This window comes from Bradyrhizobium sp. Ken51 (assembly GCF_055807435.1).
On sequence record NZ_JBVVPB010000006.1, the window covers coordinates 222,050 to 270,461 of the forward strand.

Genomic DNA, 48,412 nt, shown 5'->3' on the forward strand with positions numbered 1-48,412 from the left:
CGGTGCCTTTCGCCACGGCGGTATTCGAGGCCTATTGGGGCGAGGACAAGGACATCTCGCAGGACGCAGTGCTCGCCGAGATCTGCAGGAAGGTCGGCGTCGACGAGCAGAAATTCTTCGCCGGCATTTCCGGGCAGGGGATCAAGGACCAGCTCAAGGCCAACACCGAAGAGGTCGTCGCCCGCGGCGGCTTTGGCTCGCCGACGATCTTCGTCGGCAAGACCGACATGTATTTCGGCAATGACCGCCTGCCGTTGATCCGCGAGGCGCTGCTGCGCGGCAAGGCGAGCGCGGCCTGATGGTGCGGGCTGTCGTCTGCCGCACGCTCGGCGCGCCCGAAGCGTTGCAGCTCGAAGAGTTTCCGTCGCGCGACCTGAAGCCGGGCGAAGTGCGCGTCGCGGTCCGTGCCGCGGGCCTGAATTTCCCCGACGTGCTGATGGCGGCCGGCGAATACCAGCTCAAGCCCGAGTTGCCGTTCACGCCGGGGATGGAGGCGGCCGGCGACGTGACCGAGGTCGGCGCAGAGGCGGGCGGTGTCGCCGTCGGCGACAAGGTCATCGTCAAGATGCGGCACGGCGCCTTCACGGATGAAGCGGTGGTGATCCCGTCGCAGCTCACGCCGATGCCATCGACGTTCGACTATGCGGAAGCTGCGACCTATCTCGCCGGGCACGGCACCGCCTATCACGCGCTGATCGATCGCGGCCGGGTTGCGCCGGGCGAGGTGCTGCTTGTGCATGGCGCCGGCGGCGGCGTGGGCCTTGCTGCCGTCGAGATCGGCAAGATGCTGGGGGCGACCGTGATCGCGACCGCGTCCAGCGACGAAAAGCTCGCAATCGCCAAGGCGCGCGGCGCCGATCATCTCGTGCGCTACGACCGCGAGCCGTTTCGTGATGCCGTCAAACGTATCACCGACGGTCGCGGTGCCGACGTGGTGTTCGATCCCGTTGGCGGCGAAGTGTTCGAGAGCTCGATGCGTTGCATCGCCTGGGGCGCGCGGCTGCTGGTGATCGGCTTCACCGGCGGCATCGGCTCGGCGAAAACCAATCTCTTGCTGATCAAGGGCGCCAGCGTGCTCGGCGTGCGCGCCGGTGAGGCGGTACGGAAAAATCCCGCGCTCGGCGAGGTGCGCCTGAAGGCGTTGCTCCAATGGGCGGAGGAGGGCAAGCTGCGCCCCAACGTCTCGCACCGCCTGCCGCTGGAGGACTATGCGAAGGCCATGCGGCTGCTGATCGATCGCAAGGCGATCGGGCGCGTGGCGTTGGTGATGCAGTGACCGTGCCGTAGGGTGGATTAGCCGAAGGCGTAATCCACCACCTCGGTGACCGCGGATCAGAAAGTGGTGGGTTACGCTTCGCTAACCCACCCTACGAAGCTACTTGTATTCCCGTTCCGTCCACCACGGGAAATAGTCCGGCATATCGCTCGATACCTTGTTCTTGAACTGCGCAGGGCGCTTTTCCAGGAACGACACAACGCCTTCCTTCACATCATCCGAGCGGCCGCGGGCGTAGATGCCGCGGCTGTCGACCTTGTGGGCTTCCATCGGATCGTCGGCGCCCATCATGCGCCACATCATCTGGCGGATCAGCGCCACCGACACCGGCGCCGTCTTCGCCGCAAATTCCTTGGCGAGCGCGCGGGCGGTGGGCAGCAGATCATCGGGAGCTACAACCTTGCTGACGAGACGACCGGCGAGGGCTTCCTGCGCCGGGAAGACGCGGCCGGAATAGCACCATTCCAGCGCCTGCGAGATGCCGACGATGCGCGGTAGGAACCAGCTCGAGGCGGCCTCCGGCACGATGCCGCGCTGGGAGAACACGAAGCCGAAGCGCGCGGCGTCGGATGCGATGCGGATGTCCATCGCGAGCTGCATCGTGACGCCGATGCCGACCGCGGGACCGTTCACCGCGGCAATCACCGGCTTCAGGCATTTGAAGATGCGCAGTGTCACCTGACCGCCGCCGTCGCGCACCTGGGAGTCGCTGTAGTCGACCTTGCCGTCGGCGAGGCGCTTCACCGGCCCGCGCCGTGCGTCGCGATCGAAGGTGTCGGCGCCCGACGAAAGGTCTGCGCCCGCGCAAAAACCTCGGCCGGCGCCTGTAACGATGATGGCGCGGACGTCGTCGTCCTTGTCGGCGGCGTCGAACGCGTCGATCAGCTCTCCCTGCATTTGCGCGTTGAAGGCGTTGAGCTTGTCGGGGCGGTTCAGCGTGATGGTCAGGATCTGCTCGGCGATCTCGTATTTGATCGTCTCATACGCCATGGTGGTTTCCTTCCCTCTCCTGAATTCCGTCTCAAAAAGACGTCATGCACGGACGCCAACGTCCGTCTTGCGCGGACTGGGCATGTGGTGGCCAAGCTCTACTTCGCCGGCGGGCCGGGCCAGGGCTTCTGCGGCCCGCGCAGGCTCTCAAAAGCCTTGGCCATGCCAAGCACGCCGATATCGTCGAAGCGGCGGCCGACGATCTGCACGCCGATGGGAAAACCCTTGGCGTCGAAGCCGCCGTTGATGGAGATCGCCGGATTCTCAGACATATTCCACGGTACGGTATAGGCGATGTGTTCGAACGGCTTCATGGGATCGTTGGTCGGCGAGGCCCACTCGGCCGGATAGTTCACGTTCGGCGCGGTCGGCGAGATCACATAGTCGAGCTCGCAGAACAGCTTTGATGCCGCTGCCCGGATGGCCATGGTCTGGTTGAAGCCACGGATGACATCGACGCCAGACAGTTTCGCGCCAGACTCGCCCCACTTGAAAATGTAGGGCAGCACCTTTGCCTGTTCGGCGGGCGTCAGCTTCGACAGATCGTCCCACATCCGCGCGCGCCAAAAGTTGTCGAGGCCGTCGAGCATCTCGCGCGTGAGGATGCCGTCAACTTCGGTGACGACCGCACCGGCGGACTCGAATGCCTTGGCCGCCTTCACCGCGACCTCGCGCACCGGTTTCTCCAGCGCCAGGCCAACGCCGGGATCGAGCATCAATCCGATGCGGAGTTTGCGCGGGGATTTCTCCAGCCCCTTCCAGTTGAGGGGCTCCGCGGGCAGGCTCGTGCCGTCGCGCCGGTCGGGTTTTGCGATCGCGCTCATCATCAGCGCGCAATCGTCGACGGTACGGGTCATGGGACCAGCGACGCGGCCGACATAGGCGGGATCGATCGGCACGCGGCCGAAGCTCGGCTTCAATCCGACGAGACCGCACCAGCCCGCGGGCAGGCGGACCGAGCCGCCGATATCGGTCCCGAGATGCAGCGGCCCATAGCCAGCCGCCGCAGCGGCGCCCGCGCCGGCGCTGGAGCCGCCGGGGTTCTTGGAGAGGTCCCAGGGATTGCGCGCGAGCGCATGGAAAGAGGACAGCCCCGAGGACAGCATGCCGTAGTCGGGCATGGTTGTCTTGGCGAAGATGATCGCACCGGCCTCGCGCAGCCTCGCGGCGGGTGGTGCGTCCTTTTCGGCCGGCACGAGCTTGACGCTCGCCGCGCCCAGCGGCACCGGCACGCCTTTGGTCGCGATGTTGTCCTTCACCGTCACCGGCACGCCGTCGAGCGCGCCGGAGGGCTCGCCTCCGGACCAGCGCGCGGTCGAGGCCTTCGCGGCCTCGCGCGCGCCGTCCGGATCGAATGCATAGAGCGCCTTGAGGTGCGGCTCCCAAGCTGCGACGTGCGCGAGCACGTCTTCCAGCACCTCGCTCGGCGAGAACTGCTTGGCGCGATAGCCCGCGATCAGATCGACCGCGGAGAGATCGTGCAGCGAGGTGACTTCCTCTTCGACGCTCTTTTTATGCATGGGCACCCACCGGCATACGGGTCTCGATGATCCGGGCGAACATGCTGGCACCGATCGGCAGGATCTTGTCGTCGAGCACGAAGCCGGGATTGTGCACGGGCACCGAGCCGTCGTGGCCGACCCAGAAATAGGCGCCGGGAATGGTTTGCAGCATGTCGGCAAAATCCTCGCTGCCCATCTTCGGCTGGGCACGGGTAATCACCTTGGAAGGATCGACGACGGTGCGCGCAACGTCTTCGACCACCTTGGACTGCTCGACCTGGTTGACCAGCACATCGAAGGTGTCGCGGATGTCGACGTCGATCGCGCACTGATAGGCGCTCGCGATGCCGGCGCAGATCGTGCGGATGCGTTCGCTGATCAGGGTGCGGACTTCTTTCGAGAAAGTGCGGATGGTGCCGCAAAGATGCGCGTCGCCGGGGATGACGTTGTACGCCGAACCGGCATGAATCTGCGTGATCGAGACCACTGCGGCCTGCAGCGGCTCGACATTGCGGCTGACGATGGTCTGGATCGCCTGCGCCAGCGTGGTCGCGATGATCACGGCGTCCTTGGAGCGCTCCGGCATCGCGCCATGCGCGCCGTAGCCGGTGATGCGGAGATCGAAGAAGTCGGCGCTGGCCATCGCGGGGCCGGGCAGGATCGCGATCTCGCCGTGGTTGAGGTCGGGCGCGTTGTGCAGGCCGTAGAGCTCGTCGCAGGGAAATTTCTCGAACAGCCCGTCCTTGATCATCGCGCGGGCGCCGCCGAGGCCTTCCTCGGCCGGCTGGAAGATCAGGTGCACTGTGCCGTCGAAATTCTTGGTTTCGGCGAGGTAGCGCGCGGTGCCGAGCAGCATGGTGGTGTGGCCGTCATGGCCACAGCCGTGGAAGCGGCCGGGGATTTTCGAACTCCATTTTAGATTGGTGTTCTCCTCCATTGGCAGCGCGTCCATGTCGGCACGAAGCCCGATACGCTTGCCGCTCGAACCCTTGCCTTTGATGACGCCGATCACGCCGGTGCCGCCGAGACCACGATGCACCTCGATGCCCCAGCTCTTCAGCTTGTCCGCGACGATGCCGGAGGTGCGCACTTCCTCGAAGCCGATTTCCGGATGGGCGTGCAGGTCGCGCCTGATAGCAGTGAGTTCGTCGGCATAGCCGTCGATGCGCTCGATTGTGGGCATGTGTTCTGTCCAGTTAGCGTGAGGAAGGAGTGAAAACCGGGCCGTTCGGCTTGATGCGGATGCCCGGCCGCAGGCGCGTCCACGGCAGCGTAGCCGTGTCCGCGGGCATCGCGCCGGGGGCAGCGCAGATCATCAGCTTTTCCGCGATCGGCTCGAAATCGGCGCGGAAATGCACCGAGCTCTTGTTGACCAAAATCTTCTCTTCGGTCGGCTCGATGCCGACATAGCGATACATCGCCTGATCGGCGAGCTGCGCCTTGTGCGAGCTCACGACAATTCGGACGTCGCCGATGCGAAGGCAGGCGGACGGGCCCATCTCCATCTCGCGGCCGCCATAGTAGGGCCCGGGCGCGATGAAGCGGCCGTCGGAAAGTTTTTCGACGACGAAGGTCTCACGATAGGGCTCGTCGCCGGGAATGCCGGACTTGCCGCCGAGCGACAGCGTCACGGTGGCGCCGGCGCCGGCTGCATGTGCGGCCTTGGCCGATTCCGGATCATAGATCGCGCCGGTCGCGGCGCTGGCCTTGTTGCGGACCAGCGCGCGCAGCATGCCGGTGGTGTCGGAACCGCCGCCCGCGCCGGGATTGTCCTGGGTGTCGGCGATGATGATCGGCTTGCTTGCGCCCTTCGAGAGTTCCATCGCGTGGCGCACGCCGTCGTCGGGTGACCAGATCTTGCCGTCGAAATCGTCCTCGTGGCTTTCGATCAGCTTCACGATCGCATCCGCCGTGCGGTCGGCATCGGCTTGCGTCTTGCCATAGGCGAACACGCTCGGCCCGCAATCGCGGAAGTCGGCGGCGGGGAAGCCGGGCGCGAAGGACAGCGTCGGAACCGCGTCGCTCTCCAGCGCCGCAAGCTTTTCATAGATGCCCTTGGTGGGCTGATCGTTGGTGCATTGCCAGCTGATCGGGATCAAGAACGGCAATTGCCGGAAGGCCTTTGCGAAACGCTGCTTTGTCTTCAGAAGCAATGTGAGATGTTGCGCGCAGGCGCGGCCGGTCTCGGCCATGTCGACATGGGGATAGGTGCGGTAGGCGATCAGCGCGTCCGCATGCTCCATCATCTCGGGCGTGACGTTGGCGTGCAGGTCGAGGCTCGCGACAAGCGGAATGTCCTTGCCGATGACGCGGCGCACGCGCGCGAGAATCTCGCCTTCGCCGTCGTCGAGATGTTCCGTGACCATCGCGCCGTGCAGATCGAGATAGACGGCGTCGATCGGGCCGGCGGCTGCAATGCCATCAACCATGACCTTCACGATGCGCTCGAAGGCATCCCGGGTGACATGCGCTGAGGGGCTCGCGCCGCAGGCAATCGTCGGAACGAGTTCCCAGCCGTGGGTCTCGGCCCTGTCGACGAAACCGGCGAGGCCGACATTGATTCGGCGCATCACCTTCAGCACGTCGGGACCTTGCGTCATCGCCGGCCAGCCGCCGCCGTGCTGGAAGTCCGCGAAGGTCGCCTTCGTCGGAGCGAAGGTGTTGGTCTCGTGCAGGAAGCCGCCGACGGCGATACGTATCATCAACTCAAGCCCAGCAATTGAAAGTGCGCGACGTTAGCCCTGTGCTTGCGGCGAGAGCAAGCCGGGAAGCAATCGCGCCATGCATAGGGTCAGATCGTTTTGGGAATGCTGCGGATGGGGTGTTAGTTGGAGCCAAAGACGTCACCAAGTTCTCGGGGTCGTCCCGGCGAAGGCCGGGACCCATAACCCCAGGGAGCAGTTTGGCGAAGATTGGATGTTTGGGATAAGCGCCACACGCGATAGATAGATCACGCGGTATGGGTCCCGGCCTTCGCCGGGACGACGCCGGAGCATGCTGCTATGCCGTGGCCGCCACGCCCTCCGACACCGGCCGGAAGTTCGCAAAATCCCAGCCGCGGCCCGGCGCTGCCTCGAGCAGGGCTCTGGTGTACGCCTCCTTCGGATGCGTCAGCACTTCGGCGGCCGGGCCCTGCTCGACGACGCGGCCGTGCTGCATCACCACGACCTCGTCGCAGATCTGCGCTGCGACGCGCAGATCGTGAGTGATGAACAGGATGGCGATGCCGAGCCGCTTCTGGATCTCGTCGAACAGTTCCAGCACCTGCGCCTGCACGGAGACGTCGAGGGCGGAGACCGCCTCGTCCGCGACCAGCACGTCGGGATCGAGCGCGAGCGCGCGGGCGATCGCAATGCGCTGACGCTGGCCGCCGGAGAACTGGTGTGGATAGCGCCCGACCGCATCGGCGGGCAGGCCGACCAGCTCGAGCAACTCGCGGGCACGCTTCATTGCGTCGGCATGCGACACGCCGTAATTGATCGGGCCTTCCGCGATGCTTTCGCCGACGGTGACACGCGGGTTGAGCGAGCGGTAGGGGTCCTGGAACACGATCTGGATCTTCTTCCGATGCGGCTGCAACAGCCGCCGCGAGATGTCCGAGATCTCGCGGCCGGAAAGGCGCACGCCGCCGGAGGTCGGGTCGATCAGGCGGACGATGCAGCGCGCCACGGTCGATTTGCCCGAGCCGCTCTCGCCGACGATGCCGAGCGTACGGCCCTTGCGCAGCGTCAGCGTGACCTTGTCGGCGGCGACGACTTCGCGGCCTTTACCGAAGAACGCGCGCTCGCGGTAGACCTTCCCAAGCTCGTTGGCTTCCAGCACCACCGGTTCCTTGGTCTCAGGCCGCGCCGCGCGCGGCACCAGGCTCGGCACTGCGGAGAGCAGGTTGCGGGTGTACTCCATGGTCGGATTGCGCAGGATGGAATCCAGCGTTCCGGTCTCGACCAATCGGCCCTGCCGCATCACCGCAACGCGGTCGGCGATTTCGGCGACCACGCCCATGTCGTGGGTGATGAACAGCACGGCGGTGCCGTGATCGCGCTGGAGGTCGCGGATCAGGGTCAAAATCTGCTTCTGCGTTGTGACGTCGAGCGCGGTGGTCGGTTCGTCCGCAATGAGCAGCTTCGGTTCGAGCACGAGTGCCATCGCGATCATGATGCGCTGGCGCTGACCGCCGGAGAGACGGTGAGGGTAGGAGGCGAAGATGCGCTCGACCTGGGGCAGGCGCACCTGCTCCATCATGTCGAGGATGCGCTTCTTGCGCGCCTTCGCATCGAGTTTGGTGTGCGCGCGCAGGACTTCGTCGATCTGGCGGCCGACCGGCATCACCGGATTGAGTGCCGTCATCGGCTCCTGGAAGATCATCGCCATCCGGGTCGCGCGGAGTTGCCGCAGGCGGCGGTCGGTCGCGGTGAGAATCTCCTCGCCGACCAGCTTGACGCTGCCGCCGGTCGGAATCAGCGTGCCCTTCGGCAGCAGACCCATCGTGGTCAGCGAGGTCACCGACTTGCCCGAGCCGCTTTCGCCGACGAGGCACAGCGTCTCGCGCTCGTGCACCTGGATCGAGATGCCGTCGATGATGTTTGCGGCATTCGGCTTCTTGCCGACGGAGACGACGAGGTTGTTGATGTCGAGGATCGGGCTGGTCATCACTTGATCGGTCATCATTTGCCTTCCCGCTGCTTCATGCGCGGATCGAGTGCGTCGCGGGCGGCGTCGCCGATCAAATTGATGCTGAGGATGGCGATCGAGAGCAGCAGGCCCGGCCAGAAGATCAGCGTCGGCTTGAGCTGGAAGTACTGACGGCCCTCGGCCATGATGTTGCCCCAGGTCGGCGTTTCCGGCGAGATGCCGGCGCCGAGGAAGGAGAGGATGGCCTCGGTGAGGATCGCGGACGCGCAGACGTAACTGCCCTGGACGATCAGCGGTGCGATCGTGTTCGGCATCAAATGCCGCCACATGATCTTCGGCAGGGATGAGCCGACCGAGATCGCCGCTTCAACATAGGGCTCTTCGCGCGCCGATAGCACGACCGAACGCACCAGGCGTGCCACGCGCGGAACTTCGGGGATCGTAATCGCGATCAGCACGGTCCAGAGGCTGGCGCCGGACAGCGACACCACGGCGATTGCCAGCAGGATGCTCGGCATCGCCATCAGGCCGTCCATGATTCGCATCATGACGGAATCGACCAGCTTGAAGAAGCCGGAGACCAGGCCGATCGCCAACCCAATGACGATCGACATGATCGCTGAGCCGATGCCGATCAGAAGCGAGATGCGTCCGCCATACATGACGCGCGACAGCAGGTCGCGGCCATAGGCGTCGGTGCCGAGCAGGAATTGCGCGGAAGAGGGCTTCAGTCGCTGCGAGGGCGCAAGCTGGATCGGATCATACGGCGCGATCAACGGCGCCAGGATCGAAATCAGCACGACCAACGCCAGGCAGATGGTCGCTGCCGCGATGATCGGCGTCGAGGTCAGGAATCCGAGGCGCGGCCGCAGCGGCGACGTGATCGGGATGGACGACTGGGGAAGGGTATCGACCGACATTCTTGTTGTTATCCTTAGCCCTAGTACCGGATCCGGGGATCGAGCAGCGTGTAGGCGACATCGATCAGGAGATTGACGACGACATAGATCAGCGACGTCAGCAGGATCATCGCCTGGATCACCGGATAGTCGCGTGCCAGCACCGCATCCACCGTAAGGCGCCCGATGCCGGGGATGTTGAACACGCTCTCGGTGACGACCACGCCGGAGATCAAAAGCGCAAAGCCGGTACCGATCACCGTGATCACGGGCACCGCGGCGTTGCGTAGCGCATGACGCATCATCACGGCGACTTCGTTGATGCCTTTCGCACGCGCGGTGCGGACGTAGTCCTCGCCGAGCACGTCGAGCATCGCCGCGCGCGTCATGCGCGCGATCAATGCGATGTAGATAAAGGACAGCGCGCAGGTGGGCAGGATGATGCGCTCGAAGAACGGCCCAAAACCGTTCGAGATGCTGCGGAAGCCCTGCACAGGCACCCAGCGCAGGTCGATCGCGAAGACCTCGATCAGGACATAGCCGACCACGAACACCGGCACCGAGAAGCCGAGCACCGACAGGCCCATCACGAAGCGATCGATCCAGGTGCCGTGCTTCCACGCCGCGATCACGCCCAGGGGAACAGCGACGATGACGGCGAGGATGATGGTCGACAGCGCGATCGAGATCGACGGCTCGACCCGCTGGCCGATCATCTTCATCACCGGAAGGTTGGAGATGAGTGACGTTCCGAGATCGCCATGCAGCAGCTTGTTCAGCCACGTGATGAACTGCACGATCAGCGGCTCGTTGAGACCGAGCGAGGTGCGGATCCGCTCGAGCCGCTCCGGCGTGGCGTTGTCGCCGGCAAGAATGGCGGCGGGATCGCCCGGGGTGAGGCGGAGCAGGAGGAAGACGAACAGCGCCACCACGCCCATCACAGGCACGGCGGCGAGAATTCGGCGAAGGAGATATCCGAGCAAGTTGGATCCCGTCAGATTAGAGTCAAATCAGAGACAGCGGCTGGAGCCTGGGGTTCTGCCATCAGCCTAACATTTCAGCAATTCCCATGCCATCCGGGCCACGGTTTTTGCAGTGCGGTCACCTGGTTTTGGTGACCTGGCCCGGTTTGGGTGACGTGGCTTGCCCCATTACTCGAGAGTCGCGAGCAGCCCCGCCATGAGCCGGCCGCGTTCGGCTAGACTTTCGACCTCGATATACTCTTCGAGCGTGTGGCCGTTGCCGCCACGCACGCCCAGGCCGTCGAGAGTCGGGATGCCCATTGCGCCGGTGAAATTGCCGTCGGAGCCGCCGCCGGCGCTCGCATGCGGCAGTTCCGCGCCGAGCGACCTGGCGATCCCGCGCGCCTTTTCATAAAGCGCCATGGTGCCGGCATCGGGCTCCCAGACCGGACGTGTCACGCCGCGCGTCACCTTGAAGGTGACGTCATTGGTTGTCCCGGAGAGCGCCAGCATCCTCTCGACGCCACGATCGAGGTCGGCTTGGCGCTTTGCCATCGAAAGCGCTTCGCCGGTGGCGGTCGTGGCAACGCAATTGACCCATTGCCCCCCGTGCACGACGCCGACCGAAAACGTGCAGTCCTCGCCCGTCATCGCGTCGATGGCGAGGATTTGCCGCGCCATCTCGCGAATCGCCGAGCGGCCCGCCGACAAGGTCGCGCCGGCGTGGCTGGGCCTGCCGGTCGCCTCGAGATTGAACCGCGCGATGGCGTAACGTCCGGTGGTGACGCCGTTGTCAGCGCGGCCGGGCTCGGGCACCAGCACATATTTGTTGCGCGCGGCTTCCGCCTCGATGATGTCGCGCGTCGAGGGGGTGCCGACTTCCTCGTCGGGCGTGAACAGCACGGTGATCGGCAGCGGCGTCGTGAACGAGGCGCGGGCCAGTTGGCGGATCGCTTCCAGCGAAAGATAATTGCCGCCCTTCATATCGTAGATGCCGGGTCCGTAGCACTTGCTGCCCTCGCGCCGCCATTTCAGCTTCTCGATGGTGCCCGTGGGGTGGACGGTATCCATATGTCCGGCAATCAGGATGCCGGGCTCGCCTTGCTTCGGATGCGGAAAGCGTGCCCGGATCACGCCGCCAAAACCCTGGCGACCGGCGATGCGCTCGATCGTCGCACCCATGATCGCCATCTCCCGCGCCGCGATATCGAGCATGCGGTTCACGGCGCTGGCGTCCCAGGTCGGGCTTTCGCATTCCACCCAGCCGCGCAGGCCCTGGAGCATCGCTTCGGAATCGAAAGGAAGATTGGCTGGATTCATCTCAATGTCTCTCGGGCTTCGGAACATGGAACGCGGATTGCATTGCCGTGGAGCAGGACAGGCGGAGAGCGTTGTAGAGCCAAACCGATCCTTGTGGAGCCCGTGCGCGCGCCGCTTGGGCTTGCAGCGAAACCGGATTGACGCGCTCGGCACTGTCTGCAAGTCTCGAAAGATAAAGGCATTGCATGAGGTTAGTTCGCCTAAAGAACGAACCGGATGCTCAATCGATAACCTGCCTTTGAACAGTTTCACGTCAGGAGAACTTTTTATGTTTAAGTTGATGCGCCGGGGGCCTCGCGCGTTCGCCTCCAAACTTGCGCTGTCGGTCGTCGCGCTTTCGACCGCACTGGCCTCGCCGGTGCTTGCGGCCGGCAAGACCATCACGGCGGTGATGCATTCGGATCTGCGCATCATCGATCCGATCTTCACCACGGCCTACATCACGCGCGACCATGGCTACATGATCTACGACACGCTGGTGGCGCCCGATTCGAACTTCAAGATCCAGCCGCAGATGGCGGACTGGAAGATCTCCGACGACAAGCTCACCTACACGTTCACGCTACGCGACGGCCTGAAGTGGCATGACGGTGCGCCGGTCACGGCGGAGGACTGCGTTGCCTCACTCAAGCGCTGGGCCGCAGTCGACGGCATGGGGCAGAAACTGCTCGACTTCACTGCGAGCATCGAAGCGACCGATGCCAAGACCATCACGCTGAAGCTGAAGGAGCCCTACGGCCTCGTGCTCGACTCGATCGGCAAGCCGTCCTCCCGCGTTGCCTTCATGATGCCGAAGCGCCTCGCCGAGACGCCGCCGGACAAGCAGATCCCCGAGCAGATCGGCTCGGGTCCTTTCAAGTTCGTGCAGTCGGAATTCCAGCCGGGCGTGAAGGCGGTCTACGTCAAGAACACCGACTACATGCCGCGCAAGGAGCCGTCGAGCTGGACCTCCGGCGGCAAGGTGGTGAAGGTCGACCGCGTCGAGTGGATCACCATGCCGGACTCGCAGACCGCGGTGAACGCGTTGCAGTCGGGCGACATCGACTTCATGGAAAATCTGCCCTACGACATGCTGCCGTTGCTTGAGGCGAACAAGGAAATCACCATCGAGGTCTCCAACAAGTTCGGTTTCCAGACGCTCGGCCGGATGAACTTCCTTCATCCGCCGTTCGATAATGTCAAAGTGCGCCGTGCTGCCTTTCTGGCGATAAACCAGAAGGACGTTCTCGACGCGCTCGTCGGCAACGCCAAATATCAGAAGATTTGTGGTGCCTTCTTCGTGTGCGATACGCCGTTCGCGACCGAAGTCGGCGGGGAGACGCTGGTGAAGGGCAACGGCATGGCCGAAGCCAAGAAGGCGCTCGCCGAGTCCGGCTATGACGGCACCCCGATCGTGATCATGGCCCCCGGCGATGTCACCACGCTGAAGGCGCAGCCGATCGTTGCGGCTCAGTTGCTGCGTGAGGCAGGCTTCAAAGTCGACCTGCAAGCGACCGATTGGCAGACGGTGGTGAGCCGCCGCGCCAGCCAGAAGCCTCCGAAGGAGGGCGGCTGGAACATGTTCTTCACGAACTGGGTCGCAGCCGACGTCTCCAACCCGATCGCCAATCTCTCGATCGGCGGCCAGGGCAAGAAGGGCTGGTTCGGCTGGGCCGAGAACGCCAAGATCGAAAAGCTCAAGGACGACTTCGTTCGCGCCGCCTCGCTCGACGATCAGAAGAAGATCGCTGCTGACATCCAGAAGGAAGCCTATGAGCAGGTGATCTACATCCCGCTGGGGCAGTATCTCCTGCCGAGCGGCTGGCGCAAATCGCTGACCGGCGTGCTCGACGGTCCCGCGACCCCGTTGTTCTGGAACGTCGACAAGTCGGAGTAGCGCAAAGGCTCCTGGTCTGAAAAGAGAAACGGCGCCGTGGATCTCTCCACGGCGTCGTTTCCATGAGGCGGTACTGGCTCGACCTCTTCTAGCAGTGGCTGTCACGCAGCTGCTCGAGCCCTTCACCTGCGAACGGCAGGCTTCTGTCCGGCTGCTGCTCAGAAACCGGTTGCCGCGGGGCGGGCCGCTCGATCTCGCGCGCGGGCTGATCGAATCTGCTCTCTTGTTCCATCTCGCCTTCCTCTCGAATGTTGCGGTACAACATCGAGAGCGCCGCCAAGTTCCTCAGCCGATGGCGCGATGATGCGGCTTGAACAGCCGTCCCCTCTCCACCACCAGCACGATCGCGAGCGCGGCGAGTGACGACACGAAGAAGCCGACCGAGAACGGCAGCAGCGTGCCGTCGAAGCTTTGTCCGATCGCCATGCCGACGGCGATGCCGATCAGCGTGGTGATCGAGCCGTAGAGCGAGGACGCAGTGCCGGCGATGTGGCCCTGCGGCTCCATGGCGAGTGCGGTGAAGTTGGCAACCATCATGCCGAACGAGAACATCATGAGTGCCGAGAGCACCATGAACAGGGGAAGCGGCAACGCGCCGAGGCTTTCGGTCAGCAGCATCACGCCCGCCACCGCGGTGTAGAGTGTCAGCGCGCCGTGCGAGATCACGCGCATGCCGAGGGTCCCGACGAATCTTGCATTGAGGAAGCCGGCAATGGCGGTGCCGGCCGCGATCGCGGCGAAGGCGAGCGGAAAATAATGGCCGAGATGATAGATGCCGACAAAAACTTGCTGAGCCGAAAACACGTAGGCGAACAGCGCGCCCATGACGCTACCGGCGGCGAGCGCGTAGCCGAGGGTTTGGCGATGGGTCACGGTCTGCCAATAGGCCGTGAGCACGTCGGCCGGCGCAAGTGACCTGCGTTCGCTCTCAGGCAAGGTCTCCGGAAGCCGCAGCACGGACCATGCAAGCGCGAGCAGACCGTAGAGCATCAGCACGACGAAGATGCCGCGCCATTGCGTCACCAGCAGCACCGCCTGTCCGAACGAGGGGGCGATCACGGGCACGGCGATGAAAATCATCATCGCAAGCGACATCACGCTCGCCATGCGGCGGCCGACGTAACAGTCGCGCACGATCGAGGTCGCGATCACGCGCGTGGCCGAGGTGCCGAAGCCCTGCAGTGCGCGTGCCAGCAGCAGCGTTTCGAACGACGGCGCGGCAATCGCCAGCACGCTCGCCACCGCATAGACCGCCATCCCGCCAAGCAGCACCGGGCGGCGGCCGAAGCGATCCGACAGCGGACCCATGACGAACTGCCCCGCGCCAAAGCCGATCAGGAAGGTCGACAGCACCAGCTGAAGATGGTTGGCGACGGGGATATTGAAGGCCGACCCGATATTGGGCAGCGCCGGGAGCATCATATCCATCGCAAGCGGATTCAGCGCCATGATTGACGCGATCACGATAACGAATTCGGGGAAACCCATCGGTCGGTGTCCCGAGGACACCCAATCGTCGGCATTGACGTCGGACAAGAAGCTCACCTCTGATTTGAGGGACTTGTCTACCTCCAATGCTGCGTTGCACAAGCGATGTTTCGGGATGGCTGGCAGGCGGTGCAGGAGCAGGCAGAATTGATGAGGGATCAACGCTCGCGGCCGCGTCGTTCGGTGGGATCATCCGCGCAGCTCTCGTGGTGCGGGCAGCCGGAATCGAACCGGCACAGTGCTTGCGCACCGAGGGATTTTAAGTCCCTTGCGTCTACCAATTCCGCCATGCCCGCTTGATCCAACGAGATCAGTCACTTAAGTCCCTTACCGGCGGTCTGGAATTGGCGTTTGCAGGCCGGAGGGGCGGTACTTCCTTAGGCGAGCAGGCGGCACAAGGCAAAGCCTCAATCCGGACATCTGTTGTTGCTTTAGGCATTCTCAATCGACGGGGACTATTCATCCGACATGGCTGCTTTGATCCAATATCGCCTGCGTACATGCTGCGTGGCCGTCGCGCTGCTCGCGGCCGGCTTCGTGCTGTCCGGCTGCGCAGGCATGAGCGAGACCGTCGCTCCGGCATTTGCCGATCCCGCCAGGTACGAATTGTACGATTGCAAGCAGCTCGAGGGCGAGCGCAAGTCGCTCGCCAACCGAACCGGTGATTTGCAGAGACTGATGGACAAGGCACAGACCGGCGCGGGCGGCGCCGTCGTGTCGGAGCTTGCTTATCGCAACGAATACATCGCGGTACGCGGGCAGGCGCAGATGGCCGATGACGCTTGGCGCCGCAACAAGTGCCGGGAAACGCCGCCCGAGGCGACGCCGGCCGCCGCGCCGGCAGCCAATCCTGGCCCGATCAAGCCTGGCCCGAAATCGACACGAGCAGTGCGCTGAAACCAGCGCCTCGCATCAGGGCCGCCAACCGTAGATCCAGTCCTGTCGTGCCAGCATGCGTTCCGGGCCGAGCGCGCGGACCGCAAGATCGCGTGCGTAGGCCAGCGGCCCAGTGAAATGATAGATGCGGCCCTGCTGCCGCGCGGTCCGCTGCACCCGCCGCACGCGCGCCTGACGCATACGGCCGTATTGTTTCAGCGCAGCTGTGATGCCCGCGGTGCTCTCGGCGATCTCAAGACTCAAATGCTGCGCGAGCACCGCGGCGTCCTCGATCGCCATGCCGGCGCCCTGGGCTGCAAACGGCAGCATCGCATGCGCGGCGTCGCCGAGCAGCGCGACCGGCCCTTTGCTCCAGGGGCAGTCGTCAGGCACGCCGAACAGCGCCCATTTCCGCCAGCTATCGACCGTGGCGAGCATCATGCGCGCCGCTGGCGGCCAGCTCGGCGCGGCGAAGGCGTCCATCACCTCGCGGGGATCGCCGGGCGTGCTCCAGCCCGGTCTGTTCCAGGTGCCCGGCAGCACCGCGACCACGTTGATCTGGCGTCCGCCCGCGATCGGGTAGGCGACGAGATGGGCATTCGGGCCCATCCAGAGCTGGACCCGGCGCGCGGTGTAGTCCTTCGGCAGTTGCGTCGCATCGAGCGTGCCGCGCCAGGCGATCAGCCCGGAAAAGCGCGGCTGCACCTCGGGAAACAGATGCTGGCGCACCGTCGACCAGATGCCGTCGGCGCCGATCAGCGCACTGGCGAGATCGCTGCGCCGGATCGTGCCGCTGCGATGGACGACCGTCAGCCCCTTGGCGTGAGGCGCGACGTCTTCGAAGGTCGCACCAAGTTTCAGGTCGATATCGGGATGGTCGGAGACTGCGCCAGCGAGGGCGGATTGCAAATCGGCGCGGTGCACCACCCAATAGGGGGCGCCGGCGCGCGCGGCGGCGGCTTCTCCCAGCGGCATGCGCAATAGCTCGCCGCCGGCCCGCGCGCTCATGATCGAGACCGCCTCCGGGATCACGGCGCGCAGCTTGAGGCGCTCGGTGAGGCCGAGCTCGACCAGCACGCGGCTGGCATTGGGAGAGAGTTGCAGACCGGCGCCGACTTCCTCGAGCCGCTCGGCCTTTTCCAGTACCACGATGCGGAAGCCGCGGGCCGCGAGCGCAAGCGCAGCCGTCAGTCCACCTAAGCCGGCACCGGCGATGACAATTGTTCGGGAGAGCGCCACCCCTGGCCGATGGAAGCGGTCAGGCCACCTTGTCCTTCAGGACGCATTCCGGCGGACGGGCTTCGCCCGCCTTCAGGTCGGCGGCGAAACGGTACAGCGTCGAGCAGTAGGGGCAGATGATCTCGTTGTCATTGCCGAGGTCGAGGAAGACGTGCGGATGATCGAACGGAGGGTTGGCGCCCACGCACATGAACTCTTGCGAGCCGATCTCGATGACGGGGACACCGGCATCGTTGTGGAAGTGCGGGACGACATGGTCGGACATCGTACTCATCCTGGAGTGGCAATGGCGGCAGACACAATCACGACTGACGCGGCATTATTAAGGCGCCGCGGACCATACTGGCGGGTACAGATGATTGCTAGTCCAGCGGAACCGAAAGCTCCGCAATGCCCCATGCTCATTTGCTCATGCAAATTCGACACAATCTTGCGGCCTGAGAGAAGCCCTTCTTTCGTCGGGGACGTTGTGTCGCAATTTTGGCATACTATGTCTGTGGACGAGCGTAATTGCGACGAAAGACGAACCGTCAGGCGTCAACGATCTTAGGACCGTCCAGGCTCTCCGCATGAAGTGGTTGCGAATCAGCACAGCGTTGACCGGTATCGTGGCCTGCGGCTTCATGCTCGCGCAGGTAGCACCGCATGCCCGCGAGGCCGGCGCGATTCTGGCCGCCCGGGACGATCCCGCCGCGCTGTCCGAGATCAAGCTCGACGCGCTGCTGCGGCACAACGACCGCCTGATTCAGGACAACATCGAGGCCGCGCTCGCATCGGGCGATGCCGATCTCGCCGACAGTTTTGTCGCGTTGGCGCGCGACCGCAACATCGCGCTGCCTGACGACCTCCTGAGCCGTGTCAGCGACGCAGTCAAAGCCGAAAACTCCACCTCGCATTTCGCAAAACGGTTTGCCACCGGTCTCGTCACCGGCAGCGTGGACGATGTTGCGAGCCTGTCGGGAACCGTGGCCGGCGATCTCTTCGTCATCGGCGACATCAGGGACATCGTGCGCGAGGGCAAGCACCTCGCCATGGGCGAGGAGACCGATCGCCTGGTGCTGGGCCTTGCCGCCGCGGGTCTCGCGGTCACGGCCGTGACCTACGTCTCCGTTGGCGGTGCCGCGCCGGTTCGCGCCGGGCTGACGCTGGTGAAGGACGCGCGCAAGGTGGGCCGGCTTGGCGAGGGACTGGCGGCCTGGGCCGGCCGGTCCGCGCGCGAGGTCGTCGATACGCCGATGCTGCAGAACGCGGTTGCATCCGGCTCGGTGCTGCGGCCGGGCCAGACCTTGAGCGCAATCAAGGCAGCGTTCCGCGCCGAGAAGGCTGGCGCGCTGGTTCGGCTTGGCAAGGATGTCACGCGCGTCGTCGAGAAGACCGGCACGCGCGGCGCGATGGATAGCTTGCGCATCGCCGAAGGTCCCAAGGACGTCGCACGCGCGGTGCGGCTCGCGGAAGCGCAGGGCGGCAAGACGCGCGCGATCCTGAAGCTGCTCGGCCGCGGCGCGTTGCTACTGATCGGCGGTGCGTTCAATCTTGCACTCTGGCTGTTCGGTGCAGCCCTGACGCTGTTCGGCCTGTTGTCTTCGATCAAGGCGACCACGGAGCGCCTGACCCAGGCCTGGTGCGATCGCAGACGGGCGCGGCGACTTCGCCAGGCCCGGATCTCCGCCGAAGCCGTTCTGGCAAGCGCTGCCCTCTCGGCCTAAGGTACCTCTTCACCTCAAGATTTGCGGAACTGATGATGCCGAGCTTTCACAACGGCGCCGTTGAAATTGCCTATCTCGACGAAGGCGAGGGCGATCCGATCATCCTGGTGCACGGCTTTGCCTCCAGCAAGAACGTGAACTGGGTCTATCCGACCTGGGTCTCGGAGCTGCGCAAGAACGGCCGCCGCGTCATTGCGCTCGACAATCGCGGCCATGGCGAAAGCGCCAAGCTCTACGAGCCCGCGCAGTACTCGATCCCGACCATGGCCGGCGACGTGCTCGCGCTGATGGATCACCTCGCCATCCCGCAGGCCGATCTCATGGGCTATTCGATGGGCGGACGGATGACGGCCTGGCTCTCCCTCAAGGAGCCGCAGCGCCTGCGTTCGGCAATCCTTGGCGGCATCGGCATCGGCGGCCTGATCGAGGGCACCGGGCCCGGCGAGAACGTCGCGAAGGCGCTGGAAGCGCCCTCGCTCGACGACGTCACCGATCCCGTCGGCCGAACTTTTCGTGCTTTTGCAGACCAAACCCGTTCCGACCGCAAGGCGCTGGCCGCCTGCCTGCGCGGCACGCGCGATCTCATGACGACGGACGAAGCCGCGCGCATCGACGTGCCCGTGCTGATCGCGGTCGGCAGCAGCGACGACGTCGCGGGCTCGGCCAGCGCACTCGGCGCCATCATCCCGGGTTCGGAAGTGCTCGACATCCCGAACCGCGATCACATGCGGGCGGTCGGCGACAAGGTCTACAAGACCGGCGTGCTCGATTTCCTGTCACGCCGCGGCTGAGGTCTCGTCCGCGGCCTCATCGCCGAACGAGCGAAACAGCGCCATCAGGACTGTGAAGGTCGCAACCCACACCATTCGCGCGCCGTAGCGATCATGGGGGCCGGAGATGACGGCGCAGATGAAGGCGTTGCCGAGCAGCGCCAGAGTCACCGTCGCCGCCAGCAGCGTCAGGCCGTCAAGCCGGCGGTTCGCGAGCGCATGCGCGAGCAGCACGACCAGGGCCAGCATCGAGGCCAGTGCAACGGGAACGTGCAGCCAGTTGACGTAGTCGAAATTGACACCCCAGTGCTGCTGGCGCGCGGCGCGCATTGGCGCGGCCTGTGAGGGGATATAGCGTTCGATGATGCCGCGGGTGTGCGGGATCCAGCCATTGGTGCCTTCGCCGGTCGCCACATGCAGGAATTGCTGGCCCATCGCTCGCAACGCCGCGCCGGCCTGCCAGGCCGGATAGTCGGCGAGCGAACCCACGACGATGGTGCCCATCTCGTCGTTCATGCCTTCGAAGCGGCCGAGCGTGTTGAACATGCTCTTGCCCCACAGGAATTCGTCGGCGGTCGCCGGCAATTGGTCGCGATAGGGGCAGAGCTTGAGCTTTTCGCGCGGGCAATGGTCATTGAGATAATGCGCAACGATGCCGTCCTGCATCATGCGGCCGAAGGCGACGCCGGTGCCGCCGGGCGTCCATGTCCATTTGCCCGACAATGCATGATTCGCCGACACCAGCATCAGGCCACCGGCGACGACGGTGAGGCTCGCTTGAGCCAATCCGGCGATCAGAAGCCGGCGCCCCAGCAACGGCCGCGCAATCCAGCCGACGGCGCAGAGACCGAGCAGCACGCCGAGCGTGGCGCTGTGGGTCGCGGCGGCAAAGGCGGTGAAGACGAACAGCGAGATTTTTTCGAGCACCGAGGTCCGCTGCCCACCGATGACCAGCAGGAATAGCGACAGCACCGACAGGCCTGCAAAAATGTCGGTGAGCAACATGCTCGCAAGCCAGGGAAGTGCGGTCGACAGGATCAGGAGCAGGCTGATCGCGACGAAGCGGAACGTCTGCATCATCGAGAGCACGCGCAAGGTGAGCTGCAACAGCCACAGCGTCGCCAGCGACTGGACCGCGAGGTTGATCCAGAAACCAGAATTCTCGCCATAGTGCAGATAGATGCCGAACACGGTGGAGCGGCTCGGGACGAGATAGCCCTCGTACCAGCGCGCCAGATAGCCTCCGGTATCCCATTGCAACAGCGGATAGCCGTTCCAGAACGCCGGCGCGATCATCAGGAGCGGCAGGGCGACCGCGGCGAGCCGCAGCCAAAGTGAGCCCACGGCGCCCGCGCGCGCATGATCGGTGGTGATGGTCAAATCCGCTCCGTCCTCACTCGGACCATGCCTGCAATAACGGTTGATGCGGAATTCACCAATAGTTTGACGCCGCCCGGCTTGAATTTGGCGAAACCCTGACCATTTTGAGCCGACCTCGCCGCCTGGGGTGTCGGAGAAACTGTTTTGATTCAACGCGTTGGCATGCCTTGGCGGGACAACGCACTGTTCACTCTCAGGCAAGCCCGTCAGGACTTTGTCGCCTAGACTGTGTTATAGAACCAGCGAAACGAGCCAATTCGAAAGAGCAGATCTCATGGCAGTGCATCAGGTCAATCCGGGAGGAAAGCTCGCAACGCTTGATCCGATCTGGGATCGGATCCGCGGCGAAGCGGAGGACATCGTCCATCGCGAGCCGGAGCTTGCGACCTTCATCTATTCGACGGTGCTGCATCACAGCCGCCTGGAAGATGCGGTGATCCATCGTGTCGCCGACCGGCTCGATCACTCCGCGCTGTCGGGCGATCTCGTGCGCCAGACCTACGACGAGGCGCTGCGCGACGATCCCGATCTCGGCAACGCCTTCCGCGCCGATCTCGTCGCCGTCTACGACCGCGACCCCGCGACCTCGCGCTTCATCGACCCCTTGCTCTATTTCAAGGGCTTTCACGCTATCCAGACCCACCGCCTCGCGCATTGGCTCTATCTGAAGGGCCGCAAGGATTTCGCGTATTATCTGCAGAGCCGGGCGTCTGCGGTATTCCAGACCGACATCAATCCCGCCGCGCGCATCGGCCGCGGCATCTTCCTCGACCACGCCACCGGTTTCGTCTGCGGTGAGACTGCGCTCATCGAGGACGACGTCTCGATCCTGCATGGCGTCACGCTCGGCGGCACCGGCAAGGAGAACGAGGACCGCCATCCGAAAATCCGTCACGGCGTCCTGATCGGCGCCGGCGCGAAGATCCTCGGCAATATCGAGATCGGTCATTGCGCGCGCATCGCGGCGGGCTCGGTCGTGGTCAAACCCGTGCCGCACAACGTGACGGTCGCAGGCGTGCCCGCCAAGGTCGTCGGCGAAGCCGGCTGCGCCGAGCCGTCGCGCACCATGGATCAGATGATCAACGCCATGGGACTCTGAGATGGGACTCTGAGGCGGGACTTCGAGCTTGTCGCAAGGGGCGGATTTTCGCCCCTTTCGTCCCCGAAATTCTTTGGCAATTCATGCTGGCGGTTGGTCGCGTCTCGTCCTAAAACCCGCGCCAACCCAGATTTCGATTGGAGACTTGCCGTGGACGTCAAGGAAGTTAGGAAGCTCGACGCGTATCTGAAGCGCGTATTCGGCAATCCGAAGATTCGCGTCGTGCCGCGGCCGAAGAAGGATGATTCCGCCGAGGTCTATATCGGCGAGGAATTCATCGGCGTGCTCTTCGTCGACGACGAGGACGATGATCGCTCGTTCCAGTTCCAGATGGCGATCCTCGAGGACGATCTCGTCGATCAGGAATAACCGTCGCCACGAGTGTTAAGTTCGCGGCCCGCGCAACTGCGCGGTGAGCCGGTCCATCGCTTCCGCCGCATCGCGCCATTGCGACAGCCAGCTCCGCGGAAAGCGGAAGGTGAGGTCGGCGCCGCCGACGCGGCGTTCGGCGAGGCACATGCCGGGCGTCACCCCATCGCGCGTGCAGCGGGCGGTCAGCGCCGGACTTGCGGCAGAATAGAGATCCTCGCTGCCGTAAGGCGTGTCGGCGCGGAACGTCCGCATCGTCAGCCCGTCCTGGGGCATTGCCGCGGCCTGGTCGAGATAGCGCGGATAGATCGTGGCCGTGCGCTGCTCGGGCGAGAGCGCATCGCGATGCGCGGCGATCGACAGGAAGATGCGGTCGATCGGCTGCATCGCCGCATCCACACTATCGGCGGTGACGTGCTTCGGCGCGCCCGGCGGCTGCAGCGAAGGGTACAGGAAGTCGAGGTCGATCCGCTCCTGCGGCCCGGAGTGGCGCTGGATCTTCATGCGGATCGCGTTGGTCGGCAGGTTGAACAGCGTGCCGCCGACGCTCACCGGCAGCTTGGCCGGGGCGCTCGCGCCGCTCGGGCCCCAAGTTGGCCACAACAAATAGGCGACGAGCGCGACGGCGCACACCGCGGCAATGCCGCCGAGCACGATCGGGACCACGTGGGCCCGGGTGCGCGTCCGGGGGGATTGAGGGGAGATTGCCGAAAACAGTGTCATGACCCGCGCGAATGAGCCGGAAGTCGGCCGACGGCCGACGAATCAGCGGCGAATATGCCACGCGGCGGTGATTTCGCGGAGCGTTCACCGGCTGCAGGGAAGGGAGAGGGGCCTGCGTGGAACGGCCGGCGGCGTTAACCTTCCCTTAAGGATAATGTAGCGTTAACCGGCACTCTTTGTCACAGGAAGGTTCTGGCGTTGCGTAAGGGCGGACCGTTCCGATGACACCTGAAGCTCTCAATACATTCTTCTCGATAGGCATCGGTTTCGCGCTCGCGGGGGCGCTCGTGAGCGGATACCAGACGGTCGCACAGCGGCCCGCCGGCTTCGGTCTGTTGCAGGACGGCGTGGCGCCGAAGACCTTCGCGGCGGTTCCGTTTCTGGTGTTCGCGGCGCCCTTCATCATCATGCGCAACACCTTGCGCGGAAGGCAGCTGGAGAGCCGCCGCGTCGAATTCGTGATGATGGCGACCGTCATCGCCGGCTTCTGGAGCATGATGAGCGGCACCTTCTTCCTGATGACGCTCCGCGCGGCCGGCGTTCTGGTCTGATGCGCGCTGTAGGGCTGCCTGCGCGGCGGCCCTTTGCGTCGAGGCTGCCGTTTCGCTATGGCTGGGGTTGACGCGACAGGAGACCCTCATGGCGATCTACGAGCTCGACGGGCAGGCGCCCGATCTTCCCGCCGACGGCAACTACTTCATCGCGGAGACCGCCACCGTGATCGGCCGCGTGCGCTTGAAGCCAGGCGCGAGCGTCTGGTTCGGCGCGGTGCTGCGCGGCGACAATGAGTGGATCGAGATCGGCGAGGGGTCCAACGTGCAGGACGGCTCGACCTGCCACACCGATCTCGGTTTTCCGCTTCACATCGGCAGGAACTGTACGGTCGGCCACAACGTCATCCTGCACGGCTGCACGATCGAGGAGGGCGCTCTCGTCGGCATGGGCTCCATCGTGATGAACGGCGCCAGGATCGGCCGCAACAGCATCGTTGGCGCCGGCTCCGTCATCACCGAGGGCAAGGAGTTCCCCGAACGGTCCCTGATCATCGGTTCGCCGGCGCGGGTGATCCGCACGCTCGACGACGCCCAGGTGCAGAAGATGGGCAGCGCGGCGAAGTTCTACGTCGCGAACGGCCCGCGCTTCACGAAAGGCTTCAAGCGGATCGGGTGAGCTCAGCTTCCTTCGGACTCACGCGCTTCTAGTGCGCTTGCGACCTTCTCGTGCCCCGCGGACCATAGGGCGTGCTCGTCGCTGCCGTCTTGGTACGGATTGGCTTCCGCCGGAATGTTCTTACACGCCGCGCGTTCGCCTTCTGCAAAAGCATCGCGATCGTTCATCGTGACTGCGCCTTTCTGTTTCCGGAGCAGAAGATCAGCTTGCGCGTGATCGTGCCCGCCTTCCCGGTTTCAAGCTGATGCGACGGCATTTGTTCCGGAACCGGTCATTGCTGCGGCGGTTGACCGGCGAAGGAGAATTTCAATGGCCAGATTGCCCACAACCCGTTCAATCAAGACCGTGATCGTGAGCTTCGCCCTTGCCGCGATGCCGGCCGTATCGTTCGCGCAAGCCACCGGCGGCTCTGCGGGATCGGCCGGAGGTGTGGCCAATTCTCCGGCTCCCGCGCCTGGCACCAACAGTCTGGGTACCGCCCAATCGTCCGGTGCGAATGCACCCGGCGCCACCACCGGGACCGGTGCAGGCGGGAGCAGTGATGCCGCCGTCAACGCCGAGAACCGGCTCCTCGACAAGAAGCTCAAGAGCATCTGCCGCGGCTGCTGATGCTCGCGCGGAAGTGAGGCAGCGTGGCTGTCCCGAATGCCCAGCGGACGCTAGCTTGGTCCTGCTTTGAGCGTGGAGCGTGTCCACGCGGAGGATCGAGTGATGTTACGCAGGATGATGATGGCGGCGCTGGCCGTCGCGGCAATCGGGCTGTCGGCCCCACAGGCGGCCCAGGCGCGGGGCGGTTTCGGCCACGGGGGCGGCGGCTGGGGCCACGGCGGGGGCTGGGGTCACGGCGGCCATTGGCGCGGCGGCGGCTTCTGGCCGGGGATCGCCATCGGGGCGGGTATTGCCGGCGCGGGTTATTACGGCGGCTATTACGGCTACGGCCAACCATATTACGGCAATTCGTATTACTATGGTACCGGCTACGACGATGGCGGCTATGGCGGCTGCTACGTCGTGCGCAAGCGCGTCATGACGCCGTCGGGCTGGCGCATCCGCCCCGTGGATGTTTGCGAATAGGCGGCGGCGCCCGTTAAAAAACAAGGCCGTTGACGCAATATACCGTCAACGACCTTGCCAGCCCCGGACATTGAAATCGGCTCACGCCATCCGGTAACGGCGAGCATCGCTTGGAATCATACGGGCGAATGTGATCCAGTTCACAAGTTCAAAAAATTTAAGGCGGCGGCGCCGGCTGCTCAGCTGCGCGAGCGCTTGCGTGCACTGGCATGGACACGATGCCGTGCAGGTTTCCTGCGGGTAACCGAGGGAGTCTCCGCCTCGGTTGCTCGGGCGCTGGCAAAGGATTGCCGCAGGCCGTCGATGGACTCGTTGAGTGTCGTGACCTGCTCGGACAGACGCTTGGTGTCGGCCTGCTGGAATGCGAGCAAGCGTTTCACACTCTGGAGCTGGTCTTGCACGACCTGGAGCTGGTCAATCGATTCCTGCTGGGTTGCCTCCAGCCCCTTGGTCTTCTCGACCAGCTGCTCGGATGCTTGTGCGGTGCGAGCCTGAAGCTGCCGCGACGCCACCACCCGGTCGGTCTCAGGGGCTGAGCCGGTATAGGCGCGCCAGATCGCGATCGAGGTCACGCCGGCGATCAGCAGCAGGAGCGCGGCGGCGGTCAGCGCGATGGGCTGGGCGCCAAGGCGAAGGAGGGGATGGGACCGTGTGTCCTCTGCGAGATCGATCATCGCTGACAAAACCCAAATTGAAACTTGGTGAGTGGCGAAGACCGGCAACCCTGAGGCCGCCGGGTGTCCCGAAAGCGTTACGTTTCGGCAAGGAATGGGACCAAAAAGAGGCCAAGAGCAAAAAAACCAGCAATCAGGATGCCTTAGGGCATCCGAGCGCCCGTCAGAGGCAGAGATCAGGGCTGAAACGGCGAAAACGGACCAGAATAGGTTTTCGAGCGCGGCGCCGCATAGGGTCCGAGCCGGGAGGTCTTCAGTCCCAGTCGCACCAGTGATTCCGCCAAAGTCACTGCGGCGGCGACGCCGTCGATCACGGGCAGGCCGTGCACGGCGGCGAGTTCATTGGCGAGATCGGCCATGCCGGCGCAACCGAGCACCACGGCCTCTGCACGGTCGTCGCGGATCGCGACTGTGATTTCGGTGGAGATTTTTGCGAGCGCATCGGTGTTGCGCTCCTCCAGCGCGAGCACCGGCACCTCGGCGGCGCGGACGCGGGCGCAGCGTTCGGCGAGGCCGTATTTCCGCAAATTATGCTCGATAGGCACGATGGAGACACCGAGCGTCGTCACCACGGCGAAGCGCGCGGCGATCAGGCTCGCCATGTGGAAGCCGGCCTCGCCAATGCCGATCACGGGTGCCCTTGCCGCGGCGCGCGCGGCGTCGAGGCCCGTGTCGTCGAAGCAGGCGATGATATGCGCATCCGCGCCGTCGCGATCGGCCTCGCGGATGCAGCCGAGCATGCCCGGCACCGCGAACGCCTCGTCGTAAAATCCCTCGATCGAGACCGGGCCCATCGTGGGCTGGCGCGCATCGATCACGGTGTCGGGCAGGGCGACGCTTCGCGCCGCAGCGGCGATCTTCACCGTCATGGCCGCAGTGGTGTTGGGATTGACGACGTGAAGCCGCATCAGATCAGACAAGCCCTTTGCCGGCGTCCGAGCCTTTGGCCGCCTGCCGCTTGTTGAGCATGTGGATGGTGCCAAGCGCAAGCGCGATCACCGTGAACGAGACGGCCGAGATCACGGTGCCGAGCGCATAGATGTCGGGATTCGTCACGGTGGTGGTGAGGCCCTGGAGATCGAGCGGCAGCGTGTTCACCGCCCCGATCGCCTGGCTGGAACGGGCGAGTTCGTCCCATGACAGCGTGAAGCCGAACAGTCCAATGCCGATCACGGAGGGCAGGATGATCGGCAGCACGACATGACGGAAGGCCTGCCATGGCGTTGCGCCGAGATCGCGCGCGGCTTCCTCGAGCCTGGGATCGAACCGGTTGAAGATCGCGAACATGATGAGGAGGCCGAACGGCAGCGTCCAGGTCAGATGTGCACCCAGGCCCGAGGTGAGCAGGCCCATCGAGGTCTCGAAATTCTCGTTGATGGTGCCCTTGATCAGATCGTCGATGATGCGGAATTCAAGCGAGATGCCGAGCGAGGTGATGATCGAGGGCACGATGAGGCTCGCGATCGCCGAGTAGAACAGGATGCTTTGCGCTTTGAACTTGCGGCGAAACGCCATGCCGGCGGCGACCGACAGCACGACGGTGACGATCATCACGATAATGCCAAGCAGCAGCGAACGGCGAAAGGCCGCGCCGAGATCGACGATGCCGGTGCCCTGGAACAGTTTTGCGATCCAGAAAGTCGACACACCGTTCATCGGGAAGGTGAGGCCGCCCTGCGGTCCCTGGAACGATAGCACGTAGATCGCGATCATCGGGCCGTAGAGAAACAGCGTATAGGCCGCGAAGAAGATCGCGAGCACGTAGAAAGAGCGCGGGCGTCCTTCCTTCATGCTCTAGAGCTCCTTCTTGATGTCGACGATGCGCGACATCATGGTGATGATCAGGAACGTGATGACGAGCAGGATCACGGCGTTGGCCGCCGCTGCCGGGAATTGCAACGCGTTCACCCGCGTCTCGATGATCTTGCCGGCGGCCGCGATCTGCTGCCCGCCCATCACGCCGATGGTGATGAAGTCGCCCATCACGATGGTGATGACGAAGATCGAGCCGATCACGATACCGGGCTTGGCAAGCGGGATGATGACGTTGACCAGCGTCTGGAAGCCGGTCGCCCCGGCGTCATAGGCGGCCTCGATCAGCGATTTGTCGATGCGCACCATCGAGTTGAAGATCGGCACTACCATGAAGAAGGTGAAGAGGTGAACCAGCGCCAGCACCACGGAGAATTCGGAGAACAGCAGCCATTCAACGGGATGGTTGATCAGCCCCGTCTTCACCAAGCCTGAGTTGACCAGGCCATTGCGCCCGAGCAGCGGAATCCAGGCGATCATGCGGATCACGTTGGAGGTCCAGAACGGGATCGTGCAGAGCAGCGATAGTCCCATCTGCCAGGTTTTCGACTTGACGTGAAAGGCGAGGAAGTAGGCGACCCAGAAGCCGATGAAGAGTGTGATGATCCACACGAGGAAGCAGAGCTTCAGCGTCTTCAGATAAGTCTTGGCGATGGTGCAGAGATCGGGGAGCTGCGCGATGCAGCCTTCAAACGTGTCGGTGTAGCCGCGGCCCGAGAAGGCCGGCAGCAACTGGTATTCGTTGTAGTCCCAGAACGAGACGATGACGACGAAGACGAGCGGGATCAGGAAGAAGGCGAGGAACACCAGCATCATCGGCCCGGCCTGGAGCCAGGAGATGAACGAGGGTGACAGCCGCGCCGCTTTGCTGCGGCGCGCCGTCTCCGATCCCCGGACCAGGTCCGGGGATGCCTGTTGCAGGATGTCCTCCGACGTGTCCATCAGATTACGCCGCGATGAACTCGTTCCACTTGCGGACCATGTAGTCGTTTTCGTCCATCACGGCGTTCCAGCACGCGACGCCACCCATGCGGTCCTCGTAGGAACCGCCGTCGCGCACGGCGCCTGCCTTTTCGAGCAGCGAGCCGTCGGGCGCCTTGATGTCCTTCTCGGCCGCCTTGCCTTCCATCCAGTAGGCCCACTCGTAAGGCTCCATATGCGCCTTCGCGGTGGAGAGCACGGCTGAGTAGTAACCCTGGCGGTTGAGATAGGCGCCGGCATAGCCGGACAGGAACCAGTTGACGAACTCATAGGCCCATTCGAGCTTCGCACCCGAGACGCCCTTGGAGACGCAGAAGCCCGAGGCCCAGGAGCGATAGCCTTCCTTGAGCGGCTGGAAGGTGCAGGCAATCCCCATCGAGCGGACCTTCGTCACCGCCGGCGACCACATCGACTGGATGACGGTCTCGCCCGAGGCCATCAGGTTGACGCTCTCGTTGAAGTCTTTCCAGAAGGCGCGGAACTGACCGGCCTTCTTGGCCTCGGTCATCACCTTCATGGTGAGATCGATCTCTTCCTTGGTCATGTTGCCCTTGTCGGCATATTTGTACTTGCCGGAGGCTTCCACGACCATCGCGGCATCCATGATGCCGATCGAGGGGATGTTGAGGATCGAGGCCTTGCCCTTGAATTCGGGATTGAGCAGCTCCGACCACGAACTGATCGGACGCTTGATGATATCGGGGCGGATGCCGAGCGTGTCGGCGTTGTAGACGGTCGGGATCAGGGTGACGAATTCGGTCGCCGACGTCGCGAACTTCTTGGAGTCCTTGCCTTCGAGATAGAGCACCTTCCAAGGCGCAGTGCCCTGGCTGCCGATCTTCTTGCCGCCAGGCGTCTGGCCCTTGGTGAAGACGGGCGTGATGTTGTCGAATTCCTTGATCTTCCTGGCGTCGAGGGCAAGGATGTTGCCTGACGGGACGATCTTCTTCAGCGAAAAATATTCGGTGTCCAGCACGTCGAAGGAATTCGGCTGGGTCATCACGCGCTTGGTGACGTCGTCGGTGGTCGCGGTGATGTATTCGATCTTGATGCCGGTGTCCTTCAGGCACTGCTTGGAGATGTCGTCGCCCTCGTTCACGGCGGTGCCGAGATAGCGCAGCACCTTCGGCTCGGCCGACATGACATAGGGAAAGCCGGTGATGGCGCCGGAGCCGGCGGCAAGTCCGGCGAGACCTGCGGTGCTCTTGAGTAGCGTGCGGCGGCTAAGGCCCTTCTTCCTGGTCGTTTCGGTCATATCAGTCACTCCTCTGTTGCGCATTCCGGTGATTGATCGGCGCTATTGCAGACGTTGCGCCTTGGCGGGATCCCAGGTGGCCAGCACGCGATCGCCCGGCCGGAACTGGTGGACGTCGAAGGCGGCCTCGGGAAGGTGGGAGAACAGGGCGGTCCCGTCTTCGAGCGTGAGCGAGACGGCGATGTAGGAGCCCTGGTACTCGGTCTGGGTCAGCAGCGCCGGCGCGCCGACCGCGCCGTCGGCGATCGGCACGATGCCGAGCTGATCGGCGCGCACGGCGATGAGTTTGCCTGCGTCGCTGAGGACGTTGTGACCGCCAATGAAGCGCGCCACGAATTCGGTGCGGGGATGATGGAAGATATCGCGGGCACTTCCCTGCTGTTCGATCCTGCCCTGGTTCATCACCACGATGTGGTCGGCGAGCGCCATCGCCTCTTCCTGGCCGTGCGTGACCTGAACGAAGCTGATGCCGAGTTCGCGCTGCAGCCGCTTCAATTCGCCCCGCATCTTCACCCGCAGGAACGGATCGAGTGCCGAGAGCGGCTCGTCGAGTAACAGGATCTGCGGCTCGGTGATCAGCGCGCGGGCGAGCGCGACGCGCTGCTGCTGGCCGCCGGAGAGCTGTGCGGGGAGCCGGGCCGCGTAGGGCGTCATCGCCACCAGCTCGAGCAACTCGCCGGCGCGCTTGTGCCGCGTCGCCCGGTCGATGCCGCGCATTTTCAGGGCAAACGCCACGTTGTCGATCACGGTGAGGTGCGGGAACAGCGCGTAGGACTGGAACATCATCGCCGTGCCGCGCTTGGCGGGTTCGAGATCGGTCACGTTCTGCGGACCGAGGATGATGTCGCCCTCGCTGACGGCCTCGTGGCCGGCGATCATGCGCAAGGTCGAGGTCTTGCCGCAGCCGGAGGGGCCGAGCAGGCAACAATAGGTGCCGGCCGGGATCTTCAAATTGACGGTGTCGACCGCCAGCGTCGTGTCGTAGCGCTTGCTGACGGCGACCAGTTCGAGAGCGGCGGGAGTGGCCATGGCGTGTCCGGGGCGAGGGCGATGCTGCGCCTCTCTCCGCAAGGTCCATGCCAATCGCGCTTGAATCGTTCTCGGCCGGCCGAATTCCAAAACAGTGCAGCGGAGTCAGATCGTTAGATCGAATCTCATGGGCGTGGGCGGCTCGTGGCCTTCGCAGTTGCGTGCACACAAAACAGGCGCGGATTGTATAAAGTTTCGCCTGTGATTGGATACAGCTGGTCGATTAGGATTCGACGCCATCTTCGACGATCGAGCCCTCACATTCATGGCTGCCAAGTCCCGACCCAAATCCGACGCGCCAGATGCGAGCGATCGCGTCAGCCGCATCCGGGAAGGCGTGACTGCGGCGATCCTCGAACATCGCCTGCTGCCCGGCACGAAACTCGGCGAGGACGAGATCGGCGAGATCTACGGCGCAAGCCGAACGCTGGTGCGCACCGCGCTTCAACAGCTCGCGCATGAAGGCATCGTCAACATCGAGAAGAACCGCGGCGCCTTCGTCGCGCGGCCGACGCCTGCGGACGCCCGGGAAGTGTTCGAGGCGCGCCGCCTGATCGAGCCGACGATCGTCGATCACGCCGTTGACGCGGTGTCGCCGGCCTGGATCGGGCGTCTGCAGCGGCATCTTGCCGAGGAACGCGAGGCGGAGCTGCGTGGCGATGCGCGTGCTTCGGTCCGCCTCTCCGGCGACTTCCATCGACTCGTCGCCGAGATGAGTGGCCACAGCATCTATCTCGGTTTTCTCAAGGAGCTGATCGCGCGCTCCTCGCTCATCATCCTGCTCTACCGCCGGCACGACACGCCGGCCTGCGGCACCGATCATCACGCCGGGATCGTCGCCGCGATCCGCAAGTGCGACAGGGAAGCAGCGCGCGCGCAGATGTTGTCGCATCTGAACGAGATCGAGGCCGAGCTGTTCCTGAAGGATCCCGCCGCCGACGAGTTGCGGCTGGCGGACGTGCTCGGGGCGTGAGCGCAACGAGGCGTCCGCGCCCGTTGGGCGCGGCCGCGGCTATTGCGGCTCCAACCCGAGAGTCTTGATCGACTCGAGCCAGACCGGCCCTTCCTTTTCGTAGAGCGCAATCGAGGATGCGCGATCCATGGCCGGCTGGTCGACGCCGAAAGCATCGAGCAGCTTCTGCACGCGCTCCGTCTTGCCGCCTTCGACCATCAGCTTGGCGAGCATGTCGATCCGGTCTGCCGGCATCGCAGCGGGCGCCACCAGCGCGGTAAAGCTGGTGAGCTGGAAGACACTGCCGGTGACCCCTTGTTCGGTAAACGTCCTGGTCTCGGGCAGCTTCTTCATGCGCACCGGTGTCGGCACCGCAATCGGGCGGCCGACGCCGGTGTCGAGCACCGGAAGCGCGGCCTGATAGCTGCCGACCGCCGCCTGGATCACCCCGGCGGCCAAATCCTGCCACATCGGCGCTTCGCCGCGGTAATGCACGATGGAAATGTCGAGACCGAATTGTCGGTTGAGCTCGGCGATCGCAATGTGCGCGAACGAGCCGATCCCGTACGAGCCGGCCGTGACCTTGTTGCCACGGGCGTACGCGACGAACTCTTCGATCGTCTTTGCATTCGTGGCGGAATGGACCACCAGCGGCAGATGCCCCGAAGGCGTCACCGCGACGATCGTGAAATCCTTGTCCGGATCATAGGCCAGCGATTTCAGCAGCAGCCGGTTACCGAGCAAGGTGGACGAGATCGTGTACATCAGCGTGTAACCGTCCGCCGGAGAATCCTTCACCGACTGTGCGGCCAGCGCACCGCTGGCTCCGGTTTTGTTTTCGACAATGACCGGCTGGCCAAGCTTCTGCGAGATGTAGTCGCCATAGGCGCGGGCGAAGGCATCGGTGATGCCGCCTGCCGGTGTGGAGACGACGATCCTGATTGCCCGGGTCGGCCAGGCTTCGGCCCAAGCCGTTTCAGAAGCGGCCATCGTCAGGCATGCAATCGCGGCAGCCCAAATTCTCGCGGATCTCCGCACTTCGGCCTCCCCTTTTCCCTGTGTCATTGGGCAGCCGGCAGCCACCGCAACGAGGTGTCACACGGGCGAGGAGGAGGGTCAAGAAATCAAAATATCGTTTCACTGTGTGAAATGATCATCGCCGACCTGCAGGAGAACCCGGCGCAGCAAGCTTGGCGCCGAGCGCCTCGGCAAGTGCGGAAGCGACCTTCTTCATCGGAGGTACGAAGCGCCGGACGCCGTCCTCCAGGCCGACCGCCTCGCGCAGCATCATCACGTTCATGCTGCCGAACAGACGATTCCGCAAAATCACGGGTACGCCAATCGCCCACACCGCGCCGCCGAAGACGCGGCGGCTGTAGGTCTCGTCCATGACCGCGAAGCCGGCGCCGCGGATCGTGCGCAGCACTTTGGCGAGCCTGCCGGGGTTGCGGGCCAGATCGTTCCAGGGCTCGGGACCGAGGGCAAGCCGCGCGGCAATGCGCTCCTGCTCGGCGGGCTCGCAAAAGGCGAGGTAGGCGCGCCCCATCGAGGTGCCGAGGACAGGAAAGCGAAAACCCGGCGGCCGGCTGAACAGCAGCGATCCATCCACCCGCGTCGTGTGGGCGATGACCATGGATTCCTGGTCGAGCACCGCGATGTCTGACGGCCAGTGGATCTGCTTGCGGAATTTGTTGAGGATGGGTTCGGCGATGCCGCCAATCCAGGTCGGCTCGTCATAGCCTGCGCTGAGCAGCAGAGCCCGTCCGGTCGGCGCGTAGCTGGCCGGCTCGGTACGGCGTACCACATAGCCTTCGTGCTCCAGCGTCTCGAGCATGCGGACGATCGTTGACTTGTTCAGCCCCGTCGCTTTGTGCAGCGAGCCGACGGTCGACTGCCGTTCCTGGTTGATCACCCGCAGGACTTCCAGGCCCCTGGACAACGCGATGACGGGACGGAACGACGTCATGGCAGCTCCTTGTGATTGCGTGTGCCGCTGGCCATGAAGCAACCGCCGGAGAGACAGGGCAGCGCGTTCGACGCCAACGCCTTCACCGATTGCGGGAAGGCTGGAATGAGTCAAGCTCGCTGACGTGTTCATCTCGGTTTCGAGAAGGGCGGGATCCGCGGTCAAACCGATCGCTTGCTGCGCCGGCGGCAATTTAGTTCCTGTGGTCAAGCCGCTCCCAGCCTCGTGTGGACGGTCGGGCGCTGCGGCGTCACGTGACTAGTCCTCGCGAGCCGCACCAGCTATAGGAGGACGCTTCGTCATCGAACTGTCATGAACCTGTAAATGCTGAAGTCAGACGCAACGCCGGTTCGCAAGTTTCCGAGCGCGCGGGATGGGAATCCTGTTGCGAAGGACAACAAGAGAACGCAAGTCATCGCCGGCCTTTTGAGGCAGCGTGAACCCGCCGAGCTCGTCGCGGAACCTGTGATCGTCGAGGGCGCTGTGATTGATCAGACGCCATCGCAGGACGCGGAACCGGCAACGGAACCACTCCCGTCGAGCGGCGCCGCGCCTGCCGCCGGCGAGATCGAACTCAAGCTTCTCGTCGATGCCGATCGCATGGCGCATTTCAATGCCGCCCCCGTCATCGCGGCGAACGCGCGCAACAAGGGCACGCGCAAACATCTCAAGTCCGTCTATTACGACACGCCGGAGCGGACGTTACGTCGCAACGGCTTGAGCTTGCGCGTTCGTCGGAGCGGTGCGCGCTTCGTGCAAACCGTGAAGACCGATGTGGTGGACGATCCGCTCCGCCGCGGTGAGTGGGAGGCGAGCGTACCTTCGCTTGCGCCCGATCTCGCTTTGGCAATGTCTTTCATTCCGGAGAAGCTTCGCGGCCACCTGGAAGCGCAGCCGCTCGAAGCCGTCTTCACCGCCGATGTCCATCGCCATGCGCGGTTGATCGACCTGCCGTCAGGCACGGTCGAGATCGCCTTCGACCGGGGCGAGTTGACGGCCGGCGATCGTTCACTGCCGGTGAGCGAGATCGAGTTGGAACTCAAGAGCGGCAGCGGCAGCACGATCTACGAGATCGCGTTGCGGCTTGCAGAGCACGGCCTCGTGAAGCCCTCCATCCGCTCCAAATCGGCACGCGGCTTCGACCTCGCCTCCGACAGGCCGCCCGCCGCGCGACGTCCGCGAAAACTTCGTCTCGATCCGTCAGTGACACTGGACGAGGCGTTCGCGACCATCCTGCGCTCCTGCTTCCTCCATCTGCTTCAGTCGCTGCCGGCGGCCGAAGACGGTCGCAATCCGGAAGGCGTGCATCAACTTCGCGTCTCGCTGCGCCGGCTTCGATCGGCGCTGGACCTGATGCGGTCGGTCGGCGCGCTCAGCAATCTCGATGCGCTGCGGTCGGAAGCCAGGTGGCTGGCGCAAGACCTCTCCGCCGCGCGCGACTGGGACGTGTTCCGGATCGAGACCTTGCCGACGATCGCAAAGGCCTGTCCGTCGGTCGCGGGCTTCGATGCGTTGGGCCGGGCCGCGGCCGGGCGTCAGTCCGACGCCTATCGCAAGGCGCATGACGCGCTCGAAGATCGCCGCTGCGCCATATTCCTGCTCGGCCTCGGCAGCTGGATCGAGACGCGGGGCTGGCGCAACGACGTCGCCGCTGAGGATCTCGGCCAACTCGCCGAACCCGCCGTCAATTTCGCGCAGCGCATTCTGTCGGAGCAATATGCGAAGGTGCTCAGGCGCGGCCGCCGCTTCAAGTCGCTTTCCGCCGAAGGTCTGCACCGCGTGCGGCTGGCGACCAAGCGGCTGCGCTATCTCAGCGAGTTTCTGCTGCCGCTGTTCGTGGACCGCAAATTCGCGCGAAAATTCTCGCGCAGGCTCGCCGGTTTGCAGGAGCAGCTCGGCGCCTTCAACGACATGGCGGTGACTGCATCATTGCTGGACCGGCTTGGTGCCGAGCCCGAGGGTGCCATCGCTGCGGCGGCGATCGCCGGCTGGCAGGCGCGGGCGTCGATCGGAGTGCAGCCTGCCTTGCAAAGCACGTGGCGCGATTTCACCGCCGCGCGCGTGCCCTGGTCGCGGCAGACGCCGCAGGACTGAGCGAAGTACATCCTTGAAAAGTTGCGGCCAGCCATTGGGGGATGGCTGGCCGCGCGCGAACCGGTCTGGGACGGGGAGGGGTGGGGATGTGACCGGGTCGCGTATCTCTTTCGTTTGTCTCTACTGATCTCTCGCGCTGGCGGTGGAGACCGCCGGCTTGGTGTCGCCGAGCGAGACCCAGACGTTGGGATCGCTCTGCGACTGGCGCTTGACGAAGCGATAGCCGGTCTCCGTCCAGGCAACGACGTTCTCGTTCTGATTGTCGAGAACGAACTCGCCCTTGTCGGTCTTCACCGTCAGCACCGCGTGTCCTTCGCCCTTCTTGTCACGCACGACGGTGATGAGCAGGGCCTCGCGCGGCCATCCGGCATCGATCAGCATCTTGCGCTTCAACAGCACGTAGTCTTCACAGTCGCCGTAACCGTCGGACGGCAGCGACCACTTTTCGATCACGCCCCAGTGCTCCTGGTCGGTCAAAGGCTTGACGGTCTCGTTGACCCAGCGATTGACCTTGACGAGGTCGCGCCATGCAGCCTGCGACATCACGATGTCGCGCGCTTGCGTCGGTGCGCCCTGGCACTGAGCGGCATTATCCGCACAGAACTCGACCCAGCCGATCGGCGCACGCGTGGTGTCGCCGAGGCTTGCGTAGAGCAGACGGCCTTCGCCGGCCTGCGCTGCCGCGCTCATTCCGAAGAGCATGGCGGCCAGCGCCATTCCCTTCCCCTGTCCCCTGAAATCAAACATTGCGGCCCCCGTTTCTTGTTGGGACCACATTGCGCAGGGAGCTTTTGAGTTGCCGCTAAGTCAGCCAAGTCAAGTCGAGACGAATGCAAGTAAAACGCGCGGAAAATTCGATCTATACTTGAGTCAAACTTGAATAAAATTCGATATGACTGCAATTGATTCAAATTTTATCGATTAACGCGGAAACGTTGGCGGAACCGTTGTTTGCACGCACCCGCAGCCTCCGCGTTAACCCGCGCGAGGCCGGTCACGACCCATGAAAAAGGCGGCGTCCGCATCGCGGAGGCCGCCTTCAGGGCTGGAAATGCAGTGGTTTTGGTGCCTTAGCGCTTTACCGCGCGGTAACGCTCTCTTCGAGAGTTTCAATCGGCTGCGAATGCATGAACTCGAGCGCGAAGCCGTCTTCGAGGTTTCGGACCACGCGACCCTGCACCCGGCCGAGCAGAACCGTCGATTTCAGCGGGGGGCGGTTCTCGGCGGCGATGGCCGCGCCCGACAGCGAGAGGTCGATGATGCGGCAGGTCATCTTGGTGCCGTCCTCGAGCGTCAGCACCGCGATCGGGTTGCGCGGCACGATACGATCGTGGCGGCGGTCTTCCGGCAAATTGAGGATGTCGCGGTTGGCGAGCCAGGTCAGCTGTGCCGCGAGCTTGTCGCGCTTTCGCGGCGTGGCGCCGACCGTCATGGCGAAGCCATTGTCGATGATGCGGGTGATCTTGCCCTCGACGCGGCCGATATGGTCGAGATAGGCGACCACGCGGTCGCCGACATTGCCGATGCCGGGGGCCAGCAGCGCCAGCCCGCCCGGCGACATGTTGATCACCTGGCAGGGAAATTCACGGCGGTCCGGCAGCATGTAGCGGCCGAGCAGGTGAACTTTCACCCGCTGGAAACGCCGACGTTCCTCGGCGGCCGGAAGAAATTTTTTGTGCGCCAACGCCATTTTCACAACCCGACCCCCCGCCTGGCGGAGTCCGGGACGACCCTAAGGTGCACAGGGTTAATGCCCCGTTAGGATCGGGCGCGGCGAAGACGAACAGACACAATGCGTTCGAAAAGCCACATCAGTGGCGGGCAGGCCAGCACCGTCAGCGCGCCGAGGTCGAGCGCGACCGCGGCAGTGCCGGCCGATTTGGCGAGCCGGCCCGCCACCGCCGGCCCCAGCATCATCGCGGCATAGAAGAGAGTGTAGAACACGCCCATCCCGATCGCCCTGGTTTCCGGCACGAGCACGCGGGCGGTCAGGCTCATGATCGGCCCGGCCGGATGGCCGCCGATCAGGCCGATCAGGACCAGGATCGTGATCACAGCGTCGGATCGGGTCAGCCAGGCCAGCAGCCCGGCCACCACCAGGCTGGCCGCGATCGCCAGCACGAAGGGGCGCTTGAAGCGATCGGCGAGATAGCCGCCTGCCGGCACCGAGATCACCGACAGCCACATCACGACGCTGATCGCCGATCCCGCCGCGGCAATGCTCCAGCCGCGCTCGGCGAGCAGCGAGGGGCCGAACGAGAAGATCATGGCGAAGCCGACATTATAGAGGCCCCAGATCGCGCCCGCGACGATCACCGCCAGGAGCGCGAGCGGATCAAGCCGCCCGGAGCCGGCCGCGCTGGCGCTTGCTCCGGGCGGCGATTGGTAGAACGTGATCAGCACAATGCCGATCGCGGTCAGCGCGCCGGCCACGAGGAACACGGCGCCCGCGCCATAGGCGGTGCCGATCGCCGGCAGCACCACCAGCGAGATCGCAACGCCCGCCGGCCAGGAGTTGACGAAGATCGCCATCGCGGTGGCGATCTCCTTCCCCGCAAACCAGTCGGTGCCCATCTTGGTGAGCTGAACGGTCAGCAGCACGCCGCCGGCGCCGGAGGCGAGCCGGCCCGTCATCTGCCAGCCCCAGACGTCGGTAGTGGCCATGACGAGGCTGCCCGCCGTCATCAGCAGCAGCGCCAGGATCGTGGTGGGCTTGTCGCCGAGGGTCCGGCCGATCGCGCCGCCCGGCAGCGCCAGCACGATGCCCGGTGTGAAATAGAGGCCGATCAGGATGCCGATATCGGCGAGCCCGACACCGAAGCTCTGCTGCAGCAGCGGCGCGACCGCGGCCACGCTCTGGAACTGGAACGCGATGGTGAGGCGAACGACGAACAGGATCGCAAGTATGCCCCAGCGATTGCGCAACGCTTCATCTCCCCAAACCCTGTATCAAGCGTGCGGTGGGGAGACGCCGGAGTCAACCGGCCGTCTTCCTCGTCGCGCGCCCATAGAGAAGACATAGCAGCGCCAGCAGCACTGCGGCCGAGAGCCCGAGCGACCAGTGAATGCCGATCGCCGCACCGAACAATCCGACTGTGATGCCGCTGAACGCTCGCATCCCGAGCCCGGCCATGTTGTAGAGGCCGACGACGCGGCCGCGAATGTCGGACGGCGCGTTCAACTGCACCAGCGCCTGCGCCATGGTGTTGAACGACAGCTCGAAGAAGCCTGCAAAGAACAACAGCACGATCGCGACCGGATAGATCCGCACCGAGGCGAAGCCGAGCAGCGCCACGCTCCACAGCATGGCGAGCATGATCGCGGTGCGCGGCGTGCCCTTGAGCCGTCCCCAGGATTCCAGCGCGATGCCGGCGAGCAGCGCGCCGGCGGCATCAGCCGCGAGCAGCACGCTATAGGAGATTCCAGGATCGCCATGGCCGAGATCGCCGGCAAAGCCCGGCATCTGCGCGTGATAGGCATTGCCGATCATGAAGGAGGTGAGGCCGGCAAGCCACGTCATCGCTGTCAGCACCGGCTGGGTGCCGATGGCGCGGATGGTCAGCATGATGTCGGCAAGGCCGCGCACGGCGAAGCGCCGCACGGCCACGCTGTTGTCGCGCACCGGCGCCCAGAACAGCCACAGCAGCATCGGTAGGTAGAACAGCGTGTTGAAGATGATGCCATGCGAGGTGCCGAGCGTCAGCATGATGATGCCGCCGACGGCGGGTCCGACCAGAATGCCGAGATAGCGCGCCATCGCATTCAGCCGCACCGCGCTCGGAAGATCGGCGGGGCCGACGAGATCATAGAGCAGCAGCTGGTTCGGCGTCTGCCACAACACGCCGGCGGAACCATGGATCACCAGCAGCAGCATGGCGTGCCACATCTCGATCGTGTCGGTGATGAAGAAGAACCCCCATCCAGCCGAGGCAACGATGAACAGCAACATGCCGCATTGAATGATGCGGCGCGGATCGACCCGGTCGGCGAGCCCGCCAACCGCGACCGAGAACAGCAGGAACGGCAGCCAGTGCGACAGCACCGCAAAGCCCGCCAGCGCCGGCGAATGGAATTTCTGGAACACCACCCAATAGCTGATCACGTGCTCGATATTATCGGCCATCATCGCCAGTATGTAGGCGATGAACTGGAGCCGGTACGGCACCGACTTCATCGCTGCGAACGAGCCGGAAGCGACCACGGGATTTTGGGGGAGGGGGTTCAAGAGGGCACCTGGGTGGGACTCGTCGGGAGTTACACGTTCGCCGGCGGCCGCTCAAGACACTTGGGCGTGCTTGGACATCAGCCATGCGCTGCTGCCCCAAGCTCCACCGTCATCCTGAGGTGCGAGCCTTGCGATGCGTGTTCGCATCGCAAGGTGAAGCCTCGAAGGATGGGCTACAGGCGGGCGCTGCCCATCCTTCGAGGCGCGCAAGAGCGCGCACCTCAGGATGACGGTGGTGAGTGTGGCAGGCACTGTAGCCCGGATGAGCGAAGCGATATCCGGGAACGCTGGCCCCGCATGTCGCTTCGCTCATGCGGGCTACGAGACCGCGGCTTGGCACGACCGCGCATCTCACATACGCTTCGCTTCAGCCCGCACCAATCAATCATAACAGACGGGCACCGAGGAAACAGCCATGGACCAAATCCGCGTCTGCACCCACGCAGGGCCGGGCAGCGACCCCGTCATCCGCACCGTGCCGTGGCCGAAGGTCGGCAAAAAGGCCGCGCTGATCAAGGTCGGCGCGTGCGGCGTCTGCGGCACCGACCTGCACATTCTGAAGGGGCATTGGCCGAAGCCGCTGCCGTGGCCGTTCACGCTCGGCCATGAGATCGGCGGCGTCGTCGCCGAATGCGGTGACGAATTCACCGAGGACTTCATGAGCAAGTCGCTCAAGGTCGGCTCGAAGGTGATGATCCCGCCGCTGATGCCCTGCGGCCGCTGCTATTACTGCATCCATTATCCGCTGACCGCCAACAAATGCCTGACGCCGGTCTATTACGGCCGCTATCTCGGCTTCGACAAAGCGCCTCACATGTGGGGAGGCTGGGCCGAACATGTCTATGTCGATCTCGACATGCTGCCGGGCACCAAGATCTACAAATTGCCTGACGACATGTCGCTGCGGCTGGGTGCGCTGTCGGAGCCGCTGACCTCCTGTATCCGCGCCTTCAATCGCGCCAGCCGCGCCGGCGGTTTCACCTGGGGCGACACCGTGGTGATCCAGGGCTCGGGCCCAATCGGCATTCTCGCGGTCGCCGCCGCGCAGGAGATGGGAGCAGGGCGCGTGATCTGCGTCGGTGCGCCGGAGCAGCCGCGGCTCAAGCTCGCGCGCGAGTTCGGCGCCGAGGCGACGGTGAACATCGACGAACTGAAGTCACCGCAAGACCGCATCGCCCGCGTGCGCGAGATCGTCGGCGGCTTCGGCGCCGATCTGGTGATGGATTGCTCGGGCCACCCCTCAGCCGGCCCCGAAGGCATCGAGATGCTGCGCGACGGCGGCACCTATGTCGAGATGGGCCAGTTCACCGACGCCGGCTCGATCGAGACCTCCTGGCACCGCATCTGCACCAAGGACCTCAATGTGCTGGGCTCCTGGGGTTTCACCGGCAACGATCTGCCGCTCGGCGTCGAAATGCTCCATCGCACGGCGGACAAATATCCCTGGCTGAAAATGCAGACGATCTATCCGTTCACGGAAGACGGCGTCGCACAGGCGGTCAGGGATGCGATGGCGATGAAGACGGTGAAGTCGACCATCGTGCCATGGCCGGAGCTGGTGGAGTGAGAAACTGGTAGCCCGGATGGAGCGCAGCGTAATCCGGGATTCTCGCCTGTGGCTCCCCGCATTCCGCTGCGCTCCATGCGGGCTACGAGTCGGAGCTTGGAATGAAGGACGACATGACAAACGAACAAACAACCGAACCAACCCATCGCACCCGCTCGCCCTTCCGCGCCATCCGTGCGATCGATTACACTGTCGTCTTCGTGCGCGACATGGCGGCGATGCGGCGGTTCTACGAGGAGGTTCTCGCGTTTCCGCTGCTGCGGGAGCTGTCCCCGAACTGGATCGAGTACGGCTTGGGCAGCAATACTCTGGCGCTGGCGAAGCCAGGCCGAACCGCGGGCGATGCGCCGGTGCCGCACGGCAGCGCCTCGCTGCAACTGGCTTTCAGGGTGTCCGCGGTCGAAGTCGATGCGTGTGCCGACGAACTCGCACGCCACGGCGTGGCGCTGCTCTCACCGCCGACAAACCAGTCGTTCGGGCATCGGACGCTGTTCTTCCGCGACCCCGACGGCAATCTCTTGGAGGTCTATGCGGAGATCTGAAACGCGGGAGCGGTGGGCTGTGCACGAAAAGTTCCCTCGAAAATCCGCGCGTTATTCACGCCGGGGTGAAACTTAGGCCCGGGTTGCGGCTTTCAGTTCACGGGAGAGTTCATCGTGAAGCGAATCCTGAAACCCGTCACTTACATCCTGGCCGCCATCTACTTCCTGGTGGATGCGATCTTCATGGCCGTGGCGAGGCCGATCTCGCGCTGGATCGGGCGGCATCTCCAATTAAAGCGATTGCGCGGCTGGATCAGATCGCTGTCGCCTTATTGCTCGCTCGCCTTGTTTTCCGTACCCGTGATCATCCTGGAGCCGGTCAAGCCCGTCGCGGCCTATCTCGCTGCGACCGGCCAAGTCGTGAGCGGGGCGGTGACTTTCATCGTCGGCGAGCTGCTCAAGCTCGTGCTGGTCGAGCGCCTGTTTCAGCTCACGCGTGACAAGCTGATGCGGATTCCGGCTTTTGCCTGGGTCTATGGCAAGTTCACAGACGTCAAGGCATGGCTACAGGCAACCGAAGCCTGGCGTGCCGTTCGCGCCCTAGGCCGCGCGGCGAAGGACGCCGTTGCGCGGGCCAGAGCCAGGCTGGTCGGCGGATTCGGCAGGCTGGTGACCTCCAGGGATTAGGGCCTGCGCGTGGCTCCTCCCTGCAAGCTTGCGAACTGGGCGGTGGCTTTGATGTCAGATCCCGCTATATGCAGCAAAACGGCCCGAAAACGCTGGATGTAGTGGGTCGAGCTGACCGGTAAGCTTGTTCTCGGCATCACCAAAGCCATGCGTCATAGGCATGGTGATTTGCCCGCACTTGGCGTAAAGAGCGTCCAAATCAAATCACCACGCGTGCGGTCGAACCATTTGCCGCCTACGCAGCTTCAGGTCGCGCGGCTCGACGTTCCGCGCCTGGACCAACCAAGGTTTATCCCGTGTCTTTTCCGACCATGAGTCCGCCGCTCGCCCGAGCTTTGGCCGAGCGCAACTACGACCGTCCGACCCCCGTTCAGCTCGCCGTGCTCACGGAGGAGGCCGCTGACCGCGACCTGCTGGTTTCGGCCCAGACCGGCTCGGGCAAGACGCTGGCCTACGGCCTGGCCATGGCCAAGGACCTGTTGGGCGACGCTGAGCGGTTCGAGCGGGCGGGTGCACCGCTTGCTCTGATCGTGGCGCCGACCCGCGAGCTTGCCTTGCAGGTCCATCGCGAGCTGGCGTGGCTGTACGAGCATGCGAGCGGGCGCGTCGTCTCCTGCGTCGGCGGCATGGATCCCAGGCGCGAGCAGCGCGAGCTTGCGGCCGGCGCTCACATCGTCGTCGGCACGCCTGGCCGGTTGTGCGATCATTTGCGCCGCGGCCGTCTCGACATTTCGGAATTGAAGGTGGTTGTGCTCGACGAGGCCGACGAGATGCTCAATCTCGGCTTTCGCGAGGACATGGAGTTCATTCTCAAGACCACGCCGGACACGCGCCGCACCCTGATGTTCTCGGCGACGTTCCCGCGCGGCATCGTCGCGCTGGCCAAGCAGTACCAGCAGCGGGCGTTCCGGATCGAGGTCGCCGGCGACGAAGGCGGTCACGCCGACATCGAGTACCGCGCGATCCGGATCGCGCCCGGCGATGCCGAGCACGCCGTCGTCAACGTGCTGCGCTTCTACGAGGCGCCGAGCGCGCTGGTGTTCTGCAGCACGCGCGATGGCGTCCGGCATTTGCAGGCGGCGCTGCTGGAGCGCGGCTTCTCCGTCGTCGCTCTCTCCGGTGAATTGACGCAGAACGAGCGAACCACGGCGCTGCAGTCGCTGCGGGACGGACGCTCGCGCGTCTGCGTGGCGACCGACGTCGCCGCGCGCGGCATCGACCTGCCGAGCCTCGACCTCGTCATTCATGCCGACCTGCCCAACGACGCCGAGGTCATGCAGCATCGCTCCGGCCGCACCGGCCGCGCGGGCCGCAAGGGGACCAGCGTCATGCTGGTGCCGCCCGTGCGCCGGCGGCGTGCGGAAATGCTGCTGAACGTCTCGGGGATCGACGCGGTCTGGGGGACGGCGCCGCAGCCGGATGAGATCCGCAAGCTCGATCACGAGCGCATGAAGGACGTGCTGTTCACGGAGGAGACCACCGCCGACGATCTGGCTCTGGCGCAGGCGCTCTTGGCCGAGCGGTCGGCCGAGGAGATCGCCGCGTCACTCGCACGGCTCTATCGCGCGCGGCTGCCGTCGCCCGAAGACATCCTCGATCCCGGCGAGCGAGCTGGCCGGCCGCGCGACGATCGCAGTCGCAACGATACGCGCACGCCGCGCGACGATTTTCGTACGCCGCGCGACGCTTCGCGTGGCGACGATCGGCCCGAAAGGGCTCGGCCCAAATCGGGAAAATCGTCGTCGAAACATGGCATGGCGGATGGCAGCGTCTGGTTCCGGGCCAACATCGGACGGAAAAAGAATGCGGAAGCGCGCTGGCTGTTGCCGATGATCTGCCGCCGTGGCGGCATCGACAAGGGCGATATCGGCGCGATCAAGATCATGGACACCACGACCGAGTTCGAAATTTCCGAGCGGGTCGCGGAATCCTTCGCCGTGAAGATCAAGCGTCCGGACAAGGAAGACAATATCCGCCTCGAGCCGATGGCGGATGCGCCGCAGCGGCAGGCGCCTTCGGAACAGCGGTCCCACGCGCCGCGGCGCGACAGCGGCGAGAGCGATCATCGTGAACGTCAGGGCGAACGCCCGCGCGACAAGAGCGAATTCAAGCCACGTGGCAAGCCGCACGGCGATCGCCCTGCGAAATTCGACGACGCTCCGGCATTCGCGAAGAAAAAGAAGCATAAGACCAAGCCGGGCCATTCCGAACCTTCGGTCACGCCGTGGTCTGAAAAGGGTGCGCCGAGCAAGAAGCCGAAGAAGAAAAAGCATCGCGGTTGAACGGGCGCTCTTCGGCAGGGACAGCAATGATGCCGCCGGATTGCACCGGCGACATCATCTGAAAAGTTAGATGGGCTCAGCGGCCACCGCCACCGCCGCCGCCACCACCACCTCCGCCACCACCGCCGGCATCGCGCATCGACGAGATGTAGCGGGGATCGGTCTGCTTCATGTAGGTGGGCGAGGTGTCGTGAGTGACGCTGACGCGGCTTCTGCCGCTCGGCGTTGGCTGCTCGATCGCGATGCCGCAGCCCTCGAAGAAAGCGGAATCGCAGCCATAGGTCCGGAATTGAGCCGCGTTGGCGCTGGTTGCGCTGAACGCGGCCGTCGCCGCCAATGCAAGCAAAGCAACTTTCGGCAATGTGAGTTTCATGGAAATTCTCCAGTCTCGTTTCGGCGAGACCAGATCGGCCCGCACAGTTCTTCGACGAGAGCTGATCGAACCCGGTTCGAGGGAATGGCTTCACGCCAGCGTGAACTGCGCCGGGGGGCAGGGATGTTACGTCGCAGTGAGGTCGCGCCGCATGTACGTCGCGCTGTTACCGTAAGACGCGAGCTTTGCGCGTAGTTCAGGATCCGCATTGACGGGCCGAAAGCCGAGGCCTTGCCACAGCGGTTGCGTGGCATAGACCGAGACCAGTGCGAGGGTCGCAATGCCGGAGGCGCGCGCCAGCGCTTCGATAACGGCAACATAGTCGCGCGCAACGCCGCCGCGAAAGTCGGGCAGCACCGCGGCGTCGTGCAAATAGAGGCAATCCGCATCGCCAGGCAGTTGCTCGAGGAAGCCGTCGAGCGGCGGAATCCGGTGCTGCATCCACGGATGCGCGAGACCGTAGCCGACGATCCCGTCGTCCGCGACAAGCACGCGGCAGCCATCGGGATAGAGCCGCATCTTTTCCGCGAACACCTCAGGGCTTTCAGGCAGATCGGGATGAATCCGCGCTGCGATCTTGCTGATCGCCGGCAGATCGGAGGCGCGCGCGAGACGCCAATGCGGCTTGCTCATGTCGGTCCGTCGTTCCGCTTCCATCATCCCAGTTTATTCCGATGCGGCGATGCGTGCAGCGAAAAATATCTTTGCCGACATCTCAGGAATACGGCGTCTCGCGCGGCGTCCTACCATGCAAGCCCATTGCATGACAGGAGATACCATGACGTCCTCGATCCGCCTCGCGCTCACGCTCGCAATATCGCTCGCGATGGTTCCCGCTGCTTTCGCGGCGCCGCCGACCAAGACTGGCAAGACCGACAAGGGTAATGTGCTCACCGACGCCAAGGGCATGTCGCTCTATACTTTCGACAAGGATGCGGACGGCAAATCGGCCTGCAATGGTCCGTGCGCGACCAACTGGCCGGTGCTGAAGGCCGAGGCGAGCGATGCCGCCGCCGACGGCTACACCGTGATCACGCGCGACGACGGCTCGAAGCAATGGGCCTACAAGGGCAAGCCGCTCTACACCTTCGCCAAGGACACCAAGCCCGGCGACGTCACCGGCGACGGCTTTCTGAACGGCGCGTGGCATCTGGCGATGCCGTGAGCGGGGTGCACTGCTAGCGCAGCCCCTCATAGACCATCAACCCGCGTGCGATCTGCAGCTTGCGGATCGCGCGCGGCAGCAGTTTTTCCGGCTGGTGCAGATAGCGCCAGGAGGTGAGGGCGAACGGACCAAGCGCGCCGCATTCGTCGTCGAACGGCGCGAGCACGCCTGTCACGCTGACCGGTGTATGCGGGCGGGCGTTGAACGGCAGGAGCAGCAGCTCGAGATACGCCTTGCTGCCGTCCTCGCGCGCGGCGGTGACGCCGGCGATTGCGCCGAGGCTCTCGTCGGCGACGATGGTCGTGATCTCCTCGATGTCGCGGCGGCTGGCTTCGTTGAACAGTGCCGCAAAGCTCGAATCCTTGAGGTCGCACCCTGCGAGCGCGCAGACGCGCGTGCCGGCGACGCGGAACGGGAAGCCGAGATTGGGCTCGCAGGACAGCACGAAGATGTCACCGAGCAGGCCGCGCACGGCGGCCGGATCGATATCCGCCCGGTCTGGCGCCCGCGCAGTGCCGCGCTTCTCGTCCCAATATGCGAAGAACTCGCGGCTCGACGGATGTTTCATGACTGAACGCTTACCCCGGGGCGCAACCTCGCGGGACAAACCTGTCCCGCTTCAGTGCAGCCGCGATCCCTGTGTTGTTGTGCAGGAGGGGCTTTGCAGCGTCCATGCCGCAGCGGCGTTTTCGGCGCCTCTGGCGCTGCCTTTGCGTCGTTAACGTTAAATTAACTATGCGCTTTCCGTGCGCCGCCCCGCTGCTATGGTGACCGCGGTCGCAAGCCTCGCCGCCTTTCTCCAGGTTCTCGGCGAGGCCTGTACACAGGCGTCAAACAGTTTGGTCACCGGCCGCGGGGAGGGGTGGGGATACTCCCGTCTCTCTGGGTACCGGAAGTCCGACACGGATAGGCAGGGCTTTCCCAGGGCCCTGCCTTTTCCTTTTGTGCACTTGCGCAGGGCGGGCAAAGACGACTATCTCCAAGGCCTGTCGTTAGGACTGTCGCTCCGATCGCGCCTGAAAGCGAAGCCGCCTTGGATTCCCCGCCAAATTCTCCGCCGCAAGATCCTCCGTCGCAAGATGCTTCGCTGGGGGTGCCGGCCGTCGTTGAGGAGGCTCCGCGCGAGCCGATCCTGACGCTGCCCGTGGCGCTGACCGCCTATATCCTCCTGCTCGCGGTGATCCATCTGCGGGTGTTGCTGCCGCCGGAGCTCGAGAACTGGACCATCGACGTCTTCGGCTTCATCCCCAAGCGCTACGATTCCTCGCTACTCAATCTGGAGATTCCCGGCGGTGCCGGCGCCAAGGTCTGGACCTTCGTCACCTATTCGCTGCTGCACGCCAATCTCACCCATCTCGGCTTCAACGTGCTGTGGCTGTTGCCGTTCGGCAGCGCGCTGGCGCGGCGCTTTGGCGCCATCAGGTTCTTCCTGTTCCTCGCGGTGACGGCGGCGGCCGGCGCGCTCGCCCATCTCGTCACTCATGAGCACGCGGTGGCGCCGATGATCGGCGCCTCGG

50 protein-coding genes and 1 tRNA gene (1 of these 51 only partly in view) are annotated in these 48,412 nt (G+C 64.4%); 21 read left to right on the plus strand and 30 right to left on the minus strand.

Going from position 1 to position 48,412, the window contains the following annotated elements; all coding sequences use genetic code 11:
* Both AC0L27_RS13775 and AC0L27_RS13780 read left to right on the plus strand, forming a co-directional pair.
* Nucleotides 1-299, plus strand: partial view of a 2-hydroxychromene-2-carboxylate isomerase gene (locus AC0L27_RS13775; protein ID WP_354208576.1) — the 3' end only. The gene continues 310 nt to the left of window position 1, outside the view; 299 of the gene's 609 nt are visible here — the last part of the coding sequence; its start codon lies off the left edge, out of view; its stop codon occupies nucleotides 297-299.
* Entirely contained in the window at nucleotides 299-1,276 is a 978-nt protein-coding gene (locus tag AC0L27_RS13780; RefSeq protein WP_354208577.1) for an NADPH:quinone oxidoreductase family protein, read from the plus strand. The genes AC0L27_RS13775 and AC0L27_RS13780 overlap by 1 nt, the downstream gene beginning before the upstream one ends.
* Nucleotides 1,277-1,375: 99 nt before the next feature.
* Here AC0L27_RS13780 and AC0L27_RS13785 read toward each other — a convergent pair whose 3' ends face one another.
* From AC0L27_RS13785 to AC0L27_RS13820, 8 genes are all read right to left on the minus strand, one after another.
* On the minus strand, nucleotides 1,376-2,266 hold the full coding sequence (locus AC0L27_RS13785) for a crotonase/enoyl-CoA hydratase family protein (protein WP_473319441.1): 891 nt from the start codon (nucleotides 2,264-2,266) through the stop codon (nucleotides 1,376-1,378).
* Nucleotides 2,267-2,364: 98 nt separating this feature from the next.
* Nucleotides 2,365-3,786 carry an amidase gene (locus AC0L27_RS13790; RefSeq protein ID WP_354208579.1) on the minus strand — a complete coding sequence of 474 codons (1,422 nt, stop codon included), beginning with the start codon at nucleotides 3,784-3,786 and terminating at the stop codon, nucleotides 2,365-2,367.
* A complete protein-coding gene (locus AC0L27_RS13795; protein WP_354208580.1) occupies nucleotides 3,779-4,951 on the minus strand; it encodes a M20 aminoacylase family protein in 1,173 nt (390 codons plus the stop codon). Before AC0L27_RS13795 ends, AC0L27_RS13790 begins: the two co-directional genes overlap by 8 nt.
* Nucleotides 4,952-4,964: 13 nt before the next feature.
* Nucleotides 4,965-6,470: a M81 family metallopeptidase gene (locus AC0L27_RS13800; protein WP_354208581.1), complete on the minus strand. Its 1,506-nt coding sequence runs from the start codon at nucleotides 6,468-6,470 to the stop codon at nucleotides 4,965-4,967.
* A gap of 298 nt (nucleotides 6,471-6,768) precedes the next feature.
* The gene (locus tag AC0L27_RS13805) at nucleotides 6,769-8,418 is read right to left on the minus strand and encodes an ABC transporter ATP-binding protein (RefSeq protein WP_354208674.1); all 1,650 of its coding nucleotides are present in this window, start codon (nucleotides 8,416-8,418) and stop codon (nucleotides 6,769-6,771) included.
* Nucleotides 8,419-8,432: 14 nt separating this feature from the next.
* On the minus strand, nucleotides 8,433-9,320 hold the full coding sequence (locus tag AC0L27_RS13810; protein WP_247497687.1) for an ABC transporter permease: 888 nt from the start codon (nucleotides 9,318-9,320) through the stop codon (nucleotides 8,433-8,435).
* A gap of 20 nt (nucleotides 9,321-9,340) precedes the next feature.
* Nucleotides 9,341-10,282 carry an ABC transporter permease gene (locus AC0L27_RS13815; RefSeq protein WP_275170173.1) on the minus strand — a complete coding sequence of 314 codons (942 nt, stop codon included), beginning with the start codon at nucleotides 10,280-10,282 and terminating at the stop codon, nucleotides 9,341-9,343.
* A gap of 168 nt (nucleotides 10,283-10,450) precedes the next feature.
* Nucleotides 10,451-11,581, minus strand: coding sequence for a M20/M25/M40 family metallo-hydrolase (locus tag AC0L27_RS13820; protein ID WP_354208582.1), 1,131 nt, complete (start codon nucleotides 11,579-11,581; stop codon nucleotides 10,451-10,453).
* Nucleotides 11,582-11,849: 268 nt separating this feature from the next.
* Between AC0L27_RS13820 and AC0L27_RS13825 the strand changes: the two genes are divergently transcribed.
* Nucleotides 11,850-13,457: an ABC transporter substrate-binding protein gene (locus tag AC0L27_RS13825; RefSeq protein ID WP_354058451.1), complete on the plus strand. Its 1,608-nt coding sequence runs from the start codon at nucleotides 11,850-11,852 to the stop codon at nucleotides 13,455-13,457.
* An 88-nt stretch (nucleotides 13,458-13,545) separates the two neighbouring features.
* Here AC0L27_RS13825 and AC0L27_RS13830 read toward each other — a convergent pair whose 3' ends face one another.
* The 3 genes from AC0L27_RS13830 to AC0L27_RS13840 all read right to left on the minus strand — a co-directional run bounded on the left by AC0L27_RS13830 (nucleotide 13,546) and on the right by AC0L27_RS13840 (nucleotide 15,241).
* The gene (locus AC0L27_RS13830; RefSeq protein WP_354208583.1) at nucleotides 13,546-13,722 is read right to left on the minus strand and encodes a hypothetical protein; all 177 of its coding nucleotides are present in this window, start codon (nucleotides 13,720-13,722) and stop codon (nucleotides 13,546-13,548) included.
* Between the two features lie 20 nt (nucleotides 13,723-13,742).
* The gene (locus tag AC0L27_RS13835; protein WP_354208584.1) at nucleotides 13,743-14,993 is read right to left on the minus strand and encodes a multidrug effflux MFS transporter; all 1,251 of its coding nucleotides are present in this window, start codon (nucleotides 14,991-14,993) and stop codon (nucleotides 13,743-13,745) included.
* A gap of 159 nt (nucleotides 14,994-15,152) precedes the next feature.
* Nucleotides 15,153-15,241: transfer RNA gene (locus AC0L27_RS13840), tRNA-Leu, on the minus strand.
* Nucleotides 15,242-15,413: 172 nt separating this feature from the next.
* Here AC0L27_RS13840 and AC0L27_RS13845 point away from each other — a divergent pair.
* Nucleotides 15,414-15,842, plus strand: a complete 429-nt coding sequence (locus AC0L27_RS13845; RefSeq protein WP_354255068.1) for a twin-arginine translocation pathway signal — start codon at nucleotides 15,414-15,416, stop codon at nucleotides 15,840-15,842.
* 15 nt (nucleotides 15,843-15,857) lie between these two features.
* Here the strand turns inward: AC0L27_RS13845 and AC0L27_RS13850 are convergent, their stop codons facing one another.
* Both AC0L27_RS13850 and AC0L27_RS13855 read right to left on the minus strand, forming a co-directional pair.
* On the minus strand, nucleotides 15,858-17,060 hold the full coding sequence (locus tag AC0L27_RS13850) for an FAD-dependent monooxygenase (protein ID WP_473319444.1): 1,203 nt from the start codon (nucleotides 17,058-17,060) through the stop codon (nucleotides 15,858-15,860).
* 19 nt (nucleotides 17,061-17,079) lie between these two features.
* Nucleotides 17,080-17,325, minus strand: coding sequence for a zinc-finger domain-containing protein (locus AC0L27_RS13855; protein ID WP_007602543.1), 246 nt, complete (start codon nucleotides 17,323-17,325; stop codon nucleotides 17,080-17,082).
* 304 nt (nucleotides 17,326-17,629) lie between these two features.
* Between AC0L27_RS13855 and AC0L27_RS13860 the strand changes: the two genes are divergently transcribed.
* Both AC0L27_RS13860 and AC0L27_RS13865 read left to right on the plus strand, forming a co-directional pair.
* Nucleotides 17,630-18,766 (plus strand): hypothetical protein, encoded by a 1,137-nt coding sequence (locus tag AC0L27_RS13860; RefSeq protein ID WP_354208586.1) that lies wholly within the window; start codon nucleotides 17,630-17,632, stop codon nucleotides 18,764-18,766.
* A 35-nt stretch (nucleotides 18,767-18,801) separates the two neighbouring features.
* Nucleotides 18,802-19,557: an alpha/beta fold hydrolase gene (locus AC0L27_RS13865; RefSeq protein WP_354208587.1), complete on the plus strand. Its 756-nt coding sequence runs from the start codon at nucleotides 18,802-18,804 to the stop codon at nucleotides 19,555-19,557.
* On the opposite strand, the gene AC0L27_RS13870 is transcribed toward AC0L27_RS13865, so the two are convergent.
* The gene (locus AC0L27_RS13870; protein WP_354208588.1) at nucleotides 19,543-20,916 is read right to left on the minus strand and encodes a hypothetical protein; all 1,374 of its coding nucleotides are present in this window, start codon (nucleotides 20,914-20,916) and stop codon (nucleotides 19,543-19,545) included. The two genes, AC0L27_RS13865 and AC0L27_RS13870, sit on opposite strands and share 15 nt — an antisense overlap.
* Before the next feature lie 274 nt (nucleotides 20,917-21,190).
* Here AC0L27_RS13870 and cysE point away from each other — a divergent pair, with 274 nt between their 5' ends.
* The gene (cysE, locus tag AC0L27_RS13875) at nucleotides 21,191-22,015 is read left to right on the plus strand and encodes a serine O-acetyltransferase (RefSeq protein ID WP_007602549.1); all 825 of its coding nucleotides are present in this window, start codon (nucleotides 21,191-21,193) and stop codon (nucleotides 22,013-22,015) included.
* 150 nt (nucleotides 22,016-22,165) lie between these two features.
* A complete protein-coding gene (locus AC0L27_RS13880; RefSeq protein ID WP_007602550.1) occupies nucleotides 22,166-22,384 on the plus strand; it encodes a DUF3126 family protein in 219 nt (72 codons plus the stop codon).
* Nucleotides 22,385-22,399: 15 nt separating this feature from the next.
* Here the strand turns inward: AC0L27_RS13880 and AC0L27_RS13885 are convergent, their stop codons facing one another.
* Nucleotides 22,400-23,107, minus strand: coding sequence for a hypothetical protein (locus AC0L27_RS13885; RefSeq protein ID WP_354208589.1), 708 nt, complete (start codon nucleotides 23,105-23,107; stop codon nucleotides 22,400-22,402).
* Nucleotides 23,108-23,328: 221 nt separating this feature from the next.
* Between AC0L27_RS13885 and AC0L27_RS13890 the strand changes: the two genes are divergently transcribed.
* The 5 genes from AC0L27_RS13890 to AC0L27_RS13910 all read left to right on the plus strand — a co-directional run bounded on the left by AC0L27_RS13890 (nucleotide 23,329) and on the right by AC0L27_RS13910 (nucleotide 25,351).
* The gene (locus tag AC0L27_RS13890; protein WP_007611845.1) at nucleotides 23,329-23,658 is read left to right on the plus strand and encodes a DUF6949 family protein; all 330 of its coding nucleotides are present in this window, start codon (nucleotides 23,329-23,331) and stop codon (nucleotides 23,656-23,658) included.
* Between the two features lie 88 nt (nucleotides 23,659-23,746).
* Nucleotides 23,747-24,277: a gamma carbonic anhydrase family protein gene (locus AC0L27_RS13895; protein WP_354208590.1), complete on the plus strand. Its 531-nt coding sequence runs from the start codon at nucleotides 23,747-23,749 to the stop codon at nucleotides 24,275-24,277.
* A gap of 71 nt (nucleotides 24,278-24,348) precedes the next feature.
* Nucleotides 24,349-24,522 carry a hypothetical protein gene (locus tag AC0L27_RS13900; protein WP_354255084.1) on the plus strand — a complete coding sequence of 58 codons (174 nt, stop codon included), beginning with the start codon at nucleotides 24,349-24,351 and terminating at the stop codon, nucleotides 24,520-24,522.
* A 64-nt stretch (nucleotides 24,523-24,586) separates the two neighbouring features.
* Nucleotides 24,587-24,886 carry a hypothetical protein gene (locus tag AC0L27_RS13905; protein ID WP_354208592.1) on the plus strand — a complete coding sequence of 100 codons (300 nt, stop codon included), beginning with the start codon at nucleotides 24,587-24,589 and terminating at the stop codon, nucleotides 24,884-24,886.
* A 102-nt stretch (nucleotides 24,887-24,988) separates the two neighbouring features.
* The gene (locus tag AC0L27_RS13910; RefSeq protein ID WP_354255065.1) at nucleotides 24,989-25,351 is read left to right on the plus strand and encodes a hypothetical protein; all 363 of its coding nucleotides are present in this window, start codon (nucleotides 24,989-24,991) and stop codon (nucleotides 25,349-25,351) included.
* A 179-nt stretch (nucleotides 25,352-25,530) separates the two neighbouring features.
* Here the strand turns inward: AC0L27_RS13910 and AC0L27_RS13915 are convergent, their stop codons facing one another.
* The 6 genes from AC0L27_RS13915 to AC0L27_RS13940 form a co-directional block, all read right to left on the minus strand.
* A complete protein-coding gene (locus tag AC0L27_RS13915) occupies nucleotides 25,531-26,025 on the minus strand; it encodes a hypothetical protein (RefSeq protein WP_354208593.1) in 495 nt (164 codons plus the stop codon).
* A 176-nt stretch (nucleotides 26,026-26,201) separates the two neighbouring features.
* Nucleotides 26,202-26,933: an aspartate/glutamate racemase family protein gene (locus AC0L27_RS13920; RefSeq protein ID WP_354208675.1), complete on the minus strand. Its 732-nt coding sequence runs from the start codon at nucleotides 26,931-26,933 to the stop codon at nucleotides 26,202-26,204.
* A gap of 4 nt (nucleotides 26,934-26,937) precedes the next feature.
* Nucleotides 26,938-27,816 (minus strand): ABC transporter permease, encoded by an 879-nt coding sequence (locus AC0L27_RS13925; RefSeq protein ID WP_354208594.1) that lies wholly within the window; start codon nucleotides 27,814-27,816, stop codon nucleotides 26,938-26,940.
* A gap of 3 nt (nucleotides 27,817-27,819) precedes the next feature.
* A complete protein-coding gene (locus tag AC0L27_RS13930) occupies nucleotides 27,820-28,779 on the minus strand; it encodes an ABC transporter permease (protein WP_275174672.1) in 960 nt (319 codons plus the stop codon).
* A gap of 4 nt (nucleotides 28,780-28,783) precedes the next feature.
* A complete protein-coding gene (locus tag AC0L27_RS13935) occupies nucleotides 28,784-30,073 on the minus strand; it encodes an ABC transporter substrate-binding protein (RefSeq protein WP_275174673.1) in 1,290 nt (429 codons plus the stop codon).
* A gap of 42 nt (nucleotides 30,074-30,115) precedes the next feature.
* A complete protein-coding gene (locus AC0L27_RS13940) occupies nucleotides 30,116-31,102 on the minus strand; it encodes an ABC transporter ATP-binding protein (protein ID WP_275174674.1) in 987 nt (328 codons plus the stop codon).
* Nucleotides 31,103-31,367: 265 nt separating this feature from the next.
* Between AC0L27_RS13940 and AC0L27_RS13945 the strand changes: the two genes are divergently transcribed.
* Complete coding sequence (locus AC0L27_RS13945) at nucleotides 31,368-32,075, plus strand: GntR family transcriptional regulator (protein WP_354208596.1); 708 nt, start codon at nucleotides 31,368-31,370, stop codon at nucleotides 32,073-32,075.
* 39 nt (nucleotides 32,076-32,114) lie between these two features.
* On the opposite strand, the gene AC0L27_RS13950 is transcribed toward AC0L27_RS13945, so the two are convergent.
* On the minus strand, nucleotides 32,115-33,044 hold the full coding sequence (locus tag AC0L27_RS13950) for a Bug family tripartite tricarboxylate transporter substrate binding protein (RefSeq protein WP_354255064.1): 930 nt from the start codon (nucleotides 33,042-33,044) through the stop codon (nucleotides 32,115-32,117).
* Nucleotides 33,045-33,207: 163 nt separating this feature from the next.
* Nucleotides 33,208-34,020, minus strand: coding sequence for a helix-turn-helix domain-containing protein (locus tag AC0L27_RS13955; RefSeq protein WP_473300733.1), 813 nt, complete (start codon nucleotides 34,018-34,020; stop codon nucleotides 33,208-33,210).
* A 324-nt stretch (nucleotides 34,021-34,344) separates the two neighbouring features.
* Between AC0L27_RS13955 and AC0L27_RS13960 the strand changes: the two genes are divergently transcribed.
* The gene (locus tag AC0L27_RS13960) at nucleotides 34,345-36,114 is read left to right on the plus strand and encodes a CYTH and CHAD domain-containing protein (RefSeq protein ID WP_473319449.1); all 1,770 of its coding nucleotides are present in this window, start codon (nucleotides 34,345-34,347) and stop codon (nucleotides 36,112-36,114) included.
* A gap of 120 nt (nucleotides 36,115-36,234) precedes the next feature.
* On the opposite strand, the gene AC0L27_RS13965 is transcribed toward AC0L27_RS13960, so the two are convergent.
* From AC0L27_RS13965 to AC0L27_RS13980, 4 genes are all read right to left on the minus strand, one after another.
* Complete coding sequence (locus AC0L27_RS13965) at nucleotides 36,235-36,861, minus strand: transglutaminase-like cysteine peptidase (protein ID WP_027518711.1); 627 nt, start codon at nucleotides 36,859-36,861, stop codon at nucleotides 36,235-36,237.
* Between the two features lie 331 nt (nucleotides 36,862-37,192).
* The gene (locus AC0L27_RS13970) at nucleotides 37,193-37,804 is read right to left on the minus strand and encodes a PilZ domain-containing protein (protein WP_007602573.1); all 612 of its coding nucleotides are present in this window, start codon (nucleotides 37,802-37,804) and stop codon (nucleotides 37,193-37,195) included.
* A 68-nt stretch (nucleotides 37,805-37,872) separates the two neighbouring features.
* Complete coding sequence (locus AC0L27_RS13975) at nucleotides 37,873-39,039, minus strand: MFS transporter (protein WP_354255061.1); 1,167 nt, start codon at nucleotides 39,037-39,039, stop codon at nucleotides 37,873-37,875.
* A 52-nt stretch (nucleotides 39,040-39,091) separates the two neighbouring features.
* Complete coding sequence (locus AC0L27_RS13980; protein ID WP_354208600.1) at nucleotides 39,092-40,339, minus strand: MFS transporter; 1,248 nt, start codon at nucleotides 40,337-40,339, stop codon at nucleotides 39,092-39,094.
* A 415-nt stretch (nucleotides 40,340-40,754) separates the two neighbouring features.
* Between AC0L27_RS13980 and AC0L27_RS13985 the strand changes: the two genes are divergently transcribed.
* The 4 genes from AC0L27_RS13985 (at nucleotide 40,755) to AC0L27_RS14000 (ending at nucleotide 45,357) form a co-directional block, all read left to right on the plus strand.
* Nucleotides 40,755-41,906: a zinc-binding dehydrogenase gene (locus tag AC0L27_RS13985; protein ID WP_354208602.1), complete on the plus strand. Its 1,152-nt coding sequence runs from the start codon at nucleotides 40,755-40,757 to the stop codon at nucleotides 41,904-41,906.
* A gap of 101 nt (nucleotides 41,907-42,007) precedes the next feature.
* Nucleotides 42,008-42,448, plus strand: a complete 441-nt coding sequence (locus AC0L27_RS13990; protein WP_354208603.1) for a VOC family protein — start codon at nucleotides 42,008-42,010, stop codon at nucleotides 42,446-42,448.
* A gap of 114 nt (nucleotides 42,449-42,562) precedes the next feature.
* Complete coding sequence (locus AC0L27_RS13995; RefSeq protein ID WP_354208604.1) at nucleotides 42,563-43,075, plus strand: hypothetical protein; 513 nt, start codon at nucleotides 42,563-42,565, stop codon at nucleotides 43,073-43,075.
* Between the two features lie 311 nt (nucleotides 43,076-43,386).
* Complete coding sequence (locus AC0L27_RS14000; protein ID WP_354208676.1) at nucleotides 43,387-45,357, plus strand: DEAD/DEAH box helicase; 1,971 nt, start codon at nucleotides 43,387-43,389, stop codon at nucleotides 45,355-45,357.
* A 76-nt stretch (nucleotides 45,358-45,433) separates the two neighbouring features.
* Here AC0L27_RS14000 and AC0L27_RS14005 read toward each other — a convergent pair whose 3' ends face one another.
* Both AC0L27_RS14005 and AC0L27_RS14010 read right to left on the minus strand, forming a co-directional pair.
* Complete coding sequence (locus AC0L27_RS14005) at nucleotides 45,434-45,730, minus strand: hypothetical protein (RefSeq protein ID WP_354208605.1); 297 nt, start codon at nucleotides 45,728-45,730, stop codon at nucleotides 45,434-45,436.
* Between the two features lie 126 nt (nucleotides 45,731-45,856).
* Complete coding sequence (locus tag AC0L27_RS14010; protein WP_354208606.1) at nucleotides 45,857-46,363, minus strand: GNAT family N-acetyltransferase; 507 nt, start codon at nucleotides 46,361-46,363, stop codon at nucleotides 45,857-45,859.
* Between the two features lie 145 nt (nucleotides 46,364-46,508).
* Between AC0L27_RS14010 and AC0L27_RS14015 the strand changes: the two genes are divergently transcribed.
* Nucleotides 46,509-46,895 (plus strand): COG4315 family predicted lipoprotein, encoded by a 387-nt coding sequence (locus AC0L27_RS14015; RefSeq protein ID WP_275168393.1) that lies wholly within the window; start codon nucleotides 46,509-46,511, stop codon nucleotides 46,893-46,895.
* 13 nt (nucleotides 46,896-46,908) lie between these two features.
* On the opposite strand, the gene AC0L27_RS14020 is transcribed toward AC0L27_RS14015, so the two are convergent.
* Nucleotides 46,909-47,463 (minus strand): PAS domain-containing protein, encoded by a 555-nt coding sequence (locus AC0L27_RS14020; protein ID WP_354208608.1) that lies wholly within the window; start codon nucleotides 47,461-47,463, stop codon nucleotides 46,909-46,911.
* Nucleotides 47,464-47,928: 465 nt separating this feature from the next.
* Here AC0L27_RS14020 and AC0L27_RS14025 point away from each other — a divergent pair.
* Nucleotides 47,929-48,412: rhomboid family intramembrane serine protease (locus tag AC0L27_RS14025; RefSeq protein WP_473319456.1), on the plus strand; the 484-nt coding region annotated here is incomplete at its 3' end.

Bases quoted from the DNA above. Each gene is read 5' to 3' on its own strand.
- AC0L27_RS13945 (WP_354208596.1), top strand. From the start codon at position 31,368: ATGGCTGCCAAGTCCCGACCCAAATCCGACGCGCCAGATGCGAGCGAT.
- AC0L27_RS13885 (WP_354208589.1), bottom strand. From the start codon at position 23,107: ATGACACTGTTTTCGGCAATCTCCCCTCAATCCCCCCGGACGCGCACC.
- AC0L27_RS13950 (WP_354255064.1), bottom strand. From the start codon at position 33,044: ATGGCCGCTTCTGAAACGGCTTGGGCCGAAGCCTGGCCGACCCGGGCA.
- AC0L27_RS14000 (WP_354208676.1), top strand. From the start codon at position 43,387: ATGAGTCCGCCGCTCGCCCGAGCTTTGGCCGAGCGCAACTACGACCGT.
- AC0L27_RS13790 (WP_354208579.1), bottom strand. From the start codon at position 3,786: ATGCATAAAAAGAGCGTCGAAGAGGAAGTCACCTCGCTGCACGATCTC.
- AC0L27_RS13905 (WP_354208592.1), top strand. From the start codon at position 24,587: ATGGCCAGATTGCCCACAACCCGTTCAATCAAGACCGTGATCGTGAGC.
- AC0L27_RS13830 (WP_354208583.1), bottom strand. From the start codon at position 13,722: ATGTTGTACCGCAACATTCGAGAGGAAGGCGAGATGGAACAAGAGAGC.
- AC0L27_RS13805 (WP_354208674.1), bottom strand. From the start codon at position 8,418: ATGACCAGCCCGATCCTCGACATCAACAACCTCGTCGTCTCCGTCGGC.
- AC0L27_RS13855 (WP_007602543.1), bottom strand. From the start codon at position 17,325: ATGTCCGACCATGTCGTCCCGCACTTCCACAACGATGCCGGTGTCCCC.
- AC0L27_RS13920 (WP_354208675.1), bottom strand. From the start codon at position 26,933: ATGCGGCTTCACGTCGTCAATCCCAACACCACTGCGGCCATGACGGTG.
- AC0L27_RS13785 (WP_473319441.1), bottom strand. From the start codon at position 2,266: ATGGCGTATGAGACGATCAAATACGAGATCGCCGAGCAGATCCTGACC.
- AC0L27_RS13985 (WP_354208602.1), top strand. From the start codon at position 40,755: ATGGACCAAATCCGCGTCTGCACCCACGCAGGGCCGGGCAGCGACCCC.
- AC0L27_RS13820 (WP_354208582.1), bottom strand. From the start codon at position 11,581: ATGAATCCAGCCAATCTTCCTTTCGATTCCGAAGCGATGCTCCAGGGC.
- AC0L27_RS13935 (WP_275174673.1), bottom strand. From the start codon at position 30,073: ATGACCGAAACGACCAGGAAGAAGGGCCTTAGCCGCCGCACGCTACTC.
- AC0L27_RS13825 (WP_354058451.1), top strand. From the start codon at position 11,850: ATGTTTAAGTTGATGCGCCGGGGGCCTCGCGCGTTCGCCTCCAAACTT.
- AC0L27_RS13930 (WP_275174672.1), bottom strand. From the start codon at position 28,779: ATGGACACGTCGGAGGACATCCTGCAACAGGCATCCCCGGACCTGGTC.
- AC0L27_RS13955 (WP_473300733.1), bottom strand. From the start codon at position 34,020: ATGACGTCGTTCCGTCCCGTCATCGCGTTGTCCAGGGGCCTGGAAGTC.
- AC0L27_RS13960 (WP_473319449.1), top strand. From the start codon at position 34,345: ATGCTGAAGTCAGACGCAACGCCGGTTCGCAAGTTTCCGAGCGCGCGG.
- AC0L27_RS13965 (WP_027518711.1), bottom strand. From the start codon at position 36,861: ATGTTTGATTTCAGGGGACAGGGGAAGGGAATGGCGCTGGCCGCCATG.
- AC0L27_RS13970 (WP_007602573.1), bottom strand. From the start codon at position 37,804: ATGGCGTTGGCGCACAAAAAATTTCTTCCGGCCGCCGAGGAACGTCGG.
- AC0L27_RS13895 (WP_354208590.1), top strand. From the start codon at position 23,747: ATGGCGATCTACGAGCTCGACGGGCAGGCGCCCGATCTTCCCGCCGAC.
- AC0L27_RS13865 (WP_354208587.1), top strand. From the start codon at position 18,802: ATGCCGAGCTTTCACAACGGCGCCGTTGAAATTGCCTATCTCGACGAA.
- AC0L27_RS13860 (WP_354208586.1), top strand. From the start codon at position 17,630: ATGAAGTGGTTGCGAATCAGCACAGCGTTGACCGGTATCGTGGCCTGC.
- AC0L27_RS13990 (WP_354208603.1), top strand. From the start codon at position 42,008: ATGAAGGACGACATGACAAACGAACAAACAACCGAACCAACCCATCGC.
- AC0L27_RS14015 (WP_275168393.1), top strand. From the start codon at position 46,509: ATGACGTCCTCGATCCGCCTCGCGCTCACGCTCGCAATATCGCTCGCG.
- AC0L27_RS13915 (WP_354208593.1), bottom strand. From the start codon at position 26,025: ATGATCGATCTCGCAGAGGACACACGGTCCCATCCCCTCCTTCGCCTT.
- AC0L27_RS14010 (WP_354208606.1), bottom strand. From the start codon at position 46,363: ATGAGCAAGCCGCATTGGCGTCTCGCGCGCGCCTCCGATCTGCCGGCG.
- AC0L27_RS13780 (WP_354208577.1), top strand. From the start codon at position 299: ATGGTGCGGGCTGTCGTCTGCCGCACGCTCGGCGCGCCCGAAGCGTTG.
- AC0L27_RS13795 (WP_354208580.1), bottom strand. From the start codon at position 4,951: ATGCCCACAATCGAGCGCATCGACGGCTATGCCGACGAACTCACTGCT.
- AC0L27_RS13800 (WP_354208581.1), bottom strand. From the start codon at position 6,470: ATGATACGTATCGCCGTCGGCGGCTTCCTGCACGAGACCAACACCTTC.
- AC0L27_RS13890 (WP_007611845.1), top strand. From the start codon at position 23,329: ATGACACCTGAAGCTCTCAATACATTCTTCTCGATAGGCATCGGTTTC.
- AC0L27_RS13810 (WP_247497687.1), bottom strand. From the start codon at position 9,320: ATGTCGGTCGATACCCTTCCCCAGTCGTCCATCCCGATCACGTCGCCG.
- AC0L27_RS14005 (WP_354208605.1), bottom strand. From the start codon at position 45,730: ATGAAACTCACATTGCCGAAAGTTGCTTTGCTTGCATTGGCGGCGACG.
- cysE (WP_007602549.1), top strand. From the start codon at position 21,191: ATGGCAGTGCATCAGGTCAATCCGGGAGGAAAGCTCGCAACGCTTGAT.
- AC0L27_RS13845 (WP_354255068.1), top strand. From the start codon at position 15,414: ATGGCTGCTTTGATCCAATATCGCCTGCGTACATGCTGCGTGGCCGTC.
- AC0L27_RS13925 (WP_354208594.1), bottom strand. From the start codon at position 27,816: ATGAAGGAAGGACGCCCGCGCTCTTTCTACGTGCTCGCGATCTTCTTC.
- AC0L27_RS13940 (WP_275174674.1), bottom strand. From the start codon at position 31,102: ATGGCCACTCCCGCCGCTCTCGAACTGGTCGCCGTCAGCAAGCGCTAC.
- AC0L27_RS13910 (WP_354255065.1), top strand. From the start codon at position 24,989: ATGTTACGCAGGATGATGATGGCGGCGCTGGCCGTCGCGGCAATCGGG.
- AC0L27_RS14020 (WP_354208608.1), bottom strand. From the start codon at position 47,463: ATGAAACATCCGTCGAGCCGCGAGTTCTTCGCATATTGGGACGAGAAG.